51 protein-coding genes, 2 tRNA genes and 1 pseudogene (1 of these 54 cut by a window edge) are annotated in these 57,043 nt (G+C 60.7%); 25 read left to right on the top strand and 29 right to left on the bottom strand.

Features of this window, described 5'->3' with window-relative positions; all coding sequences use genetic code 11:
* The 4 genes from F3J17_RS21815 to F3J17_RS21800 all read left to right on the top strand — a co-directional run.
* Positions 1–118 carry the 3' portion of a LysE family translocator gene (locus F3J17_RS21815; protein WP_167063554.1) on the top strand. The gene continues 509 nt to the left of window position 1, outside the view, so the window shows 118 of its 627 coding nt (coding positions 510–627); the start codon falls outside the window, past its left edge; its stop codon occupies positions 116–118.
* Positions 119–259: 141 nt separating this feature from the next.
* A complete protein-coding gene (locus F3J17_RS21810) occupies positions 260–457 on the top strand; it encodes a hypothetical protein (RefSeq protein WP_052391700.1) in 198 nt (65 codons plus the stop codon).
* Positions 458–568: 111 nt separating this feature from the next.
* Positions 569–748 (top strand): hypothetical protein, encoded by a 180-nt coding sequence (locus tag F3J17_RS21805; RefSeq protein WP_167063551.1) that lies wholly within the window; start codon positions 569–571, stop codon positions 746–748.
* A gap of 102 nt (positions 749–850) precedes the next feature.
* Positions 851–1,225 carry an ecotin precursor gene (locus F3J17_RS21800; RefSeq protein WP_167063548.1) on the top strand — a complete coding sequence of 125 codons (375 nt, stop codon included), beginning with the start codon at positions 851–853 and terminating at the stop codon, positions 1,223–1,225.
* On the opposite strand, the gene F3J17_RS21795 is transcribed toward F3J17_RS21800, so the two are convergent.
* The 4 genes from F3J17_RS21795 to mnmE form a co-directional block, all read right to left on the bottom strand.
* Positions 1,210–2,271, bottom strand: a complete 1,062-nt coding sequence (locus tag F3J17_RS21795) for a trypsin-like peptidase domain-containing protein (RefSeq protein ID WP_167063545.1) — start codon at positions 2,269–2,271, stop codon at positions 1,210–1,212. The two genes, F3J17_RS21800 and F3J17_RS21795, sit on opposite strands and share 16 nt — an antisense overlap.
* Positions 2,272–2,670: 399 nt before the next feature.
* Positions 2,671–2,889 (bottom strand): hypothetical protein, encoded by a 219-nt coding sequence (locus F3J17_RS21790; protein ID WP_167063542.1) that lies wholly within the window; start codon positions 2,887–2,889, stop codon positions 2,671–2,673.
* A 216-nt stretch (positions 2,890–3,105) separates the two neighbouring features.
* Positions 3,106–3,306, bottom strand: coding sequence for a hypothetical protein (locus F3J17_RS21785; RefSeq protein ID WP_167063539.1), 201 nt, complete (start codon positions 3,304–3,306; stop codon positions 3,106–3,108).
* A 220-nt stretch (positions 3,307–3,526) separates the two neighbouring features.
* Positions 3,527–4,927: a tRNA uridine-5-carboxymethylaminomethyl(34) synthesis GTPase MnmE gene (gene mnmE, locus F3J17_RS21780; protein WP_167063536.1), complete on the bottom strand. Its 1,401-nt coding sequence runs from the start codon at positions 4,925–4,927 to the stop codon at positions 3,527–3,529.
* A gap of 366 nt (positions 4,928–5,293) precedes the next feature.
* Here mnmE and F3J17_RS21775 point away from each other — a divergent pair, with 366 nt between their 5' ends.
* A complete protein-coding gene (locus F3J17_RS21775; RefSeq protein ID WP_167063533.1) occupies positions 5,294–5,716 on the top strand; it encodes a transcriptional regulator in 423 nt (140 codons plus the stop codon).
* Between the two features lie 104 nt (positions 5,717–5,820).
* Here F3J17_RS21775 and yidC read toward each other — a convergent pair whose 3' ends face one another.
* From yidC to rpmH, 4 genes are all read right to left on the bottom strand, one after another.
* Positions 5,821–7,491: a membrane protein insertase YidC gene (yidC, locus tag F3J17_RS21770; RefSeq protein ID WP_167063530.1), complete on the bottom strand. Its 1,671-nt coding sequence runs from the start codon at positions 7,489–7,491 to the stop codon at positions 5,821–5,823.
* A 30-nt stretch (positions 7,492–7,521) separates the two neighbouring features.
* Positions 7,522–7,752, bottom strand: coding sequence for a membrane protein insertion efficiency factor YidD (yidD, locus tag F3J17_RS21765; RefSeq protein ID WP_027815935.1), 231 nt, complete (start codon positions 7,750–7,752; stop codon positions 7,522–7,524).
* Positions 7,753–7,859: 107 nt separating this feature from the next.
* A complete protein-coding gene (rnpA, locus tag F3J17_RS21760; protein ID WP_345891229.1) occupies positions 7,860–8,336 on the bottom strand; it encodes a ribonuclease P protein component in 477 nt (158 codons plus the stop codon).
* A gap of 63 nt (positions 8,337–8,399) precedes the next feature.
* Positions 8,400–8,534, bottom strand: coding sequence for a 50S ribosomal protein L34 (gene rpmH, locus F3J17_RS21755; RefSeq protein WP_004198824.1), 135 nt, complete (start codon positions 8,532–8,534; stop codon positions 8,400–8,402).
* A 442-nt stretch (positions 8,535–8,976) separates the two neighbouring features.
* Between rpmH and dnaA the strand changes: the two genes are divergently transcribed.
* From dnaA to gyrB, 3 genes are all read left to right on the top strand, one after another.
* A complete protein-coding gene (gene dnaA, locus F3J17_RS21750; RefSeq protein WP_167063527.1) occupies positions 8,977–10,620 on the top strand; it encodes a chromosomal replication initiator protein DnaA in 1,644 nt (547 codons plus the stop codon).
* A gap of 290 nt (positions 10,621–10,910) precedes the next feature.
* Positions 10,911–12,017, top strand: a complete 1,107-nt coding sequence (dnaN, locus tag F3J17_RS21745) for a DNA polymerase III subunit beta (protein WP_167063524.1) — start codon at positions 10,911–10,913, stop codon at positions 12,015–12,017.
* 114 nt (positions 12,018–12,131) lie between these two features.
* The gene (gene gyrB / locus F3J17_RS21740; RefSeq protein ID WP_167063521.1) at positions 12,132–14,603 is read left to right on the top strand and encodes a DNA topoisomerase (ATP-hydrolyzing) subunit B; all 2,472 of its coding nucleotides are present in this window, start codon (positions 12,132–12,134) and stop codon (positions 14,601–14,603) included.
* 78 nt (positions 14,604–14,681) lie between these two features.
* Here the strand turns inward: gyrB and F3J17_RS21735 are convergent, their stop codons facing one another.
* The 4 genes from F3J17_RS21735 to F3J17_RS21720 form a co-directional block, all read right to left on the bottom strand.
* Positions 14,682–15,500 (bottom strand): nucleotidyltransferase domain-containing protein, encoded by an 819-nt coding sequence (locus tag F3J17_RS21735; protein WP_167063518.1) that lies wholly within the window; start codon positions 15,498–15,500, stop codon positions 14,682–14,684.
* 11 nt (positions 15,501–15,511) lie between these two features.
* Positions 15,512–16,735 carry an RtcB family protein gene (locus tag F3J17_RS21730; protein WP_167063515.1) on the bottom strand — a complete coding sequence of 408 codons (1,224 nt, stop codon included), beginning with the start codon at positions 16,733–16,735 and terminating at the stop codon, positions 15,512–15,514.
* 76 nt (positions 16,736–16,811) lie between these two features.
* On the bottom strand, positions 16,812–17,948 hold the full coding sequence (locus F3J17_RS21725) for a slipin family protein (protein ID WP_167063512.1): 1,137 nt from the start codon (positions 17,946–17,948) through the stop codon (positions 16,812–16,814).
* 260 nt (positions 17,949–18,208) lie between these two features.
* A tRNA-Cys gene (locus tag F3J17_RS21720) sits at positions 18,209–18,281 on the bottom strand.
* Between F3J17_RS21720 and F3J17_RS21715 the strand changes: the two genes are divergently transcribed.
* Together F3J17_RS21715 and rtcR are read left to right on the top strand one after the other, a co-directional pair.
* Positions 18,281–18,616 carry a hypothetical protein gene (locus tag F3J17_RS21715; protein WP_167063509.1) on the top strand — a complete coding sequence of 112 codons (336 nt, stop codon included), beginning with the start codon at positions 18,281–18,283 and terminating at the stop codon, positions 18,614–18,616. The two genes, F3J17_RS21720 and F3J17_RS21715, sit on opposite strands and share 1 nt — an antisense overlap.
* Before the next feature lie 2 nt (positions 18,617–18,618).
* A complete protein-coding gene (rtcR, locus tag F3J17_RS21710; protein ID WP_167063506.1) occupies positions 18,619–20,223 on the top strand; it encodes an RNA repair transcriptional activator RtcR in 1,605 nt (534 codons plus the stop codon).
* Positions 20,224–20,581: 358 nt separating this feature from the next.
* On the opposite strand, the gene F3J17_RS21705 is transcribed toward rtcR, so the two are convergent.
* The 3 genes from F3J17_RS21705 to adh all read right to left on the bottom strand — a co-directional run bounded on the left by F3J17_RS21705 (position 20,582) and on the right by adh (position 23,150).
* Positions 20,582–21,061: a GyrI-like domain-containing protein gene (locus F3J17_RS21705; protein ID WP_167063503.1), complete on the bottom strand. Its 480-nt coding sequence runs from the start codon at positions 21,059–21,061 to the stop codon at positions 20,582–20,584.
* A gap of 102 nt (positions 21,062–21,163) precedes the next feature.
* Entirely contained in the window at positions 21,164–21,544 is a 381-nt protein-coding gene (locus F3J17_RS21700) for a DUF779 domain-containing protein (protein ID WP_167063500.1), read from the bottom strand.
* An 85-nt stretch (positions 21,545–21,629) separates the two neighbouring features.
* On the bottom strand, positions 21,630–23,150 hold the full coding sequence (adh, locus tag F3J17_RS21695) for an aldehyde dehydrogenase (protein WP_167063495.1): 1,521 nt from the start codon (positions 23,148–23,150) through the stop codon (positions 21,630–21,632).
* Positions 23,151–23,481: 331 nt separating this feature from the next.
* Between adh and F3J17_RS21690 the strand changes: the two genes are divergently transcribed.
* Positions 23,482–23,679 carry a hypothetical protein gene (locus F3J17_RS21690; RefSeq protein ID WP_167063493.1) on the top strand — a complete coding sequence of 66 codons (198 nt, stop codon included), beginning with the start codon at positions 23,482–23,484 and terminating at the stop codon, positions 23,677–23,679.
* Between the two features lie 24 nt (positions 23,680–23,703).
* Here F3J17_RS21690 and F3J17_RS21685 read toward each other — a convergent pair whose 3' ends face one another.
* On the bottom strand, positions 23,704–24,021 hold the full coding sequence (locus tag F3J17_RS21685; protein WP_167063490.1) for a hypothetical protein: 318 nt from the start codon (positions 24,019–24,021) through the stop codon (positions 23,704–23,706).
* 263 nt (positions 24,022–24,284) lie between these two features.
* On the opposite strand from F3J17_RS21685, the gene F3J17_RS21680 reads away from it, so the two are divergent.
* Entirely contained in the window at positions 24,285–24,569 is a 285-nt protein-coding gene (locus F3J17_RS21680) for a hypothetical protein (RefSeq protein WP_205194903.1), read from the top strand.
* A gap of 111 nt (positions 24,570–24,680) precedes the next feature.
* Here F3J17_RS21680 and F3J17_RS36305 read toward each other — a convergent pair.
* The 4 genes and pseudogenes from F3J17_RS36305 to F3J17_RS21660 form a co-directional block, all read right to left on the bottom strand.
* A pseudogene (locus tag F3J17_RS36305) lies at positions 24,681–24,920 on the bottom strand (transposase); the annotation flags it as partial.
* Between the two features lie 30 nt (positions 24,921–24,950).
* A complete protein-coding gene (locus F3J17_RS21670; RefSeq protein ID WP_167063487.1) occupies positions 24,951–26,645 on the bottom strand; it encodes a DUF262 domain-containing protein in 1,695 nt (564 codons plus the stop codon).
* Between the two features lie 2 nt (positions 26,646–26,647).
* Positions 26,648–27,376, bottom strand: a complete 729-nt coding sequence (locus F3J17_RS21665) for a hypothetical protein (RefSeq protein ID WP_167063485.1) — start codon at positions 27,374–27,376, stop codon at positions 26,648–26,650.
* Positions 27,377–27,687: 311 nt separating this feature from the next.
* A complete protein-coding gene (locus F3J17_RS21660) occupies positions 27,688–28,356 on the bottom strand; it encodes an AAA family ATPase (RefSeq protein WP_167063482.1) in 669 nt (222 codons plus the stop codon).
* Positions 28,357–29,447: 1,091 nt separating this feature from the next.
* Between F3J17_RS21660 and F3J17_RS21655 the strand changes: the two genes are divergently transcribed.
* From F3J17_RS21655 to F3J17_RS21635, 5 genes are all read left to right on the top strand, one after another.
* A complete protein-coding gene (locus tag F3J17_RS21655) occupies positions 29,448–30,767 on the top strand; it encodes an integrase family protein (protein ID WP_167063479.1) in 1,320 nt (439 codons plus the stop codon).
* A 130-nt stretch (positions 30,768–30,897) separates the two neighbouring features.
* A complete protein-coding gene (locus F3J17_RS21650) occupies positions 30,898–31,878 on the top strand; it encodes a hypothetical protein (protein ID WP_205194902.1) in 981 nt (326 codons plus the stop codon).
* Positions 31,879–32,152: 274 nt separating this feature from the next.
* Entirely contained in the window at positions 32,153–33,406 is a 1,254-nt protein-coding gene (locus tag F3J17_RS21645; RefSeq protein WP_167063475.1) for a phage/plasmid primase, P4 family, read from the top strand.
* Positions 33,407–33,754: 348 nt separating this feature from the next.
* Positions 33,755–33,973: a helix-turn-helix domain-containing protein gene (locus F3J17_RS21640; protein WP_167063874.1), complete on the top strand. Its 219-nt coding sequence runs from the start codon at positions 33,755–33,757 to the stop codon at positions 33,971–33,973.
* Positions 33,970–35,058, top strand: coding sequence for an AAA family ATPase (locus F3J17_RS21635; RefSeq protein WP_167063473.1), 1,089 nt, complete (start codon positions 33,970–33,972; stop codon positions 35,056–35,058). The genes F3J17_RS21640 and F3J17_RS21635 overlap by 4 nt, the downstream gene beginning before the upstream one ends.
* A gap of 571 nt (positions 35,059–35,629) precedes the next feature.
* Here F3J17_RS21635 and F3J17_RS21630 read toward each other — a convergent pair.
* Both F3J17_RS21630 and F3J17_RS21625 read right to left on the bottom strand, forming a co-directional pair.
* Positions 35,630–35,992 carry a hypothetical protein gene (locus tag F3J17_RS21630; RefSeq protein ID WP_167063470.1) on the bottom strand — a complete coding sequence of 121 codons (363 nt, stop codon included), beginning with the start codon at positions 35,990–35,992 and terminating at the stop codon, positions 35,630–35,632.
* A 518-nt stretch (positions 35,993–36,510) separates the two neighbouring features.
* The gene (locus F3J17_RS21625; RefSeq protein ID WP_240161106.1) at positions 36,511–37,125 is read right to left on the bottom strand and encodes a hypothetical protein; all 615 of its coding nucleotides are present in this window, start codon (positions 37,123–37,125) and stop codon (positions 36,511–36,513) included.
* Between the two features lie 1,087 nt (positions 37,126–38,212).
* On the opposite strand from F3J17_RS21625, the gene F3J17_RS21620 reads away from it, so the two are divergent.
* From F3J17_RS21620 to F3J17_RS21605, 4 genes are all read left to right on the top strand, one after another.
* On the top strand, positions 38,213–38,626 hold the full coding sequence (locus tag F3J17_RS21620) for a DUF6573 family protein (RefSeq protein WP_167063463.1): 414 nt from the start codon (positions 38,213–38,215) through the stop codon (positions 38,624–38,626).
* A 59-nt stretch (positions 38,627–38,685) separates the two neighbouring features.
* Positions 38,686–38,844: a peptidase gene (locus F3J17_RS21615; protein WP_167063460.1), complete on the top strand. Its 159-nt coding sequence runs from the start codon at positions 38,686–38,688 to the stop codon at positions 38,842–38,844.
* A 113-nt stretch (positions 38,845–38,957) separates the two neighbouring features.
* Entirely contained in the window at positions 38,958–41,681 is a 2,724-nt protein-coding gene (locus F3J17_RS21610) for a site-specific DNA-methyltransferase (protein WP_167063456.1), read from the top strand.
* 11 nt (positions 41,682–41,692) lie between these two features.
* Positions 41,693–44,845 carry a DEAD/DEAH box helicase family protein gene (locus F3J17_RS21605; RefSeq protein ID WP_167063454.1) on the top strand — a complete coding sequence of 1,051 codons (3,153 nt, stop codon included), beginning with the start codon at positions 41,693–41,695 and terminating at the stop codon, positions 44,843–44,845.
* Between the two features lie 146 nt (positions 44,846–44,991).
* On the opposite strand, the gene F3J17_RS21600 is transcribed toward F3J17_RS21605, so the two are convergent.
* The 3 genes from F3J17_RS21600 to F3J17_RS21590 all read right to left on the bottom strand — a co-directional run bounded on the left by F3J17_RS21600 (position 44,992) and on the right by F3J17_RS21590 (position 46,261).
* A complete protein-coding gene (locus tag F3J17_RS21600; protein WP_205194900.1) occupies positions 44,992–45,243 on the bottom strand; it encodes a hypothetical protein in 252 nt (83 codons plus the stop codon).
* A gap of 13 nt (positions 45,244–45,256) precedes the next feature.
* The gene (locus tag F3J17_RS21595) at positions 45,257–45,556 is read right to left on the bottom strand and encodes a hypothetical protein (RefSeq protein ID WP_167063449.1); all 300 of its coding nucleotides are present in this window, start codon (positions 45,554–45,556) and stop codon (positions 45,257–45,259) included.
* Positions 45,557–46,185: 629 nt separating this feature from the next.
* A tRNA-Lys gene (locus tag F3J17_RS21590) sits at positions 46,186–46,261 on the bottom strand.
* A gap of 268 nt (positions 46,262–46,529) precedes the next feature.
* Here F3J17_RS21590 and F3J17_RS21585 point away from each other — a divergent pair.
* Positions 46,530–46,934 (top strand): PaaI family thioesterase, encoded by a 405-nt coding sequence (locus F3J17_RS21585; protein ID WP_167063446.1) that lies wholly within the window; start codon positions 46,530–46,532, stop codon positions 46,932–46,934.
* Between the two features lie 35 nt (positions 46,935–46,969).
* On the top strand, positions 46,970–47,851 hold the full coding sequence (locus F3J17_RS21580) for a patatin-like phospholipase family protein (RefSeq protein ID WP_167063443.1): 882 nt from the start codon (positions 46,970–46,972) through the stop codon (positions 47,849–47,851).
* Between the two features lie 82 nt (positions 47,852–47,933).
* On the opposite strand, the gene F3J17_RS21575 is transcribed toward F3J17_RS21580, so the two are convergent.
* Entirely contained in the window at positions 47,934–48,947 is a 1,014-nt protein-coding gene (locus F3J17_RS21575) for a D-2-hydroxyacid dehydrogenase family protein (protein WP_167063440.1), read from the bottom strand.
* A 477-nt stretch (positions 48,948–49,424) separates the two neighbouring features.
* On the opposite strand from F3J17_RS21575, the gene F3J17_RS21570 reads away from it, so the two are divergent.
* Positions 49,425–51,275, top strand: a complete 1,851-nt coding sequence (locus F3J17_RS21570) for a phosphoenolpyruvate carboxykinase (GTP) (RefSeq protein ID WP_167063437.1) — start codon at positions 49,425–49,427, stop codon at positions 51,273–51,275.
* 325 nt (positions 51,276–51,600) lie between these two features.
* Entirely contained in the window at positions 51,601–52,722 is a 1,122-nt protein-coding gene (locus F3J17_RS21565; RefSeq protein WP_167063434.1) for a LysR family transcriptional regulator, read from the top strand.
* Positions 52,723–52,842: 120 nt separating this feature from the next.
* On the opposite strand, the gene F3J17_RS21560 is transcribed toward F3J17_RS21565, so the two are convergent.
* From F3J17_RS21560 to F3J17_RS21550, 3 genes are all read right to left on the bottom strand, one after another.
* On the bottom strand, positions 52,843–55,509 hold the full coding sequence (locus F3J17_RS21560) for a DNA topoisomerase III (RefSeq protein WP_167063431.1): 2,667 nt from the start codon (positions 55,507–55,509) through the stop codon (positions 52,843–52,845).
* Positions 55,510–55,781: 272 nt separating this feature from the next.
* A complete protein-coding gene (locus F3J17_RS21555) occupies positions 55,782–56,159 on the bottom strand; it encodes a thioredoxin family protein (protein ID WP_167063428.1) in 378 nt (125 codons plus the stop codon).
* Positions 56,160–56,283: 124 nt separating this feature from the next.
* A partial coding sequence (locus tag F3J17_RS21550) for a DNA-processing protein DprA (RefSeq protein WP_167063425.1) occupies positions 56,284–57,043 on the bottom strand: 760 nt, incomplete at its 5' end.

The following is a 57,043-nucleotide window of genomic DNA, read 5'->3' as shown; positions in this document are numbered from 1 at the left end:
GGCTGCCCGCCGCGCCGTACGCAGCCCGCGGGTGCAACGCGTGGTCAACCGCACCGGCGGCTCGCTGCTGATCGGCGCGGGCCTGTTTGCTGCGGTCTGGAAGAAGTCAGCGGCCTGACAAAAGCCCTCGCTTTCACGGCGGCGTCAACCCGGTAAGCTCCGGGCACATGACCTGCTCAAGCGATTGCGTGCGGCGGCGCACCCTGTTTCCGATGAATCAGTATTCGCCCGCAGTACAAGTTGTAGCTTTCCGGCTACAATGAACTCGCAACCGCTTGACAACCAGGAGGTTATCGTGATAGAGCACGTAATACTGGGCGCGTTTCTGGTCATCCCCCTCGTCATTGTCGTTTTTCTGTTTTCCGACGAAATCCTCGAGGAGCACCGGCAGCGCGTAGAAGCGGGCGCACCTCACATCGACTGGCGTCATCCGCTGCGCAGCATCCTGCACCATTGAATCTGCGGCATGAGTGACGGTCCGGCACCTGCCGCCGGGCTGTCGTTCGTGCCTCGCGCGGGCGGGCCTCGGTTGACGCCGTAGTGGACGCATTAATCTTAGGAGGGACTCGTGGATGTCGAGTTCTCCTGGATGACGTACTTCGTCGCCCTGTTCGCGCTGATGGTCTGTTCCATCGCCTTGTCTTTGCTTTGCCCCGGCGCCGGCAGGCGTCGCGATCCTCCCTCTTCGCCGGCTGCGCCGGATGATCCGGACGCCGAATCCCACGCCCCGCCTCCCCGCGCACCGTAATTCATCGGCTGCGTAATTCGTCGTTACCACTTGCATCACCTGTATCCGCGCTTCCCGACGACAATCGCTCGCATGTTTTCAAAGGTTCTCGAGGAGAACGTCATGCGTAAGATTGCAGCCGTACTGGTGGTAGCGGGGTGTGTGATGGCGGCCGGTCCGGCCAGCGCGCACGATCATGGCGGCGACGTGGTGGGTGCGCTCGTTGGCGGCGCGCTGATTGGCGCCGTAGTCGGTGCGGCCATCAATGGGCCGGCCGTGGCCTATCAGGCGCCGCCGGTCTATGCCGAGCCGGCTCCGGTGCCCGCACCGGTCTATGCCGAACCGGCGCCTGTCTACGCCGCCGCGCCTGCGCCGGGCGGTTGCTACGACCAGTATTCAGGTCGCTACGTGCCCTGCGCGCCGCCGCAACCGGCCCCGCCGCCCGCGCCGTATAACGGCTATGGCGACGGTGGCGGCTACGGTCAGCCCGGCTGGTAAGCCGGTACGTCCTGCTCGACCGGCGTGATCTGCAGATTCAGCTTCTGCGTCAGCCTCACGATCGTAAATTCAACCGCGCGGCCGATGCGCGAAGCGTCGAGCAGACGCTGAAGCGCATCGATGCCGTCGACGGCCACGCCGTCGATCGCGACGATCGTATCGTCCACGCGCAACCCGCCCAGCGCGGCGGGACCGCCCTTCACCACTTCCATCACGCGCACGCCGCTCGTCGCGCCCAGTTCGAAAAACCGTTGCACCTTGCGCGCGATCGGCACGGTCGTACCGGCGATGCCCACGTGCGCGCGGCGTACGCGGCCATGCGCAAACAGCTGCGTGATCACCCACTTTGCGGAATCGATCGCCGTGGCGAAACAGATCGCCTGCGCGCCAGGAATGATGGCCGTGTTCACGCCGATCACCTGTCCCGCCGAATTGACCAGCGGGCCGCCCGAGTTGCCGGGATTGAGCGCCGCGTCGGTCTGGATCACGTCGTAAATCATTCGCCCCGAGTTTGAGCGCAGTGATCTGCCGAGCGCCGACACCACGCCCGTGGTGACCGTCTGCGCAAGCCCGAGCGGGCTGCCTACGGCAATTGCGATCTGTCCGACGCGCAGCTTCGCTGATTCGCCCAGCTGCGCATGCGGCAGCACCTCCGAAGCGCCGATGCGCAGGACGGCGAGATCGGTGCTCGGATCGTCGCCGATCAGATCGGCGTCATAGGTCGAACCGTCGGCGAGCGTCACGCGCAGCGCGCTCGCGCCATGCACGACGTGGCTGTTCGTCAGCAGATAGCCATCGGGCGTGAACAGGAAGCCGGAACCGCTGCCGCTGCGCGCAGCGCCCTGGCTGGCGGAAGCGGCGCGGCGCTCGACCGCGATGTGAGCGACGGCGTGCTGCACACGCTCAAGCGCGCCGATGACGGTTTGTGAATAGGCGTCGAGCAAGGCTTCGTCGCCGTGGGGACGGGTGTTCGCGCTATCGGCGTTGGCACTCTGGGCTGCGAGGTCGCGCGCGAGATCGTCGATGAAGGATGGACGGCTTCCCACGATCAGAATTCTCCGATGAAAGTGCGCCGTACATGCAGGGGCTACAGGGTGATTTCAAGAGGCTTAACTTAATCGCACGTGGGACGCGGCGAGTTCGTTTTGAGGGGCGGATCGACGGCTGACAGCGAAGGTCAACGATTGTCAGATCCGTCATGCGGCCATTGAAGCGTCAGGAGCGAGCTACGACAATGATTTTGCGGCGACGTCCCCTCGCGCCGTGTTGTCAGTAGTTGTTGGCAAGCTCTTTCGCCGCGGCCCCTGCCGCGGCTATTTTTTTGCGGCCCGCAAAGAAAGAAGCCCGCACAGTGGCGGGCTAATCCATGCTCGGGTTACATGGCGAGGTAAATCAAATCGGCATTGCGGCGCCCGTTCTTTGCGGGCTGCGCACCGACCGGCTCGTCAGGCGGCGAGGCGCGCCTTGAGCTGCAGACGCTCAAGTTGCGTCATCAGCGAGTCGATCGTACGAAACTGGGTTTGCGAGAGCTGGGCCGTGTCGAGCAGATTCGACAGGCGGCGATGCCAGTACTCGACGGAGAGAATCGGAACCGTGCCATCGGTTAACAGCGACGGCACCATGACGCGCATGATGTGCGCGATTTCCTGATCGATGAACATCATTTTTCTAAGCCCCCGGAACAGTCCAGATCTCATTTAGTGGATCCGTGGTGTCACTCTAGTTCGCCGGTGGCCGGTGACTAGCTATCACAATTGATAGGGGGGTGAGAGGGGGGAACAGGCGATGCGCGAAAAGCCCGCCAGAGGGCCTTTCCAGCGCCCTCGACGATCGGTTGACAGGCTTGAGCCAGGAAATATCCTGGTGTTGTGCCGTTGTCCTTAATGTCGCCAGCCGTGCCCGTAGTAGCCGCCAACGCCGACCCCAATATCGACTGCAGGCGCGGCGTAATAACCTGGAGCGTAACCGTAACCATACGCCGGTGCCGGCGCATATGCATAGGGGGGCGCGACAACGCAGCCCGTCAGCGAGGCGATGCCAGCAGCAGCAATCAAGGCGCCCAAGAGTCGAAACGTTTTCATGATGTTCTCCCGAATGCATTGATTGTCGGCAATCGCGAGGTTTGAAAACGAAACGATGTGTGACCACTCGTTACGGCCGTAAAAATCGGGGGCGCTATTGCGGGAGCGCGTTGTAACCCGTTGCAATCAGTTCACAATCCTTACTGATTGCCGACGACCGGCATTCGCGTCGATTCGTTGTCGGCGCAAATGATTTGGGATCCTGCTTATCGGGGGCGAATTATTTTCCGATACAAAACCGGCTAAAAATCACACCAAGCAGATCATCCGACGTGAACTCGCCCGTGATCGAGTTCAACGACTCCTGGGCAAGCCGCAATTCTTCCGCGAACAGATCGAGCGATTGCGCGTTCTGCTCCGCATGATCCGCCGCCTGCGCGAGTTGCTCGCGCGCCGCACGCAAGGCGATCAGATGGCGCTCGCGTGCGAGATAAACGCTTTGCGCATCGGCTTGCCATCCCGCGATACGCAGCAGTTCGGCGCGAAGGAGCGCCACGCCGTCACCCTGCTTCGCCGAAAGCCGCACTTCGCACAGCTCGGCGCCATGATCCATCGCACGCTTCGCCACTTCGGGCGCGACATCGGTGAGATCGGTCTTGTTGAGCACGCGCACCACCGGCACACCCGCCGGAAAACGCGCGGCGATCGTATCGTCTTCGGCCGTCATGCCCACACGCGCGTCGAGCAGATGCAGCACCACATCGGCGCGACCGATTTCGCTCCACGTGCGCTCGATGCCGATCTTTTCGACCTCGTCTTCGGTTTCGCGCAGGCCCGCCGTGTCGATGATGTGCAGCGGAATGCCTTCGATCTGGATCGTCTGCGAAATCTTGTCGCGCGTGGTGCCGGCCACCGGCGTGACGATCGCCAGCTCCGCGCCCGCGAGCGCGTTGAGCAGCGACGATTTGCCGACGTTCGGCTGCCCCGCGAGCACGACCGCAAGACCCTCGCGCAGCAGCGCGCCCTGGCGCGCTTCGGACAGCACGTGGTCGAGTTGCGCACGAATTGCGCTGAGCTTGCCGCGCGCATCGGCGGCTTCCAGGAAGTCGATCTCTTCTTCCGGGAAATCGAGCGTCGCCTCCACCAGCATGCGCAGTGTCACGACGTCGTCGACCAGCGCGTGAATATCGCGCGAGAACGCGCCGTCGAGCGAGCGTCCCGCCGAGCGCGCGGCGGCTTCGGTACTGGCCTCGATCAGGTCGGCGACCGCTTCGGCCTGTGCGAGGTCAAGCTTGTCATTGAGGAACGCACGGCGCGTAAATTCGCCGGGTTCGGCAAGGCGCAGACCGAAGGCGCGTCCCGCCTCGATGCAGCGTTGCAGAACCAGTTGCAGCACGATCGGGCCGCCGTGGCCCTGCAGTTCCAGCACATGCTCGCCCGTGTACGAATGCGGCGCCGGGAAGTACAGCGCGATGCCGCGATCGAGCACCGTGCCCGCGCCATCGAGAAACGGCACATAGCTCGCGTGGCGCGCGGCCAGCGTCTGGCCGGTCAGCGCTTGCATGAGCGCAACGGCCGCCGCGGCGCCCGCACGGCCGGCCGATACCCGCACGACCCCGATTCCGCCGCGACCGGGCGCAGTGGCAATGGCGACGATGGGATCGGTATCGGTGGCGAGCATGGCGAATGAAGTCGAGGTAAATCGGTGAGATCGGAATGAACACAGCGCAGCGCTGGAAAGGGTTCCCGCGTGCGTGCGCAAAAGTGCATGGATTGTAACGCCTGGCCTCTGCGCGGCTGGACCTGCGGCGAGACCACGAACACCCTCAATTTATCCCAAATTGGATAAGGCTTGTCTTAGACTATCTTGTTAAATTTAAGACAAGATCCCTGCAAAAGCGCGAGAAATAAACGGCCATTCTGCTTTTTCGCTCTTATGACAAATTGTTGAGGTAGTTGCGTTTTTAGGTGATTTGTAGCTTTCATGAGCTATATCTAGCCCAACTGGTTGTCAACTTCGACGAAAGCCGATTGCACAATCAGCGTCATGCCAACCTCCGAAGAAAAAGCCGCCTTCGCCGAACGTCTCAAGTTCGCCATGAAGCGCGCACCCGAAAAACTGCGCGGCAGCACCGATCTCGCCAACCGGTTCAACCTGCGTCATCACGGCGAACAGCCCGTCTCGCCGCAGACCGTCCACAAGTGGCTGAGCGGTCGCACCATTCCCACGAGCGACAAACTGGAAACGCTGGCTGAATGGTTCGACGTGGATGTGCATTGGCTTCACTACGGTCCGTCGCCTGGCAAGTCCGCGCCCGCCGTACCCAAGCCGCGCAAACCCGACGACAAATACCCGCTTTCCGAGGAAACGCTCGAACTCGCTTCGAAGATCGAATCGTTGAGCGAGCACCACCGCTATCTGGTGGAAGAACTGGTCTCGCAGTTTTACGGCGGCCCTGGCAAGGTCTGACGTTCGAGTATCAGGCATACCGCGCGCCATCCGCACGGCCATGAAAAAAGCCGCCAGACTTGCGTCAGGCGGCTTTGTTTTTTCAGGCGCCGAAAGCGGCTAACTTAAGCAGCTTCCTTTTCCTTCTTCTTGCCTTTGCCCATCATGCGCGTGATGTAGTACTGCTGCGCGATCGAGAGCACGTTGTTCACGACGTAGTACAGCACCAGACCCGCCGGGAAGAAGAAGAACATGACCGAGAACGCGATCGGCATGAACATCATCATCTTGGCCTGGACGGGGTCCGGCGGCGTCGGGTTCAGACGCGTCTGCAGGAACATCGAGACCGCCATCAGCACCGGCAGGATGAAGAACGGATCCTGCTGCGAAAGGTCGTGAATCCACAGAATCCACGGCGCACCGCGCATTTCCACCGACGACAGCAGCACCCAGTACAGCGAGATGAACACCGGAATCTGGATCACCACCGGCAGACAGCCACCGAACGGATTCACCTTCTCGGTCTTGTACAGCTCCATGAGGGCCGCATTCATCTTCTGCGGGTCGCTCTTGAAGCTCTCGCGCAGCGCCTGCATGCGCGGCGTGATTTCCTTCATGCGCGCCATCGACTTGTAGCTGGCGGCGGACAGCGGGAAGAACACAGCCTTGATGAGCAGCGTGAGCAGCACGATTGCCCAGCCCCAGTTGCCCACATAGCCGTGGATCTTCTCGAGCAGCCAGAACAGCGGCTTGGCGATGATCGTCACCCAGCCATAGTCCTTCACGAGTTCCAGACCCGGCGCGATGCCTTCGAGCATGCGCTCTTCTTCCGGACCGGCGAACAGGCGCGCCTGCACGTTGTCGGTCGCACCCGGAGCGATCGTGCCGAGCGGCTGCTTCACGCCCACGCGATACAGCGAGTTGTCGAACTTCTCAACGTAGATGTCGCGCTTGACGCCTTGCTGCGGAATCCACGCCGTCGCGAAGTAATGCTGCACCATCGCAACCCAGCCGTTATCGGCCTGGTTGACGAAATCGGCCTTGTTCTTGTCGATGTCGCTAAACGAGATCTTCTGGAAGTGATGCTCGTTGGAGTACACCGCCGGGCCGATGAAGGTGTGCGAGAAGCGCGGCGTTTCCACCGGCTGGCTGTCGCGCACGAGCTCCATGTAGAGCGTGGGCGAAACCGGCGTGCTGCCCAGGTTCTGCACCTTCGTGTCCACGCCGATCACATAGCTGCCCTTCGTGAACGTGTAGGTCTTGGTGACCTTCACGCCGCCCTTTTCGGGCGAGTCGAGGCTGATCTGGAACGAACCGGCGTCGCCGCTCAGCTCGCGCGGACCGGGCGCCGCCGTGTAGATGTCGTTGTGGTTCGGGAAGTCGCCACCCAGCAGACCCGTACGTGCGAGGTACGTGTGGTCTTTGGTGTGATCGAACAGCGTGATGTACTGGTCGGGCTGCTTGCCGTCGCCTTCCTTCACGAGCGAGAGCTTCGTGAGCGTGCCGCCGCGCGTGTCGATCTCACCGTCGTAGACGTCGGTGTGGAAGTGCACGAGCTGGGCGGTCGCGGCAGCGGGTTGCGCCGTGCCGGTCGGCGCCTGGCCTGCGGCCGCGGCCGGCAGGTCGGAAGCGGCGTCAGGCGCGCTCGCGCCCGCGGCGCCGCTGGCGGCAGTCTGCGTTTGCGTCGCGCTCGGGAAGAACATCGACTGACGTCCGTGGTCGCGCTGCCAGTTGTCGTACAGCATGACCGCTGACATGAAGAAGATGACCCATAGGACGGTGCGTTTGATATCCATGCGTTGTCTCAGTGTCGATGGAATGGCGCATCAGCGCTTATTCGGGGATGCAGGCGGGACCGGATCGACGCCACCCGCCGAAAACGGGTGACAGCGGCACAGCCGCCGGGCGGCGAGGTAAGTCCCGCGCGCGGCGCCATGATACTGGATTGCCTCGCGTGCGTAATCCGAACAGGAAGGGTAAAAACGGCAGCGGTTGCCGAGATAAGGACTCACGGCAAGCTTGTAGAAACGCAGTAAAGCGATCAGTACCGTTTGCATGGCGTGGCGGCCGAAGAGCGCCGCGTGGAAAGACGGACAACGTGCCGCACCCGCGTGAACAGCGGATGCCGCGTGCGCGGCGCAAACATGCGGCTCGCGCGCTGCGCTCATGGAGCGTCGGGCGCTTGCGGCGCTGCATTGCGCTTGGCGACCTCGCGTGCCGCTTTTTCGAGCAAATACTCGATTTCAGTACGGCACAGCGTCTTGAGCGGCGGCGACGAGGCGCCCGGCATGGCCTTGCGGTCGAATTTCGTATGCAGACGCAGCAGCAGATCGAAACCTTCGAACTGCGCGCGGCGCACGCGAAACGCTTCGCGGGCAATGCGGCGCACCAGGTTGCGCGTGACCGCGCGCGGCGCATATTTCTTGCCGATCACGAGGCCGAGGCGCGCGTCTTTGCCCGTGGGCCGACCGTACACCACGAAGTGGGCGGCGCGGCGCCAGGGGCGCAAACGAAAAACGGATGAGAACTCATCCGTTTTCAGTAGCCTTGCGGCCTTCGGGAAAGCGGCCTGCGTTCGCAGCGAGGCGGCGCGCACATCGTCCGCTTTGCCCGATTCTTCCAGCTGTTCCGGCAGTGTCACGTCAGGCCCGCTATCGTCGATCGTGCGGATAGCGAAGCTATCGACAACACTGGGAAGCGTCGCTTAGATCGCGAGGCGCTTGCGACCCTTCGCACGGCGTGCGTTGATCACTTTGCGGCCACCGGCGGTCTTCATGCGCACGCGGAAACCGTGGGTGCGCTTGCGACGGGTAACGGAAGGTTGGTAAGTACGTTTCATGTTGCTCTCACTTGTTGAGAAATGACCGCGGCGAGCATCGCGGAAAAAGCAATGGCCGGTGGTACAGGGATTGGTTTTCGCGGAACCCGCTATTTAATCCCGTTTTTCTTTGGCCGTCAATAGTTTAGGGTGTTGACGCACATGAATTTGCCCAGGTTTCGCCCTGGCGACGCCTCGCTGCGACCAGGTTGCGCCGATGGGGCGCGAACACGCGCTGCGTTGATCCGTCCCTGTGGATAACTCCCAGGCCAGGAGAAATCGGCGTTAGAATCTCGCCTATCCCAAGAATCCTGCATGCCGCTCCGGCCCGCCTGCTTGCCGCAAACCCTTTGCCGCGCGGGCTTCCGGAGCATTTGCCGTCGCCCCGTCAGGGCCCGTTGCGTTTGCGCGACAAGCACGGCGCGGCAGCAACGCCTGCAAACAAAACGACCACAGCAACTCGATGAACGAATTCTGGCAACACTGTTCCGCACTACTGGAGCGCGAATTGACGCCCCAGCAGTACGTAACGTGGATCAAACCGTTGGCCCCGGTTGCCTTCGACGCTGCGGCGAACACGCTGCAGATAGCCGCACCCAACCGCTTCAAGCTCGACTGGGTCAAGAGTCAGTTCTCGGGCCGTATCACTGATATGGCGCGCGACTTCTGGCAAACCCCCGTCGACGTGCAGTTCGTCCTCGATCCGAAGGCGGGAATGCGCGCGCCCATGGCCGCCGCACCGGCGCCGCGTGCGCCGCTGGCGAGCGCCCCGGTTGCGGAACCAGCCTTCCAGGCAGCCCAGGCGCCGGCTTATCAGACCGCTTCGCACTTAAGCTCGCAGGCAAATATCGCTAACCCGGCCGGTCCGGGTTCGGCAGCGCTGGCCGCTGCCCAGCTTGCGCAGGCCAATGCCGCGGCCGCAGCCGCCGCGCAGGCGGCTCAGGCCGCGGGCGACGACGGCGCCGATCTCGATCTGCCAAGCCTCGACGCCAACGAAGCCGCCGCAGGCCGTCGTAGCTGGCGGCCGGGTCAGAGCGCGGCCGCAGCCGCAGCCGCAAATGGCGGCGAGCCGGATCCGACCTACGAGCGCTCGAAGCTGAACCCCGTACTCACGTTCGATAACTTCGTGACCGGTAAGGCGAACCAGCTTGCGCGCGCGGCGGCCATCCAGGTCGCGGACAACCCCGGCATCTCGTACAACCCGCTGTTCCTGTACGGCGGCGTCGGTCTGGGTAAGACCCACTTGATCCACGCGATCGGCAACCAGTTGCTGGTGGACAAGCCGGGTGCGCGCATCCGCTACATTCATGCCGAACAATACGTATCGGACGTGGTGAAGGCATACCAGCGCAAGGCGTTCGACGACTTCAAGCGCTACTACCACTCGCTCGACCTGCTGCTGATCGACGATATCCAGTTCTTCTCGGGCAAGTCGCGCACGCAGGAAGAGTTCTTCTACGCGTTCGAAGCCCTCGTCGCCAACAAGGCGCAGGTGATTATCACGAGCGACACGTACCCGAAGGAAATCTCGGGTATCGACGACCGCCTGATCTCGCGTTTTGACTCCGGCCTGACCGTGGCGATCGAGCCGCCCGAGCTGGAAATGCGCGTCGCCATTCTGATGCGCAAGGCGCAGTCGGAAGGCGTGAGCCTCAATGAAGACGTGGCGTTTTTCGTCGCCAAGCATCTGCGCTCGAACGTGCGTGAGCTGGAAGGCGCGCTGCGCAAGATCCTCGCGTACTCGAAATTCCATGGCCGCGAGATCTCGATCGAGCTGACCAAGGAAGCGCTGAAAGACCTGCTGACGGTGCAGAACCGCCAGATTTCGGTGGAAAACATCCAGAAAACGGTGGCCGACTTCTACAGCATCAAGGTCGCCGACATGTACTCGAAGAAGCGCCCCGCGAACATCGCGCGGCCGCGCCAGATCGCGATGTACCTGGCCAAGGAGCTGACGCAGAAGAGCCTGCCGGAAATCGGCGAGCTGTTTGGCGGCCGCGACCACACCACGGTGCTGCACGCCGTGCGCAAGATCGCTGACGAGCGCACCAAGGACGCCCAGCTCAACCACGAGCTGCACGTGCTGGAGCAGACGCTCAAGGGCTGATCGGCGCTGGAAAGCGCTGGCTGGAAAACCTGGAAACCAGCAGGAAATGCGCGCGTGCCCCGGCGGTCTGGCTGCCGGGGCACTGTTTATTTCCCGGATCGCCCCCAATTTAGGGAAGTGGTCGGTTTTCAGGCACAATATGGGTTTAACCGCGGGCGGCTGGACCGCCTGCGGATTTCACGCCGCGGCCTGCGCTGCAGGGCGGCGCCGGGGCTTGACACCACGTGTCGTCGCGCATGGTGCTGGTCCCGGACGGGATGCGCAGACCGCTACATCAACGAAGGAACTCTATGCAACTGGTCAAGACCGAACGCGATAACCTGCTGAGGCCGCTGCAAACGGTGAGCGGCATTGTCGAACGCCGCCATACGTTGCCGATCCTCGCCAATCTGCTGATCACCAAAAACGGTCCCGACGTCTCGTTCCTGTCGACCGATCTCGAGTTGCAGATCACCACGACCGCCGATTTCGGCGTTGGCAACGACCAGGTGGCCACCACCGTCGCCGCACGCAAGCTGCTGGACATCCTGCGCGCGATGCCTGACGGCCAGGTCACGCTCACGCTCGCCGACAAGCGCCTCACGGTGCAGTCGGGCAAGAGCCGCTTTGCCCTCCAGACGCTTGCCGCGGACGAGTTCCCCACGGTGGCGCAGGCCAAGGACTTCGGCGCGAATCTCGCAGTGCCGCAGAAGACCTTCCGCCAGTTGCTCGGCATGGTCTATTTCGCGATGGCGCAGCAGGACATCCGTTACTACCTGAACGGCATGCTGCTCGTGGTGGACGGCGACCAGCTGATGGCAGTCGCCACCGACGGCCACCGCCTCGCGTTCTCGTCGATGAAGATCGAAGGCGGCGCATTCGCGCGCCAGGAAGTCATCATCCCGCGCAAGACCATTCTCGAACTGCAACGTCTGCTCGAAGACATCGACGACTCGCTGAAGATCGACATCGGCGCAAGCCAGGTGAAGTTCACCTTCGGCCAGGTCGAACTGGTGTCGAAGCTGGTGGAAGGCAAGTTCCCCGACTTCCAGCGCGTGATTCCGAAGGCGCACAAGAACACCTTCGAAATCGGCCGCGAAGAACTGCAGCGCTCGCTGCAACGTGCGGCCATTCTCACGTCCGACAAGTTCAAGGGCGTGCGCTGCATCATCGAGCCGGGCCAGCTCAAGATCATGTCGACCAACGCCGACCAGGAAGAGGCGCAGGAAGAGCTGGAAATCGCCTACCAGGGCGACACCATCGACATTGGGTTCAACGTCACGTATCTGCTCGACGTCCTCGCGAACCTCAAGGTCGACACGCTTCAAGTGAGCCTTGGCGACGCCAGCTCCAGCGCGCTCATCACGATTCCCGAGAACGAGGAATTCAAGTACGTCGTGATGCCGATGCGCATCTAAAAAGCGCGACAGAAGAAGAACACCAGGGGGCGCTGAGCCCCTTTGGCGTTTTTATGGCTTTTCGAAAAAGCCCCGAGCAGCAACCCAGGCAGTACGCAGAACCGGAAAAAATCCATGACTGATACGAACAACTCGCAACCCGACAACAGCTATGGCGCCTCGTCGATCCAGATCCTCGAAGGACTGGAAGCCGTGCGCAAGCGTCCCGGGATGTACATCGGCGATACGTCGGACGGCACCGGTCTGCACCATCTCGTCTTCGAAGTGCTGGACAACTCGATCGACGAAGCCCTCGCCGGCTACTGTAACGACATCCACGTGACGATCCACGCGGATAACTCCATCTCGATCACCGACAACGGCCGCGGCATTCCCACGGACGTGAAGATGGACGATAAGCACGATCCGAAGCGCAGCGCCGCTGAAATCGTGATGACGGAGCTGCACGCGGGCGGCAAGTTCGACCAGAACAGCTACAAGGTCTCGGGCGGCCTGCACGGCGTGGGTGTCTCGTGCGTGAACGCGCTCTCCAGCTTCCTGCGCCTGACGGTGCGCCGCAACGGCAAGAAGCACTTCATGGAATTCCACCGTGGCGTGGCGCAAAACCGCGTGCTCGAAGACCGCGACGGCGTGATGGTCTCGCCGATGCAGGTACTGGGCGACACGGAACACCGCGGCACCGAAGTGCACTTCATGGCCGACGAAACCATCTTCGGCAGCGTTGAATATCACTACGACATTCTCGCCAAGCGCATCCGCGAACTCTCGTTCCTGAACAACGGCGTGCGTATCCGCCTGACCGACCAGCGCTCGGGCAAGGAAGACGATTTCGCCTTCGCAGGCGGCGTGAAGGGCTTTGTCGAGTACATCAACAAGGCCAAGACCGTTCTGCACCCGAACATCTTCTACATCTCGGGCGAGAAGGACGGCGTGGGCGTGGAAGTCGCGATGCAGTGGAACGACAGCTACAACGAAAGCGTGCTGTGCTTCACGAACAACATCCCGCAGCGCGACGGCGGTACGCACTTGACGGGCTTGCGCGCGGCGATGACGCGCGTGATCAACAAGTACATCGCCGATAACGAAATCGCCAAGAAGGCCAAGGTCGAAACCTCGGGCGACGACATGCGCGAAGGTCTCTCGTGCGTGCTGTCCGTGAAGGTGCCGGAGCCGAAGTTCAGCTCGCAGACCAAGGACAAGCTGGTGTCGTCGGAAGTGCGCGCGCCGGTGGAAGAAGTCGTGGCGAAGGCGCTGGAAGAGTTCCTGCTGGAAACGCCGAACGACGCCAAGACCATCTGCAGCAAGATCGTCGACGCCGCGCGTGCGCGCGACGCAGCGCGTAAAGCGCGCGAAATGACGCGCCGCAAGGGCGTGCTGGACGGCGTGGGCCTGCCCGGCAAGCTCGCGGACTGCCAGGAGAAGGACCCGGCGAAGTCGGAAGTCTATATCGTCGAGGGTGACTCGGCAGGCGGTTCGGCCAAGCAGGGCCGCGACCGTAAGTTCCAGGCGATCCTGCCGCTGCGCGGCAAGGTGCTGAACGTCGAAAAGGCGCGCTACGACAAGCTGCTGTCTTCCGAGCAGATCGTCACGCTGATCACCGCGCTGGGCTGCGGTATCGGCAAGGACGATTACAACCTTGAGAAGTTGCGCTATCACCGCATCATCATCATGACCGACGCGGACGTGGACGGCGCGCACATCCGTACGCTGCTGCTGACGTTCTTCTATCGCCAGATGCCGGAGATGATCGAGCGCGGCTATGTGTATATCGCGCAACCGCCGCTCTACAAGCTCAAGGCCGGCAAGGACGAGCGCTATCTGAAGGATGACGCCGACCTGAACGCGCACATGCTGCGTCTGGCGCTCAACGGCTCGGAACTCGTGCCGGGCGAAAACGCCACGCCGATTTCCGGCGATGCACTGGGCGAGCTGGCGCGTTCGTATCAGCTGGCGCGCGGCGTGGTGGATCGTCTTTCGCGTCTGTACGACGTGCGCGCGCTCGAAGCGATCATGGACGGTGTGGCGATCGATCTGTCGAGCGAAGAATCGACCGAAGCGTCGGCGCGTGCACTCGAAGCGCAATTGCGTGACGATCCGCTCAAGCCGGAAGTGAGCGTCGTGCCGATGTACGACGCGGTGCGCGAGCAACGTTCGCTGCGCGTGGAGCGCACGCATCACGGCAACGTGAAGGTGTCGGTGATCGACGAGGAGTTCCAGCTCACCGCCGATTATCAGCAGCTCGTGAATACGGCCAATACGTTCAAGGGTTTGATCGGCAAGAACGCCATCATCAAGCGCGGCGAACGCAGCATGGCTGTGAACGACTTCAAGAGCGCGATGAAGTGGCTGATCGCGGACGCTGAGCGTAACGTCTCGAAGCAGCGCTATAAGGGTCTCGGCGAGATGAACCCCGGGCAGCTGTGGGAAACGACGATGGATCCGGCTGTGCGTCGTCTGCTGCGCGTGCAGATCGAAGATGCGATTGCTGCCGATGGCATTTTCACCACGCTGATGGGCGATGATGTTGAGCCGCGTCGTGCGTTTATTGAGAGCAATGCGCTGCGGGCGGGGAATATTGACGTTTAACGATTGTCGATATCGATAGCCGCAACGTCAAAAAAGACCCATAGGTTTTCTGACCTATGGGTCTTTTCCATTTCAGACTCACGCCTCACTCATCACCACATCCCTCAAAAACCCATCCAGCATCCCCGCCTCCCCCCACGGCCGCTTGTACTCGCGGTCATGCTCCGCATCGGCGAGCATTGCTTCGATCAGCGCGTGGATGGCAGGCCGACGCGGCCCATACTCGCCCTCGCCTGCCCGCATCTTCAGTTCCAGCAGCGCGTCCAGCTCCGCAGCTACCGCCGCCTCGTGCACCGTCCCGGCCACGAGATCCGCAAACCGCATCGGCGGCATCCCTAAGCCCATATCGATCCAGCGCACCGCAAGCAACGGACGCAGCACATACAGATACTTCTTGTAGCGCACCGTATCGCCTTGCAGATAGCCGCGAAAGTTCTTCTTCGCCATCGACAGATAGTGATGCCGTCCGCGCATCGGCGAAAAAAACGCCGTCGCCAGTTCGCGCAGACGCGGCGCCCAGCGCTCATCCTCGCGATACACGACCGGCGAATCCAGCCACTCCAGCAAGGTCGGATTCGAGCGATGCAGCAGTTGCAGCGCCTTGCGCAACTCCCAGCCGCTCAAATCGAGTACATCGTCGAGCGGTCTTTCGATCACATCGCGTTGCGGCTCGACGCGCAAATACCAGTCGCGCCGATGCACATACACAAAGCGCACGTCATAGTCGCTATCCGGCGAAGCAAAGCCCCAGCCGCGGCTGCCGGACTCGCACGCAAACAGCACCTTCACATCATGCCGACGCTCGACATCGGCCAGCTCGGCCATCACCCGCGTGCGCACCGCTGGTTCCACCGGATGGGCGCTCCTCACCGCGGCGAAATTTTCCCGACTGCTCATCTCATTTCTCCCTATCCCTTCACACACACCACCTGTCGCAGCGTATGCACGACTTCGACCAGACTGCGCTGCGCAGCCATCACCGCATCGATATCCTTGTAGGCCATCGGAATTTCATCCACGACGCCCGCGTCTTTTCGACATTCGACGCCCTGCGTCGCCGCCACCTGATCCGCGACCGTGAAGCGGCGCTTCGCTTCGGTACGGCTCATCGTGCGCCCTGCTCCGTGGCTGCACGAGCAAAAGCTTTCTTCGTTTCCGAGCCCGCGCACAATGAAACTCTTCGCGCCCATCGACCCCGGAATAATGCCGAATTCACCTTTTTGCGCCGATACCGCGCCCTTGCGCGTCACCAGCACGTCTTCGCCGAAGTGACGTTCGCGCTGCACATAGTTGTGGTGGCAATTCACCGCGTGCCCGTCGATCTCGAATGGCTTGCCAATCGTGGCACGCGCCGCGCCGATCACCGCGTCCATCATCGCCTGACGGTTCTGGCGCGCGTAATCCTGCGCCCAGCCCACTGCCTCGACGTAATCGTCGAAATGCTGGCTGCCCTCGGTCAGATACGCGAGGTTGCGATCCGGCAGATTGGCGATGTGCTGACGCATATCCTGTTGCGCCAGTTCGATATACAGACTGCCGATTGCATTGCCGACGCCACGCGAGCCGCTGTGCAGCATGAACCAGACGCGCTCGCTTTCATCGAGACACACTTCGATAAAGTGATTGCCCGTACCCAGCGTGCCAAGGTGCGTGTAGTGGTTGGTCTTTTCCAGCTTCGGCTGCTTCGCGACGATGCGTCGAAAGCCGGGTTCGAGCGCCTTCCACATCGCATCCACCGCCGCCGGCGCGCGATTGCCCCACGCGCCCGGATCGCGACGTCCCGGCACGCGCCCGTGCGGCACTGCGCGTTCGATCGCGCCGCGCAGACGCGCAAGCGAGTCCGGCAGATCGGCGGCCGTGAGCGTCGTGCGCGCGGCCATCATGCCGCAGCCGATATCCACGCCCACCGCGGCCGGGATAATCGCGCCCTTCGTCGGAATCACACTGCCAATCGTCGAACCCTTGCCGAGGTGCACGTCCGGCATCACCGCCATATGGCGGAAGATGAACGGCATCTGCGCGGTGTTGCGCAACTGCGTGCGCGCTTCTACTTCGACGTCCACGCCGTTCGTCCACATCTTCACCGGCTTGCCGTTCGCCAGTTCCATCACCTGATAATCGCGTTCACTCATTTCATTCACCTGATGCCTTGTTGCGCAAGGCGCGACCTGATTGCATCGCGCCTTGACGCTTTCTAGTTGTTATACGTTACGCCTTGATGCTGACCAGACCGTTGAGCACCTGATCCAGGCCGCCAAATACGGAAATCCGGTCGATGCGTTCGGCCACCCGCTCAAGCGTCTCCAGCTCCTTGAGGCGCAGCGCGGTCGGGTTCTCTTCCATCACCTTCGCCGTATTCAGCAGCGAGCGGGTCGCGGCCGTTTCCTCGCGACGGCGGATCACATTGGCCTGCGCCGCCTTCTCCGCCTCGACCACCTGCGCGAGGATCGTCTTCATATCGCCCGGCAAAACGATGTCTTTCACGCCGACACTGCGGATTTCCAGACCTGAATCCACGAGGCGCGAGCGTACCTGCGCGATCACGACTTCGTCGATCATCTGCTTGTCTTCGAGCAGCTCATCGAGGGTGCGTGTGCCAACGGCGGCGCGCAATGCGAACTGCAGTTCGCGATAGAGATGGTCGGCAGGCTTCTGCAATTGCCCGAAGGCGCGCAGTACGTCGGCGTAGCACCACGTCGCAGCAAGATTGAGCCGCAGCGCGACCTTGTCGCGCGTGAGGATTTCCTGGCCTCCCACCTCTAGCGCCTGCACCCGCAGATCGACGAGTTCGACCGCCACATCACGGCCAAAGCGCCAGAATGCCGAGAGTCCTGCTTCGAGAATACGCTCGACCTTGCCGTCGATCTTCAGCACGCCGACGTGGTACGCCGGCACCTGCGCAAGCAGTACGCCGTTGAGCCCCGCGATGCCGCGGGCGCGCAGCGCAGGCTGCATCAAGCGCTTTGTGAGCGCGGCGTCCAGTTCGCCGTTCTGCACAAAATCAACGCGATCGAGGCGGTGTTCCACCAGTCCGCGCCAGTACAGGCGGCGAGTGCCAGGCGGCAGAATCTCGACGAGCACGCCGTCCGCATAGCGCAGGCCCGCTTCGTCGTCGGCGAGATCCATGGCGACGAAGTGCTGCGCAAGCACGTCCTGCGCGTCGCGGCGCAGCCAGTCGGCCAGCGCGGCGTCGGCGAGCGGCGCATCGAGCTGGGCGGTCTGCACCGAAAGACGCTTGAACGGATCGAAAGCGCGGAACACGCCCGGTTCCAGCACCTTCACGAAATCGCCTTCGTTCATCAAGAGCGCGCGTTCGTTCTTTTTCACGACATGACGCATCCACATATTCGTTGTCCTTATTCTTTTCTTCATTGAGGCCGGCTGGCGCGCGCCGCACGGATCGAGGCGCGACGCGAACGGGTGAGCGGTCGAAGGTTCCAGGCTGACGGGTGCGGCGACATCCTGCTCAAGGTCGTCGCGCCCGTTCGCGCTGGCCGCATCGGCCGCCCAGCCGTTCGCGCGGCGCCGCAACCGGTGCGACGCGCGGCGGGCCTCACGGCCCACACCGGCGGGTAATGCTTATCGAGAATCTGTCCTTGCGGACAGCGTTCGAGCGGGATTCGAACCCGCTACCGTCCGGCTTGCGCCGGCTGCTCTACCAGGTCGAGCTATCGAACATGGTGGACGCTGCGGGAATCGAACCCGTACACGGCACGCCAGGCGCGTCCATTGGCCATCGTCTGTCCATAGCGACATGCGCTGCCGCGACGAAGCAATTCGGCGGCGGCGCACCAGCAAGGCTTTTGAACCTTGGCTCGTGGGCCAGCGGGACATCAGGCTGCACACTATTTAGCGAGGAGCGTGCCAATGCCCGTGAATTTGACCGAAATAATTCACAAGCCAATGAAATCAAAGGAATAATTCTTTTTCCTACAGATCTATCTGGTAGCGCGCAGCGTCGGGAATTCATCGCATTTCTATACAATCATCGCGCCTCTTATCTTTTTGGATAGTCATGCGCAAGACCGTTGCGATTGGTTTTCTCGGCACCGTGCTGGATCAGGGCGGCCGCGCGCCGCGTCGCTGGCAGAAGTGGCGACCGACAATTTCCCTCTGCTCACAACCGGATCGGCCGATCGATCGGCTCGAATTGCTGCACTCGCCGGACTACGACCGACTCGCCAATCGCATCAAGGAGGATCTGGCCTATCTGTCACCGCACACGGAGGTGCGTCTCACGCCCTTGGCCATCGGCGATCCGTGGGATTTCGAAGAGGTCTACGCGGCGCTGCATGACTATGCGCGCGGCTACGCGTTCGATCTGGAGCACGAGGATTACCTGATCCACATCACGACCGGCACGCACGTCGCGCAGATCTGCTGGTTCCTGCTCGCGGAGGCGCGTTATCTGCCTGCGCGGCTCGTTCAGACCGCGCCGCCGCAACGCACCGACGAAGGCCCAAGCGGACCCGGCACGATCTCGGTCATCGATCTCGATCTCTCGCGCTACAACCGCATCGCTCAGCGCTTCACGCGCGAGCGCGACGAAACCGTATCGTTTCTGAAAGCGGGCATCGCCACGCGAAACGCCCAGTTCAATGCGCTCATCGCGCAACTCGAACGCGTCGCCGTACGATCGCGCGCGCCGATGCTGCTGGTCGGACCGACCGGCGCGGGCAAATCGTTTCTCGCGAAGCGCGTCTATGAACTCAAGCGCGCAAGGCATCGACTCGCGGGACCGTTCATCGAGGTCAACTGCGCGACCTTGCGCGGCGATGCCGCCATGTCCACGCTTTTCGGCCACGTGAAGGGTGCATTCACGGGCGCGCAGACAGCGCGGGCCGGACTGCTTCGCGCGGCGGACGGCGGACTGTTGTTTCTCGATGAAATCGGCGAACTCGGCCTCGACGAACAGGCGATGCTGCTCAAGGCGATCGAAGAAAAGCGCTTTTTCCCAGTTGGTTCGGATACCGAAGTGATAAGCGATTTCGAACTCATCGCCGGTACGCATCGCGATTTGCGACAGATGGTGGCGGCGGCCACGTTTCGCGAAGACTTGTATGCGCGCATCAACCTGTGGACTTACGACCTGCCGGGACTCGCGCAGCGCCGCGAGGATATCGAGCCCAATCTCGAATTCGAACTCGACCGGTTCGGGCGGGAGCAGGGCGAGCGAGTGCGCTTTAACGTCGAAGCGAAGCGTCGATATCTCGCATTCGCCACCTCCACGGGAGCCGCCTGGACAGGCAATTTTCGCGAGTTGTCGGCCTCAATCACGCGCATGGCAACCCTTGCGGACGACGGCCGCATCACCGAAATCATCGCCAGCGAGGAAGTCGGGCGGCTCACGCGAACCTGGACAGGGCGGGGCGATGACGACGAACTGGTCGTAACGGTGATGGGCGAGGGCGCGGACGATCTCGACTTGTTCGACCGGGCGCAACTGGAGCGCGTACTCGAAGTTTGCCGCGTGTCGACGAGTTTGTCGGAGGCGGGCCGGACGTTATTCGCGGTCTCGCGACAAAGCAAGAAGCAGCCGAACGATGCGGATCGTCTGCGCAAATATCTCGCGCGATTCGGATTGGACTGGGACGAAGTGCAGCGCGCGCTCGGAGTCTGAAATCGGGTGGATTCAGGTGCAGAACAATCTATCCACACCACCCAGCGGATAACTCGCGCATAACCCCAGGAAATCGCTGTGCACGAATCGGGGATAACTTCAAACCTGGGAGAACTGTGGAAAAGTTGTCCCAGGCTGCCTGGGATTTTCCCGTTTACGCCCGCAGACTTATGAATTTTCCACAGCCTTGTTTACTCAATGGTTTTCCCCGGTTATCCACAGATTACCCAGGGACTTGTTAACTATTACTACGTTTACGTATACATAAATCTTAAAACCCTAAAGACGGTTCCCGTAAACGCAAAAACCGCTGGAAAACTTCTCCAGCGGTCTGCCCGCACCATCAAAACAGCACGCCTCAAGCGAGCGGAATATAGAGCTCCGTCTTGAGATCCTCGGGTGCGGCTTCGTCCGGCGTATTCAGATACACCTCGAAAGACGGCGCCGAAAAATCCGGCTGGCACCCAACCTTCTGCATACCGTCGTTGTAGAACCACATCCACGCCTGCTGCAGCCCTTGATACGGTCCAACGTGCAGCACCTTCGCGTGCTCACCGCCGCGCAACTGGAATTTCTCGACGGGCGAGATGATTTCCGCGTCCGTTTCCTCCGCCAGATGCAGCGCGGCCTTCGAACGTAGCTTCGACGCTTCCACGGTATTCGGATCGTCGTAATAGATGCCGACCATCTTCGCGCCGGCGGTGCGCACATTGCGCTCCGCGAGCCACTGCGCGAGCGTGTAGAACGCGTCGCCGATCTTCATATACGGGCCGATGTGACTGACGGCGAGCAGATCCATCGGCTCCAGGGTGACGAGTTTCACTTCGCGGTCTTGCATGATGGCGTCTCCAGATTCGGCGGCCGTAGCGGCCGCGCAGGGTGAATGCGCCTCAAGATAGCACCGCGCCTGCGCAGACGTTCTTAACCGGGCCGCGTCGCCTTAAAGCGCCACGCGCGCCACCGGATGCGCCTCCAGCCACGCATTCTCCTCGTCGCTATAAAGCCGCGAGCGGGTGAGAAAGCGCAGCCCGGTTGGCCGTTCCAGCGAAAACATGCCGCCGTTGCCCGGCACCGCGTCGATGATGAGCTGGGTGTGCTGCCAGTACTCGAATTGCGCTTCGGTCATATAGAACGGCACGCCGCCGATCTCGCCGAGTTGCACATCCGCATTGCCGACCATGAATTCGTCGCGGGGAAAGCACATGGGCGCGCTGCCGTCGCAGCAGCCGCCCGATTGATGAAAGAGCAGGGAACCATGCTCGCGCGCAAGCTGTTCGATCAGCGCGAGCGCGGCGGGAGTGGCGATGACGCGTTCGACCATGTCGCGATGCTCCTTGTCGATGAAACGAGCCGGGCGCCGCACGAGGCGGCGCCCGTTCTGACTGACGCGAACCGTGAGCGGGCGTTTAGAAGAAGCCGAGCGGCTTGTCGCTATAGCTCACCAGCAGGTTCTTGGTCTGCTGATAGTGGTCGAGCATCATCTTGTGGTTCTCGCGGCCAATGCCCGATTGCTTGTAGCCGCCAAACGCCGCGTGCGCCGGGTAGGCGTGATAGCAGTTGGTCCACACGCGCCCAGCCTGGATCTCGCGGCCAAAGCGATAGGCACGCGTACCGTCGCGCGTCCACACGCCCGCACCGAGGCCGTAAAGCGTATCGTTGGCGATTTCCAGCGCTTCCTCTTCGGTCTTGAAAGTCGTGACGGAGACGACCGGCCCGAAAATCTCTTCCTGGAAGATGCGCATCTTGTTGTGGCCGCGGAACACGGTCGGCTTCACGTAGTAACCGTCGCCCAGTTCGCCCGCGAGCTTGTTGCGCTCGCCGCCGGTCAGGCATTGCGCGCCTTCCTGCTTGCCCAGATCGATATACGAAAGGATCTTTTCGAGTTGTTCCTGCGAGGCCTGTGCGCCGATCATCGTCTTCGTATCGAGCGGATGACCTTGCTGGATCGCGGCGACGCGCTTGAGCGCGCGTTCCATGAAGCGGTCGTAGATTTTCTCGTCGATCAGCACGCGCGACGGGCAGGTGCAGACTTCGCCCTGATTGAGCGCGAACATCGCGAAACCTTCGAGCGCCTTGTCGAAGTAGCTGTCGTCGTGATCGAGCACGTCGGCGAAAAAGATGTTCGGGCTCTTGCCGCCCAGTTCCAGCGTGACCGGAATGATGTTCTGGCTCGCGTACTGCATGATCAGGCGGCCCGTGGTCGTTTCGCCCGTGAAGGCGATCTTGGCGATGCGCTTGTTCGAGGCGAGCGGTTTGCCGGCTTCCAGGCCAAAACCGTTCACGACGTTGAGCACGCCCGGCGGCAGCAGGTCCTGGATCACTTCGACGAGCACTAGAAACGATGCGGGCGTCTGCTCGGCGGGCTTGAGCACCACGCAGTTGCCGGCGGCCAGCGCGGGCGCGAGCTTCCAGGCGGCCATCAGGATCGGGAAGTTCCACGGAATGATCTGGCCGACCACGCCCAGCGGCTCATGGAAGTGATAGGCGACCGTGTCGTGATCGATTTCGGAGATGCCGCCTTCCTGGGCGCGCACGCAGCCCGCGAAGTAGCGGAAGTGATCGGCGGATAGCGGAATGTCGGCGGCCAGCGTTTCGCGCAGCGGCTTGCCGTTATCGATGGTTTCGGCGACGGCGAGCTTGTGCAGGTTTTGCTCGATGCGATCGGCGATGCGGTTGAGGATGTTGGCGCGCTCGGTGGGCGAGGTCTTGCCCCATGCGGCCTTGGCCTTGTGCGCGGCGTCAAGCGCGAGTTCGATGTCGGCTTCGCGCGAGCGCGGAATCGACGTGAAGGCGTGGCCGGTGATCGGCGAAATGTCGTCGAAGTACTCGCCGCCCAGCGGCGCAACCCATTCGCCGCCGATGAAATTGCCGTATTGCTTCTTGTAGGGGAACTCGGTCGTCAGAAACTGCATGTCCGCGTGATTCATCGATGTGCTCCTCGTTGTGCTCTGCGTAGTGTTCTGTATGGATAGGTTGGGCGTGCTTGACGCGACGCGACCGGTGCACGCTTACGCCAGAAGCGTGCCAGTGCGCCGCAATCAGGGCGCGAGCACGACGGGACGGCCTTTTGGGTGCAAAGGCGAGGGCGCTGGAGAGAAAACGGGCGATGACGCTGTATCGCCACGGCACATCGGTTGATGGACGTGCTCAAAAAAAGAACAGTCAGAGCCGATGCAACGCGAATGCGGCAGGAAAAAACCGCCGCGCGGGGCGCGCATACGGTAGGCTTTGCACCCGTAACAGCAAGGAGAGTCTGCAATGTCCGAAGAAACGTTTGTCTGCCGCAATCAGTCGTGCGGCACCCCGTGGGAACAAAGCGAAGTGGTGATCAAGAACGAAGGCCAGGGGCCGTTGTTCCGCTGCCCGATGTGTGGCGCGCGCAATTACCTCGAAGTCTTCGAGGACGATGAGGGCAACAAGGTCTACGAACAGGTCGACGGCAAGCCGTTCCTCTGATCGGCGCGCGCGCCTGCGCGGTCCTTAGAGGATCTCGGAGGCGAGCGAAATGCCAAATATGATGCCGCCGATCAAACCGAGCACGCGGCCCAGCAGCAGCAGGTTCAGATCTTCGTCGAGCAGGTTGGGGTCGCGCTTCTCGCGCAGCAAGGTGCGGTGCAGAAGAGGGCGCGGAAACAGCAGGCACGCGGAGATGAACGCCGGAACAGCCAGCCGGATAGCGGCGCTGTAATGGCGGTCGGAAGGAAAATCGAGCCAGACCGTCAGGACGACCAGAAGCGCGGTGAGAATGCCGCCGACGATCGAGCCGGCGACGAGTTTGTCGGTGGGATGCCCGTGCATGTTTGCTGCCTTCGGATAGAAAGTGCGATAGACGGGCCATCATCGGATTTCCGTCAGAAAAGACCTATCGGAGCAGTCCGAAAACGCGGCGCGCCGAGCATCGCGCGTGCCCATGCGCTCCCAGAAACACCTTTCTCCCCCTATCCGTTCGAGTAGGCTGGCGATGCCTCCCCGACGTCCTACAGTTACGTCATACGATAAGAAACACGTAGGGCTTGTCGGACTCGCAGGACTGTCGAACATTCAGCCCGGGGGGGCTCGTCATGACATTCGTTGAACAGGAAATCGCACACATCGCGCGCGTGATGCCGCAATCGCTCGTGGGTGACTTCGAGGAAGCGGTGATGGGTCCCGAATACTGGCGTCGGCGGCTGCATGCGCTGCTCAAGCAGAATCACCTGACGCATGTGCAACTCGTGACAGTGGATACGCTGCTTCGTCAGCTCGACGGCTTCGAGACGCTCGGGCGCTGGATGCCGCAACCGAAGAAGGTGGAGCGGATGACGGTGCGCGCGCGCAAGGAGGCGCACGCGACAGCGGCGGTTTGAAGTCGCGCAGTGTAGGTGGAAGCCGCGCGGAAAAGCAAAAAGCCCGGTCAGAAGACCGGGCTCAGATTGCCGACCAACCCCACGTTTTTTCGAGCGTGGGGTTTTGTTTTTTCAGGCGTAGGCTGGAAGCGTCAAGTTGAGCGCAATCCAGCCGCTGCGGCACAGACGTGCCAATGCGCGTTCCAGAGCGCCCCTGCGGGACCGGAGGCCCCGCCTTTTCCTTCTTCGCCGCAGCATCGCAATCTTTTTGATGTTCTGTGCAGCCGCAGCCAGCAGGCACTCCTCGGCTACCTTGCGCAGGCCCCGCATCCTCGCGTAGCGATGTCCGTGTAATTGCTTGGCATCGGCAAAGCCTAAATAGTGGTTCTTCGCGACGCACCTTTACTCATCGGAGTCCACTTCTTCCGAATTGCGTTCACCAGTCACGTCAAGAGCAAGCTCGAACTGAGACAGGTATTCGCGTTCCGCGAGGAGAATAGACTTCTCGCGATGACTGATGAACCCATCAAAGTTATCTGCTTTCAATTCAGCGAACGCTTCGTTCGATATGAAATGCGATTTTAGGATCGTCTGATCCTGTGGAGAGTTCGTAAGATGAAGGAATGCTCCGCGGGCATTGCGACTAAAGCCTTCAGGCAGTATCACGCGATTTGCCGGATTGGAGACCTTTGGTCTACGTTGGTTTGGGAAAAAGTACGGAATGTCGCGTGCCTCAACGTCGGCAAAAACTGCTGAGCCATCGATAGAATCTCCGTTCTGCGGATTTAGCGGACTGCCGGACATGATTTGTACTAGAAGCGAGGCGCGTACTCGTGCCGATCGCCTGTCAAAAGACTCCGGAAATGGCCGAATAGGACGTCCAAAGAAGAATTTCTCGAATTCTGCAATAGAATCTTCGGCGGAATGCGCTAGCTTCCGCATTAGATCGCCAGCCTTACGAAGGTCCGTGGTGTTTGCGCCGGCGAACCACCCGTTAAAGGAGGTTGCCCAAAACCATTTTTTCAGCAATTCCGTGTGAGGTACTTGGGAGTTTATCTGGTCCGTAGACAGTTCGCTGCAGTAAATCGCCAACATCACCACGATTGATGCGTACGGCAATAGGCGGCTGGTTTTAACGCCGATATTTTTTGACAGGAAATTCACGCTAGCCGATAGCGCAATTTCGCTATGCTCTACTGCTGGGCGCATGAGCTCATACGAAGTCCGGTTGACGATCTTTTCGTACGATGGCCGTGTGAAGTCGAGTCCCGCGAGTGCCAAAATGACCTGAAGAACTGTCCGCCGCTGGAGGTCGCCGAACCCACTGATCCGCAATTCGCCAAGAAGGTAGTCGATGGACCCGGCGAGATCGAAATCTCCCTCGGCCCGGTCCCTAAAGGTGAGAGCAGACACCATTTGATCTGGCGTCATGTCACGACCTCGCTGGTTTACACGAGAGAATATGGTGACTGCATCGTCGAGTGATCCGGACTTCATCACAATCATGGGGATGCGGTAGTCACGGATTGCGCGTTGCACAATATCAGCACGATCTAACAGTTCGTTGGCCGTGCTATCGTCGAATTCTCCTGAACTCGCGATGTCACGAGTGCGACGGGCAAAGTCCACTGTCCGCAGAACGCTTCGTAGAGGTAGAAGGTGAAGAGGTATTGGCTCATGAAAATCCTTCAGGTGAACGAATTGTTCAGCCCTCAGATCGTACGCTATCCACCAGCGCCAGTCATCCATCTTGACGCGGGGGTGGGATTCAGGAAGCCTCAATACGCCTAAAAGCGTTGCCAGCCTCTGGTGCCCATCGACAACGTACGACCTTAGCGCCGGGCCTGTTGCGGGGAGATCAATCGGGCCAATGGATGACAAGCTTGATATGTCTGCTCTCTCCGTTTGCCAGATAAGTAATGAGCCTATCGGATATCCCTTTACTACACTGTCGAACAGTTGAATCATGTCGTCAGGCGACCATACATATGGGCGCTGGAAGCGAGGTACTCGAAACTCGCCAGACATAAGGCTATCGAGAAGGTCGCTGATCGGCACAATCTCGGGCTTTGCACTTGCAGCCGGGAGGTTAGACATGCCTAGATCCTTTCGTAAATGGCCTTAATTAGGTTCGACAACTCAGTTCGATCGTGCGTATCTGTCAGCGACGGATCGTTCAGATTGGGGCGGTGCTGCTCTTCGACATACACGCCGGAGAGATTTCGGCCGAACCCTTCCATAAGAACGTTCCAGTCTGCTTCTGCAATCGTTTGAAACAGGCGCTTCTCGTACTCGTGAACGCTGGTGGATGTTAGATAGTCCATTTTATAAGGCACCGATGTTCGATCGAATTTGAAACCCTTCTTCATGTGATAGTGGAGTCTTTGTTCTTCCGTAAGCCGGAACAACGCATCGACCTTCCTATGGAACGCGGGTGAACCGTCAATCCGGCGAAGGCGTTCTGGCGGAATGTAGCTTTCTATCGAGCGTCGCCGCAACTGATGGACGAAAGCCACAAGATCCATCGTTTGCTCGATGATAGTGGCATTGGGAGTTTCACCGGGATATCGAGCATCATTGTCCAACAGCACACAAAGCCATAGGCGAAACGCCCGTTCATAGTCTCCGTTTCTCCTTGGCCAAACACCTTTCGAAAAAACGGCAGCGGACCGTGGGATCGAATCCTTCCCGCCGGCATGCCGAAAGATGAAACGCCCCCTTCGATAAGCTTGAATCAGGCGTTCAAAGCCGAGGGCCTTTGCCATCCAAAGCAGAAACGACCCGTCGAACCATTCATTCTCAACGATGACTTGGAATGGCGTTGACAAGAATACTATCGCATCGAGCGGGTGCACCCTCGTGTTGAAAGCTCCGAAGTTGACGACCCCACCTCGTCGACAGTCCTCGGTGATAGTAACGGACGTTCGGTCACACAGATCGTCGTATGAACGATTGGTGCAACTCATCCTCACAAGGTCCCGAACGTCGTGGGAGCGTTGTTGAACCCAGGGACTGGCTAGTATGGCATCAGCAGATTCCGCTGCCAGAACATGCCGCTGATCTTCCACCAAAAGAAGGATGACGTCGAGTATAGGGAACCATTTTGGATCAGCGTATACGGATGCTTCGACGACGATTCTCACAGTCCGCGCCCCCTTGCGCTGCGGCGCATCGCCGTCAAGTCGGAAAGCGCCTCCTCAAACACGCCGATCGGCCATGCGTCTGGATTTCCACGCGCGTCGAAGGAAATTACTCGCAAGGGCTGGGGCGGTGCTTCGTCGCCTTGCGCGTCTAGATGGTTGAGCGACCAAAGCTTTACACGTTCAGGTGCCACACCCTCTGCAATACGCCTCCGCACGCGCATGATGAATTGTTCGGAATGAGTCTCGACGAGACACGTGGCGGGTTGCCAATCTTGGCTGGTCGCAGACTGGACGACGAGGTCCGCGAGAGCGCCATGCGCGGCAGGATGAAGGTGAAGTTCCGGCTGTTCAACAATCAAGATTGGAGATTTGATGCGTCCTGCGCGGTAGGCGAAATGTTGTACGACGACGGGTAGGCTTTGAGAGAAACCGGCACCGGTGTCGGCGAGGCTGACCTGCAATCCGGTCGCTTCGTCTGCGACCCGAACTTGCGGTTGATCGCCGGTGATGTCGACTTCGATCTGCTGTCCCATTGCGCTGCCGAACCACTCGCTAACCTTGCGCGATAGCTCGCCGCCACGACGCAATCTATCGTCGGCGAGGATTTCCAGTGCGCGCTCGCCTTTGGGGCCAAGCTCGCGAATATTTTGATTTGGCGTGCGCATAGTTGGGCTCGGCTCAGCGCGGAAGGGGCCAAGGTAGGAAGGCGCTGGCAAAGCTTGTCTAAACAGAGTGAGCACAGCTGCAAGTTCAACACGGGCCTGATCTTCGAGGCTATCAAGACTGGGAACAGGCCGGCAAAACTTAGCCGCGTCTGTTGTGCTTCGGAGCCTTTGACCCGGGTGTTGAACAACGGGTGATCGTTTGTTAATTCCTCGACGTCAGAGATCTCGGCGTTAAAGAGGGCATCGTCTCCGGCTTTCAACAAGAAGCTTTCAATCGCAAGTGATCTCGTCTCGTTGACATACCTTAGCGTCGTCTCAAACGTGTAAGACCTGTGATCATCAGCGATCTCCGCCCCAAGCGTAAACGGCAGCGCTCCTCGTGAATTCACCAAATCTTGGAACGTTGCTGCGTGCTCAACTCCGCCGGCAGCTAGATCCAGAGGGCCTTCCGCTTGCTCGCTGATTGCACTAGATAGCAAAAGTGGGAGACGGGAGATTACACTTTTTCCGCTGCCATTTTTACCGATGATCAAAGTTATCGGCGCAAGCTCGATGCGCTGACGCTCCTTAAAGGCGCGATAGCGGTTGCAAATCAAGGCTGTCAAGCGCATTTGTGCTCCAAAATGGCATGCGGCTACGTTGATTGGGTGATGAGGCCTTTTAGTCAGGACTCTCGGCCCTGAATTGTAGAGTCTCACAGCGCGGCGGCGGGGTTTTTGGTTTGTATCCTCGCGGTGTCGGTCGACACGGGATCCAAGGCTTTCAGCGGAGTAACGGGGCCGGCGGCCCCCGTTTCGACATAGGCCGGAAATAGCAAAAAGCCCGGTTAGCTTTCGCAAACCGGGCTTCGTAATGCTTGGTGGGGCGTGAGTGACTCGAACACTCGACCTACGGATTAAGAGTCCGAGCAAGTGGATATTCCTGAGTGTTGACGGAAACTCATAAAAATCATTGTTGTCCTTGTAAATGAAGGGCTTGGACGGGTTTTGGTTACACGCATCAGTTGATTGTTGTTGCCCGAAATTGCTAAAATTTGGTTACATGGTGGTTACACGGTCGGCGTGTAACCCGGCAACCAGACGACGGTGACGATGGCAAAGGTCAATTTCACGGCAGGGCGTATCAGCGGGCATAGCTGCCCCGCTGGCAAGTCTCAAGCGTTCATTTGGGATAGCGGCGCGTCCGGCTTGGGCCTACGCGCGACGGCAGCGGGCGGGCTGTCCTATATCTACCAAGGCAAGCTAAACGGCGGCACGGTCCGCGTTACGATTGGCTCGCCGAAAGACTGGGGGATTGACGATACGCGAGATGAGGCGCGTCGCCTGCAACGCCTCGTTGACGCCGGAAAAGACCCGCGAGAAGAAGCAGCCGAGCAGCGCGCCGCTCACGAGGCTCGGAAGGCTGAAGCCCGCCGACAGGATGTGACCTTGGGCGAGGCGTGGGCGGTGTATCTAGAGGCTCGCAAGCCCAATTGGAGTGAGCGCAGCTATGCCGACCATGTACGTCTTGCCGCGCTCGGCGGGGTAGATAGAAAGCGAGGTGGCGGACGGACCGTAGCCGGACCGCTTGCCGTCTTGATGCCGCTGAAGCTGTCCGCGTTGACCGCTGAACGCATAACTGAGTGGCTGGCAGTCGAATCTGAATCCCGCGCGACTTCCGCAGCGCTCGCATTTCGCCTGCTGCGAGCCTTTATCCGCTGGGCAGGGGAGGTACAGGAATACCGGGGCACTATCCCGACTGATGCCTACGCGGCGCGAAGCGTCAAGGATGCGGTCCCGCGCACGCAGGCGAAGGAGGGCGATTGTCTGGAACGTGAACAATTGCCAGCCTGGTTTGTCGCCGTAAACCAGATTGGCAACCCGGTTATATCGGCCTACCTGCAAGCGCTATTGCTGACAGGCGCACGCCGGGAGGAAATGGCTGGTCTGCGTTGGACTGATGTGAAATTTCAGTGGCGCAGGTTAGTCATCGCCGACAAGGTAGAGCAGGAGACGGGGCGGACTATTCCGCTGACACCTTACCTTGCTTCCTTGCTGGAGAAGTTGCCCCGCCGCAACGAATGGGTATTCTCAAGTTTGAATGCAGCGGAAGGTAGGTTGGTAGAGCCTCGCGCGGCGCACAATCAGGCGCTCAACGTCGCTGGCTTGCCGCACGTGTCGTTGCACGGGCTGCGCCGTTCGTTCGGCACGCTGGCCGAGTGGTGCGAGGTACCTGTGGGTATCGTGGCGCAAATCCAAGGACACAAGCCGAGCGCGATTGTCGAAAAACATTATCGCCGCCGCTCGCTAGACCTGCTACGCAAGTGGCATAACCAAATTGAGGCATGGATGCTTGAACAAGCAGGCATCGACCTCAAGCCGGAGCAATCGGCGCAAAGCGCGTTCGCCAATGAAACCTCGCCGTTAGAATAGGCGGCGGTCACAATTGACCGATGGAGCAGAAATGCCCCAGACCGGCAAGCGAGGCTTGCCACCGCGAAGTTTTGTGCGAGGGTACAGAGTGAGTGAAGCAGTTAGCCGTCCCGATGATGGCGGTCGATTCGTGAGCCTGTGGGAACTATTCCCGCAAATCGGGCAGGCTGAAAAAGAATTCGATAACGAGGCCGCACGCTACCTGGTGTCGCGCCTCGAAAGCGACCCGACCGGCATCAACGACATCCGTCGCCGTGACGAGTCGGGCGTCATTCTGCCGCTCAACATGAGCGCCCGCCTGCATCTCTTGCAGCAGCTCGATATTTTCGCCAAGCAGGGGACGCTGTTCGACGCCGACGACACGCCCAACGATAAAGCTCAACCTCTATTCGAGCGCTTCGGTTTCTACTCATCCGACATCTATCCGTTCCTCGCCCGCAATGACGTTGCCGTTTTGCGCCCCGGTGACGAGGGTTCCGAAGGGCGAATTTTCCCCGATGGGCGGCGTATCCCGAGCTGGATACTTGCCTATGACGGTCAGGCATGGCTAACACGCAGCCGGGCCGTAAAAATTCTCATTGCGGGCACCAAGGACGCCGACCTCTGGCCCCCGCAGTACAACGACGTATTCTCCAAGTGGGATGAAGCGCTCGAAGATGCGATTGACCGCGACGAGATTGCGGTGAAGAAAGTCGCGCGCAAGCCGATGCTCTCGCACTCCGACATCCGAGCTTGGTGCGAGCAGCACGGCTACGTCTGGCCGCTCGAAGCGCGGGATGCCGAACCAGCTGTCAATCGGACCACCACCCCGGTTCCTGGCCAGCCAACACAGCAGCCTGCGGATTCGGCGTCGAGCAATCAACGCACGAACGACGGCGGCACGACAAAGCGCGAACAGCAGATTCGAGCTATCGAGGCGATGGCCGACGACGAGGGGTATTCGCGCCAGCAAATCCCCGACGGCGGCAAAACGAAGCTCCGTGACCGGTGCAAAGCTGAGTATCCAGGTTTGTTCGGCGCGGGTGATTCTCCGTTTGACGATGCCTGGAAAGCCGCGAGCAAAACCAACAGAATTGCTATGGCAAACCGAAACAAATTCGCCGGTCGGTAATGGCCGTAGGGCGTAAATACCCTACCACCCGAGACTTGCGCCCCCACATACCCCCCACCCGATAGTTCGTCCAACGCCGAGAACACGGGCATGCAAGGCGGGGTTCTCGGACGAACGTTGGAACGAATTCGGCACGTTCATAACGCTCGTTCGAGACCCGCCGCGTCTGGTCCAACGCAGTCGTTGACATGAACATTACCAAACTCAATTCGCCCCGCTTTATCTCCGATAACCATCAAATCGCCATTCTGGCCGTCGCTGTGGAGGTGTTCGCATGAGCGCCGCCAACACGTTCAAGCCCATCGGCTTCGCAGAGATGCTGGCAGATACTGGGAACTACGCTTCCTCGGGTGGCCTCCTGTATCACTGGAGAGGCACGCACTGGACGGCGGTAGATTACGACGGTGCCGTGCGCCTCGCGCTGGAGTGGATAGTGGACGGCGAGCACGGCGTTGCTAATGCCACGAATGCCGTCTCTGCCTACAAAACCGCAATGCTCTGGCTACCCGAGCTTGCTGACCCGACGGATAGGGCTGTTATTCCCGTCCGAAACGGTTATCTGCACATCGACGGTGGCGTTAGCCTGCGTCCGCACGACAAGACGCTGAAGCTGCGCCACGTCCTGGACTGCGACTACGTACCCGGCGCACCGGCGCCGCGCGAGTTCGCCGCGTTCCTCGAGCGCATCCAACCCGACCCTGACTTGCGCTCACGCATTCAGGAATACATCGGCTACACGCTGCTGCCCGATACCCGCTTTCAGCGAGCCCAGCTTTGGGTCGGCTCTGGCGCGAACGGCAAGGGGACGCTTGCGAATCTCGTGCAGGCGCTGCACGCCCGCACCGCCGCCGTCCAGCTCGACCGGCTCGAAGGGTTCCGTCTGTCGAATATGGTGGGCGCATCGCTCATCTACTGCGACGAGGCCCCACAACGCAACATCAACGAGCCAATCATCAAATCGCTCATCGCAGGCGAGACGGTGCAGATAGACCGCAAGTACCGTGACCCCCTCTCGATGCGAATCACGGCGAAGTGGTTGGCGCTCGCGAACCATGTCCCAGCTATCAGGGACACATCCAACGGCTTCTGGCGACGTTTTGACATCGTGCCTTTCGATGTCGAAATACCGGCCAGCGAGCGCGACCCGATGCTCGCGAACCGAATCATCGCCCACGAACTGTCTGGCGTTCTGAATTGGGCACTAGAGGGGCTGATGCGACTGCTCGCGCGAGGTCGCTTCGACGAGTGCGAGCCGGAGGCAATTCAACGCGCTATCCGGTCGGCTCGCATCGAGACGAATTCGGTTCAGGCGTGGACTGATGACCGGAGTATCGGCCTGAGCGCGTCCGTCGATACATCGAAGACGGTGGTCTACGGGGCATACGCCACATGGTGTAAGAGCAACGGTATGGTTCCCGACTCATCCCCGAGGTTCTGGAAGCGGCTGCCCGATGCGCTGGGCAAGGTCGATGAGGGCCGCATGACCACCGGAGCCGGACGCATCCGAACCTGCAACGTCCGGCTGTAAGCGCCGTTCATCCAGATGCAACGAGGCCATCGCAGTTTGCGGTGGCTTTTTGCTATCTGCACGCCCAGCGGCGATAACAGCTCACGTGCAACGTTTCCCCGCCAAAGCCGGTCAGTCTGGTCACGACGGTCACGCGATGAGATGCCCGGAACCTCCGGGGGCGTAGTCGGGTGCAAATACCCCACCGCACCACTCTTGCGACCCCACCATCCCCCCACTTGATAGTTCGTCAACGCCGAAGAAAACAGCCGCACACAGCGGAATGCTCGGATGAACGTTGAAACGAATTCGGCGCGTTATCAACAGACATTCGAGCCCCGCTGCGCACGGCAAGATGCAATCGTTGACATGAACACGACCAACCATTTTTCGTTTAGCTTCAACCGTGACGCCATTCAGGCTGTCGTTCCGACTGACGTCGCCGCCGCCGCACTAAACCGCCGCCCGCAGACCCTGCGCAAATGGGCCTGTCTGGAAAACGGCCCGATTCGCCCGGTTCGCATTAACGGTCGTCTGGCCTGGCGCGTCGCCGATATTCAGGCTCTGCTGGGTGGGGTGGCAGCATGAGCGCGAAAACCAACGTGAAGAACCCGGCCGCCTGCACCGCCAAGCCGGAACTAGCACCCGTGACGAAAGCTGTACGGCGCTCGCTCAACGTCGTGTCTGCGGCCGATTTGCCCAGTACCTATGCCTCCCCAGATGAACTGGTGCAGGGATTGCTCACGACCGGCGGAAGCAGCATGTTGTATGGGGATTCACACTGCGGCAAGACGTTCCTTGCCATCGACCTTGCTGCCGCTATCGCCCGTGGTACCGACTGGATGGGGCGACGCGCCGAACAGGGTCTGGTGCTCTACCTCGCTGCCGAGTCGCCGGAATCCGTGCGCTGCCGCCTTCAGGCTTATCAGAGGCATCATGGTGTTCGCGTTCCTAACTTTTTCATCGCACAGAAAGCGATAAACCTGTTTGCCGATGATGTCGATATGGAGGCCATCGTCGCCGAAGTCCAGGCGCTGGAGGCTGAACACGGGCAGCCGGTACGGATGATTGTGGGCGATACGCTCGCACGTCTGAGCAGTGGAGCAAACGAGAATATGGGCCAGGATATGGGGCGCGTCATTGCGCGCATCGACCAAATTCGCAGCGCGTGCAGTAAGGCGCATTTCATGCTCATTCACCACACCGGCAGAAATGCCGCTGCGGGTGCGCGTGGCTGGACTGGCTTGCGCGCTGCGGTCGATACAGAAATCGAGGTAACTGAGCAGGCTTCGGGGCGGTGCGCGAAAGTGACGAAGAATCGCGACCTCGGTTCCAAAGGGGAGCTTATCGGCTTCACGCTGGAGGTGGTCAAGGCCGGAAAGACGAAGTGGGGAGCCGTGGCGACGAGCTGTATTGTTGTCCCGGCTGATGCCCCCAAAATTCATAGTGGCTCAAAACGCGGTCGCGGCTCAAAGCCCGACACAATCAAGGGCAGGGTCATATCGTTCCTGCGTGAGCAAAAGGGCGGAGTACAGAAATCGGCTGTCGTCGCTCACGTCATCAAAGGTGGCGGCGCAGAATCATCGGTGTATCGCGAGATAACTAGCCTCGTGAAAGCCGGGAATCTTCGTGACGTGGATGATGTCCTGTTTGTCACCGGCGCTACGACGTAAATCAGGTACATAGGGGGCGTGCAGGTACCCGTGCCGAGCACGTACCCGGCGTACATCTAGGTACGTACATACACATCTATGTATAGATGTGTATGTACGTACCTAAACGTGGTGTGCGCAACGAGAGCCACGTGAAGGGTTGTAAAACCCGGCTGACCAGGAAAATGCTGAACAGCAGCACGCCATCAGAACTGCTTCCTGGCTGCCCGCCTTTTGTCTGGGGGCGAGCATATAAGTCATCGCTCACGACAGCGATTTCATTCGCCCGCTCTGCGCGGGCGATGGGCAACCAGGAAGAACGGTGAGCGACGGCAAGCTATCGCATTGCAGAATCCTGAGCATCGCAATCGCGGGCGCAGCCCGTGGAGGCTTACCCATTTCTCTTGCCGCGCCAGCAAATTTGCGGGCAGGTCACTCGCCCCATCGGTGGCGAGTGGGCTGTCTGCCGATTGCGGACGCGCGTGACGGCGCACACCAGGCCCGGGTAAGCCAACCGTCATACATCCACGACAGACGGTTATTTCCCGATGAACAGGAAATTCGACGCGCCGAGCCTTACCGGGCAACTATATTATTTTGACTTTCTTTTGAGGACAAGTTTTCCGTTCCCGCACTCCACCTCTTCGTAATCTTTGCAGATTGCGATGATTAGCCCGATTCCTATCGTTGCGGCCGCAATGATGGCCGCGATTTCCATTCCACTCATTGCCGCAACAGGCGCGGCAGCGAAGCCCAATGATAATCCAGCTGTTTCGGGCGCTGCTATCGCAGCCAAACCTACTACAGCGACAATCCCCGCTAAAGCCACTCCGCTTAACGTGGCAATTTTCTTTGATTTTACGAATTTATCAGCTAATTCGCCAACAATGATAATTTCAGGTTCTTTATTTTCTTTGGCGCGCTCTAACTGCTCTTTTGTTGATACTGTTGCCATATCTACCCCGTAGCAAGTTATGTGAGTTATATCAATTCGTCGCTTTTGCACTATAGCGTATCCCCAAAACCGTGGGACAGGCTCCCAGCCCTGTCCGCAGTGCTTCCGCATGAAGGGCCATGCTGCGTGAAGGCTGGCCGGGAATTCGCGGGCGAGTGGTCTGTCTGCTGATTGCGGACGCGCGTGACGGCGCAGACCCGGACAGGGTAAGCCTTCGCTGCATCGAGCGACGACACGCCGCGCCCATGACCGCGATGACCAGACTGACCGGGTTCGCGTCGAAATCCGCTCGCACAAAAAGCACCGCCCCCGCCAGATGCCTCTGGGGGAGCGTTACCCAATCCAATCTTTTCGCGCCGAGACCGAGTTGCATTCTGCGCGGCGGATTCCATCGAATTAGAAGGTTTCCGCGAAGGAGTTCACGAGTACAAGCGGCGGGTCAATGCCGCAGGCTGGGGAGGTGTCTCCCCCCGTCGATACCTGTCTTTCCGCTGGCCGGGGCATGAACGCCCAGGCCGTCAGGCAAACACGATGTCCTCAAATCTGTATAGCGTCGTCTCGAACCGGATGAGCGCATCGAGCGCACTCTTTTTCCATCCTTTAGCAATCAGGTCGCGCGTGAGCTTCGCGCGAAACGCGCGGGTACAGACAAAGATGACTTTTCCCCATCTCAAACCCGCGCCCAGCAGTTTCGAGCCCGAGGCATCCGCTGCGTCAGCGGCAACGGTATCAAGCCATTTCAGCAACTTGGCATAGTCCTTTGCGTTCTTCCGTGAGCGCTCGACTTCAATCCAAAAAATTTGCTTATCCGCTCCCCGCAGCAGGACGTCAGGCTTTTGGGCAGTAATACCGTCTCCAATAACGGATTTGCCCTGGGACAGCTCACGCTCAGACTCGATTTTGTATCCGTCGAGTAGCCCGCGAATCGCAATCTCGTTTGCAATCGTGCGATGCCGGAAATGCGCTGAGCTAAACGCTCGCACCAAATCCTTACCCGTGGTTGCCGCAATCCCTGCCTGCTGCAATCGCCGCGCTCCAGCTTCAGCCAAAGCATAAATCACGCTGCCGTCCGGCCCCTGACCATGCAGCACCTGGTGCGCCTCGATAAGCCTTCGCAGCGTGCGTTGCGCCATCCTCACATCGGACGCGGTGGCGACCGGTGCTTCTAGGTTTGGTTCGCCAGTCGCGCCTCTACCCCAGACTGGGCGTAGGGCCGCGCAATCTCGGGTTATTAGGAACCCGAAACGTGAGAGCGAGCGCAATAGCTTTTGCTCCCGCTCTCTGGCAATGATGCGTCCGTCCCGCGCTGTCACGAAGTATCTCCAAATGTAGTGTCGATATTTCGTATAGCTCGAAACACACAGCATCCCGTGTTCACCCTCCTAGTCGACGGAGGGTGAACACGGAAGACGAAGCCGCTATCGCGGCGAGCCACCATTCCCTTTTCACAAAACTGGACGTTTTGCCGGGCATTTTCGCTACTGGACGTAGCTCATGTCTCTAAAAGCAGGCGCCCCACGCTGCGCGCGGGTAAGGTACTCAACCCGCATCGCTGAACGCGACGCAGGCTCCCGGCCTAGGGCCTTCGGTCTCTGCTGCGCGACGACTTGACTACCTTACCCGCGCGAAGCTCGGGGCGCGGACTCCGTCCCCATCCGGCTGCCGGGTGCTGAGGGCACCACTCTGGAGACTGGGGTCTCCAACGCCGGACGGCCCCCCTGATGCACGTCATTGGACCAATGCGGGCATTGGCGCAATGACGTGGGCGGCGGCTGGACGCCTTGCCCCTCAGCGCGTATCGCGCTGCGGCACCTCTACGTCGCCGTCCTTTGGCCGACTCCTGCGCGCCTCCAGCTCGCAAGCCACGCACGACATGCGTCGTGCATAGGTCGCGGTCTACGGCCGCGACAGCGTCTTCGTCGTGTGGAGTGACGTTGCCGCCGCACTTCCCGACTGTCCCGCCCAACCGGCAGCGACCTTCCGCCATTCAGCCAGATAGACAACGCCGAGCGCTTCGCGCGCGTACTCACCCGGTCCCTACGGGCTGCGGCTTCCGTTCGCGACATTGTCTATCTGGCTGACTAGCGGGCAGTGCGCTCAGGGCGAAACACTCAGGAAAAACGGCGGCAGAAGCAACACGCCACCCCGCACGCCGAAGACCGGGAATCGGTTCAATGCGGGCTCAGATCTTGGAATCCGGTCAGCTTTGGAGAAAGCACTATGGAAAAACGAGACTGTCTGCAAGACCTCTTCGGTGAAGTCATTTCGGCATACGCGCGCGCGCAGGCAATCGCGGACGGCGTACTGATTGATGTCACGGCAGAGGCAATCGACGCGGGCTTCAAGGTTCCCGTGGCACTAACAGCGGCGGTTTGGGCGGACGTGGTGGCGTGGTCAGCCGAAGACAGCGCAAGACAAATCCAGCAGGACGAACGCGGGCGCTTGAGCGACCTGCTGTGGTCTGCCGTCACCCTGGCGCGCTACCACACGGGCAACCGTATGCCTTTTCAGCATCATCGCGTGCCGCGCGGTGGAAATGGTGTGTGTCGCACACCGATAGCCCTCGTGATGGTCATTGGCCCAGGTGACAACGCCGAGCCGGTCGTGACTTTCATGTTCCCAAGCGACGACTGATTTTTCCGCCCCGTTGATTTCGGCGGGGCATTCAACCACTGCTCAACAGGAGAGCGACCATGTCACAAACCCCGATTAACCCCGCGACCGGCCTGCCGATGACCGATGACGGTTACGGCGGCGTCGATGTCGGCGGCAGCCCTTACGGCACCGACATTCACGCGCACCATAACCCGTGGTTCTCCGCAGATTTTGGATGGACAGGCAACGGCTTTTAATCCTGTCTAGCCGTATCGCTGCGCGGCGCCTCGGCGAATGAATGACCGCTCCAAGCCGAGGCGGTATTATCTGACGTTATTCAGATGACCAGCGATGGGATAAAGGAGCCCCTGTGAGCGACACGTCAGCCCAATATGAACATAAACAAGAAGCGGTGCAACGCCCTGACGTCGGTGTCCAGGACCAGTTCAGCATCAAGAAGCCGAACCGGGTCTATATCTACGATTCCAGCCTTGACCCGTCTATGTCATGGGACGAGAACCGCGAACGCGAACTCGGCGAGTGGCTCATAGGCCTAGTTGCCCGCTGCGCGGAGGAGGGCGAGGCGGCGGTCTTTACGTCGCCGCAAGTTTGGAAAGGGGGCGGAGTTCAGGTGCAGTCTCTCAAAGCGGCGGCAGGCTTGCTGAAGACCCTATCGAAACCCTTCCTGAACTGGGCTGGCAAAGCTGAACGGCATCAACTCAGCGTGCCGACCACACCGCTATTTGTGCACGAGCGTCATTCGACCAAGGCCATCCTAGAAGGCATCAAGAACCGCAAGGCGAAGGGCACCAACCTTGACCTGTTTGGCGACCCGCAACTGGACGTGACCGACCGGCTGGATGCCTACGAGCACAAGGGGCCATGGCAGAACCGCATGATTTTGGGCGATAGCCTCCAAGTCATGAATTCCATGCTGGAATTTGAGGGCTTGGGTGGTCAGGTGCAGATGGTGTATATCGACCCGCCCTATGGCGTGAAATTCGGCTCCAATTTCCAGCCATTCGTCCGCAAACGCAACGTAACCCACGGCGCTGACGAAGAAATGACTCGGGAACCCGAGATGGTAAAAGCCTATCGGGACACGTGGGAGCTGGGCCTACATTCGTACCTGACTTACCTTCGCGACCGGCTAATGCTCGCCAAGGAATTGCTCGCACAAAGTGGCAGTGTTTTTGTTCAAATCTCCGACGACAACCTTCATCACGTTCGCGAGGTAATGGACGAGGTGTTCGGCACGCAAAACTTCGTATCGGTCATTACGGTCAAAAAAACTGGGGCGCAGACCTCCAATCTTTTGCCTCCTGTTGCAGACTACTTGGTATGGTATGCCAAAGATGTGACGCGGGTTAAGTTTCGCCAGCTATACCAGCCCATGGCGCTAGGAGAGGGAGATAGCACAGGCGCCAGGTACGACCAAATCCTTATGGACGACGGCAAGGTAGTTCCCGTTTCTGCTTACGAAGGGGAGGGAGGGCGACACTTCCAGCTAATTTCTCTATCCTCGAACCGACCCGCGAAGGAGCATGAAAAATGGGCAGTCGACTTCGAAGGAAAGTCGTACTATCCCCCCGCCAATAGAACATGGACAACAACGGCAGAGGGCTTTCAGCGATTGATTGCAGCGGGGCGTATTCAAGGAACTGGGGCGACTCTTCGCTATCGTCGGTTCTTCAATGACTTCGCACTCAATGTGCTAGGGAACGTCTGGGCGGACGTGGCGGGCTCACCCGAGAAGCTTTATGTCGTTCAAACTTCCCCGAAGGTCATCCAAAGGTGCATGCTGATGTGTACCGACCCAGGAGACCTCGTGTTTGACCCGACCTGCGGGTCGGGCACGACTGCTTATGTGGCAGAACAGTGGGGCCGCCGATGGATTACCTGTGACACCTCACGAGTGCCCTTGGCCTTGGCTCGCCAGCGCATGTTGACTGCCACCTTCCCCTACTACGACCTTAAGGACCCGAAGCTCGGCCCGGCAGGTGGCTTCGTTTACAAGCGCAAGCAGAACCGTAAAGGCGAAGAAATGGGCGGCCTGGTGCCGCGCATCACGCTGAAATCCATTGCCAACGACGAGCAAGCGGCAGTCGAGGTGCTGGTGGACCGGCCGGAAGAACGAAAGGAAGTGGTCCGCGTCGCCGGGCCCTTCGTCGTCGAAGCTACCATTGCTCCCGCACAGGTAGTCGATGAATCGGAGAATGCCACCGACTCCTCGAGCAAAGGCGCCGGGCCGACAGTCGGCGGGCCGATGGCAGTCTCCGGCGATGCTGCCACCCATATCGAACGTATGACCCAGGTGTTGCGTCAGTCCAAGACCCTGCACCTGCCGGGCAACCGGGAACTGGTGCTGGAACAGATTCGTCGCACCAGTGACGGTGACATCCTGCACGCCGAAGCGGCCGACGCGGACGGGAAGCGCATTGCCATCGTCTTCGGCCCCGAATCTGGTGCTATCTCAGCCGATATGGTGTTCGGAGCCGCGCGCGAGGCGCATTTCCTGCGGTACGACCAGTTGTATTTCTTTGCCTTCGCCATTCAGGCCAAGGCGCGCGAACTCATTGAGGAGCGTAACAAGGATGGAGCCCCCAAGCTACGCATTCAGTGCACCTATGTCGCAGTGACGCCGGATGTGGCAATGAGTGACCTGCTGAAGACCACGCGTGCCTCAGAAATCTTCTCGGTGACTGGTCTGCCGGACGTAAAGCTGACCAAGCTCACACAGAAAAACAGCGCGGGCGAGACACTCTATCAGGTGGATGTGAAGGGCTTGGACATCTTCAACCCGGCCGATATGGCGCAAGAATCGGTCGATGGAGGGAACCTGCCTTGCTGGATGTTGGACACCGACTATGACCCTTCGGGTTCCTTCTACGCGACCCAGGTGTTTTTCCCCAAGACGAGTTCCTGGGACAATTTGCAAAAATCGCTAAAGGCGAGTTTCGATGAATCGGTGTGGTCGCACTTGGCCGGGACTACGAGCGAGCCGTTTGTGCTTGGGGAGCGACACCGCATTGCGGTCAAGGTAATTGATGAGCGTGGCAACGAGTTGATGCGCGTCATTGAGAACATTGCATAAGGAGATTGGCAATGTCGCAAATCAATGCCGTCGAAGCACCCATCATCAATTCCCCGTTCGATGAGCCAAAGTTTCATTGGCACATCGAGGAAGGCAAGCAGCCACAGAAGCGCGAAGGGCGTCGCCCGGCGAGTTACTTTTTCCGCGTGCCGGAACATGCTGGGCGCGGCAAGAAAGCCAAGAAGCAGACGGTACTGTTTGACCAAGATGCGAAAGGCAATGAGTACCTGCTTGATACCGCGAACCTAATCCGTCAGCGCCTGAAGGAATGGCGTGCTCGTGAATACAGCGGAGCGACAAAAGTCACCAGGGAGCTATTAGCTCTGTGGCACTCAACCGACCGCAAACAGCGACTTTTCTTCGCCCAGCTTGAGGCGGTCGAAACTGTACTCCTTCTCATAGAAGGGCCGGACGACCTGAAGCAGGGTATTCGCATCCCGACCGACGAACCGGGCGATGACGCTAAGGCAGCTGGATACAAGGCATTCATCCGCTACGCGGTGAAGATGTGTACCGGGTCGGGTAAGAGCACCGTCATGGGTATGCTGGCCGCGTGGTCGATTCTGAACAAAGTGGCAGATTCCACGAATCCGAATTACTCGGACACCGTGCTCATCGTCTGCCCTAACGTCACGGTCCGCGACCGGCTGCACGAACTCGACCCCAATCTCGACGAAATCAGCCTCTATCGCACTCGTGAGCTAGTACCGCTGCATCGCATGCCCGACCTGCGTCGCGGCGAGGTTTTCGTCACCAACTGGCACAACCTTGAGCGTCGCGAGCTTTCGGACGTGAACGGCACGTCGGCCAAGGTGGTCAAGCGCGGCACACCTGTCGAAAAGCGGCGCACAGTCAAACTCGGTGGCAAAGACCAACTGACTGAGGCCGACATTCGCCAGCAGGCATTGACGGGCGCTTTCGAAATCGTCGTCGAGGTCAAGGACCGCCACGGTGTACTGACGGCTTTCGAGGTCAAGGAAACCAGATACTACGAGAGCGACGCGGCATTCTTGCGCCGGGTGCTGGGCAATCGCAAGGGGCGCAGTTCCGCCATCATGGTGATGAACGACGAAGCCCACCACGCTTACAGGCGCGGCAAGGAAGAGCCCGATGATGAATACGCACTCGACGAAGAAACCGCCGACGCCGATGCGCGCGAGGCCACCGTCTGGATTGAAGGCTTAGACCGCATCAACAAGGCATTGAATGGCTCGAAGAACGGTGTGCGTCTGTGCGTGGACTTGTCCGCCACCCCGTTCTTTATCCAGGGTTCCGGCAATGAGGTGGGCAAGCCCTTCCCTTGGGTGGTGTCCGATTTCAGCTTGCTGGAAGGTATTGAAGCAGGGTTGGTCAAAATCCCGCAATTGCCGACCCAGGACATCACCGGTGGCGAAACTCCGGCCTACTTCAATGTGTGGCGCTGGGTTCAAGAGCGTATCGACCAAGACGGCGGCGGCAAGGCGAAGCTCAGTCCGGACATGGTGATGCGCTATGCGACTACACCTGTCACGCAGCTTGCCGACGAGTGGCGTAAGACACTGGATACCTGGAAAGCTCAGTTCAAAGATGGCTTCCGAAAGACCGATGTGCCACCTGTATTCATTGTAGTTTGTCGTGATACCGCGCTGGCCAAGGAACTGTATGAATGGCTGGCCAACGGCAAGCCGGACTACGGCCAGTCGCCGCTTGAGTTCCGCAACAAGCCCGGCCAGGAAAACACCATCCGCGTGGACAGCAAGATTGCGGAGGACATCGCCTCTGGTGCGAACGGCAGCGATGAGGCTCGGCGCTTGCGCTTTGTGCTGGATACCATCGGCAAGACTGCCTGGCCTGGTGGCCATATCCCGGAGGAATACGAGGCACTGGTCGAGAAGCACAACCGCAAGGCATTGGACGACGAAGACAGCGGCTTGGTGACCATCGACGCCAGCATTCCCCCAGGGCGCGACGTGCGCTGCATCATCAGTGTGGCGATGCTGTCGGAAGGCTGGGACTGCAATACGGTGACCCACGTCGTGGGCCTGCGACCGTTCGGCTCTCAATTGCTTTGCGAGCAGGTGGTGGGCCGCGCGCTGCGCCGCACGTCATACGCCATTGATGAGGCCACAGGTTTCTTCCGGGAGGAGACTGCCAAGGTGTTCGGCGTCCCGTTCGAGCTGATTCCGTTCAAAGTAGAAGGCGACGGGGCACCACCGCCGACGCCGCCTTCGAATCAGATATACGCCGACCCGGCCAAGGCCGACTTTGAAATCACCTTTCCTGTGGTCGAAGGCTACACGGACCCCGGCATCACTCGTATTTCGTTGGATTGGGCCAAGGTTCCCACGCTTACGCTGGACCCGCTTGAGGTGCCGGACACAACGCTCATGATGGGGCTAGCAGGGGCTGATGGTCGCTTGGCCGCATATGGCCCAGGTGTAGCGGAACTGGTGACGTTGGAAGCGTGGCGCGCACGCGTTCGCGTGCAGCAGGTCGCCTTCACCCTCGCAAGCACACTTGTCCAACAGTGGCAGAAAGAAAAAGGCGACAGTATTCCCACGCATCGCCTCTTTCCGCAGTTGCTGGCTTACGCGCAGCAGTTTCTAGCGACCAAGCTCGTTTGCAAGGGAAACCGCGCGCCTCAGGATGTAGCATTGAACCCGTATTTCAGTAAAGCGGTCGGCTGCATCATTGACAACGTGCAGGCCGTCGATGAGAGCGGACAGGCTCAAGAGCGGCCTAATATCCCGGCAGGCGCAGCGGGTATGCGTTCGACACGCTTTGTCGAATTCGCCACTGGCCGCGACCTATGGCCGGTCACCCGCAGCCATCTGAACGCAATGGTGGCGGATACCAAGAAATGGGAGCAGAGCGCAGCCTATTGTCTCGATACGCACCAGAAGGTCCGAGCCTGGGTCAAGAATGACCATCTCGGCTTTGTCGTGCTTTATCGGAAAGACGGCAACAAGCGGAGCTACTTGCCCGATTTCATCGTCGAGCTGGTGTCCGGTGAAAAGCTGATGGTCGAAATCAAGGGGCAGGTGATTGACGACGCTCTCGTAAAAGAAGCGGCAGCCAAGCGGTGGTGCGAGGCCGTCAACCGCGAGGGTCAATTCGGTCGCTGGAGCTATCACTTAATGAAGCATCCGGCTGACCTGATGCAACTGCTCGACTACTTCGACTGAGAACATTCCCGGTCAAGCTGGTCAGTCTGTTCAGACGGCCACGGAACCCGCTGTTTCCGTGGCCTTTCGATTTAGGTTGTTAGGTGTGGGGTGGCCCGGTTGGGGGCCGCCGCTCCCGCGGCGGCTTTCTCGCGACCGAGCCGCGTTCAACACAGCGGCGGAGCAATCCCCTTAATGTGCGTCAGCAAGAACCGAGCAGCGGTCTCGCGGGCATGCAGCTCATCAATGCCGTAATGCTGACGACAAATACTCCCGACCGTCAGGTCGAGACAGTATGGCGCGGGACTGAACCGGGTCGGCTTGTGGTTAAGCAGACGACGCAGCTTCACGGTGACCGTCGCGTCGCTGACCTCCGACGCAACTGAGAATTCTTCCAAGGTTTCGAATTCCAACATCATTTTGCTCCTAGCCTCAGTAGCCAACGGGAATCCATCGCTTATCGGCGTTCATTTTCTCGACTGTGAGTTCGGTCAGAGACAATGAGCCAACATGTCCCCACCAATCGGCCGGGTCCGCCTTCATTTTCACTCCGCTCTTCACGAGGCGTCGCCACCAGATTGATGACATCTTCGCCGCCTTACGCAAATTCTCGCCGTATTTGAGCTGGCCGATTGGGCAGCCGAACCGGTAAAGACCGTCGGCTATCTCCCACATTTCATCGACCGTCAACCTGCGAATGATTTTGCCGTTTGAGTCCGCCAGAGGTTTCATCGCTGTCGGTTCATACCGTGGATGGGTAGAGAACCAGAGAATCGGTTGTTCGGGGGGCAAAACGCCGATGTCAGCAGGTAGGAGGATGCCGGTTTGTTTGATGTTCGTATTTCTGTCCGGTTGTGTAGTGCCAAGCCATCATGATTGAGGTCCGTCGCGTCTAATTTAATTGAACGGCTGTCGAGCAAGCATTGCTCGATTTTCAGCACTCTCCCGAGAGTTCCACTAGGTGTGGTCACGTTCTCGGTGATGACAGAATGGGGTGGGGTGACAGGGGGGCCGCAAGACTGGGGTGGTGGGGTATTTGGACCCTACAACTCGACTTGGAGAAAATCGAGTAACCGCGCGTGACCGTCGCGACCAGACTGGCCGCCTATTAAAAAGAATTCCGATGGATGAGCTGTCGTCGCGGCGAGCGGCGCAAGAGCGCATGGCCGTCAAACGAGAGTTATTAGCCGGTCAAGCTGGTCGGTTTCGCTGCGCGTGTTGTCGGCCACGCCATGCGCGTGCTCGATGGAATCTCAGCAGGTGTTGACACCCGTTGACCAAATTTGGTTACACGGGGGTTACATGACGCGAGAAAAAGAAAAAGGGTTACAAGCTAATCGCTTGCAACCCTTTGAATTCTTTGGTGGGGCGTGAGTGACTCGAACACTCGACCTACGGATTAAGAGTCCGCTGCTCTACCAACTGAGCTAACGCCCCCAACAGAAGAAAGATTATGCCTGTCGTTTTGAGACTTGGCAAGTCCTTTTCGCAAATTTCCTAAAAAAACTTCGGTCGGGGTTGGAAGGCCTGAAAAGCCACCCTCCAGAACCGCCGCTACTCGCCCCCTCCCGCGCGCTTTCCCTGCTTCCATCATCCATCGGCAATTCCTGCCGGTATCATGTGGCCACGCCGCCCGGCGCGTCTCCCAGACCGTGCGGCGCCAATCCCAACAAGATACGAGACAGGCAAGGACGGGCACCAGACGATGGACGAAAAGGCAATCGACGCGCTGCTCGAGCGCGTGCTGGCGCCGTGGGTGAAGGCGCTCGGGCTGCGGCCCGTCGAGGTCACGGAAGAAAGCGCCACGCTGCGTCTGCCGTTTTCCGGCGAGCTGCGCCACGCGGGCGGCGTGATCTGCGGGCAGGTCTTCATGGCGGCCGCCGATACGGCGATGATCGTCGCGATCAGCGCGGCGCTCGGCGAGTTCAAGCCGATGACCACCGTCGCGCTCAACACCAGCTTCATGCGCGCGGTGCGCAAGGGCGATGTGACGGTCACCGCGCGCGTGCTGCGCATGGGCCGCAATCTGGTGTTCGGCGAAATAGAACTCTACGACGAAGAGGGCCGCATGGCGGTCCACGCGACCTCGACATACGCGCTGCTCGACTAAGCTATCGCGTTCGGTATCCGGAAGAGACGAAGGACATGTTCGATCAGGTGGTCTTTGCGGGCGGCGGCAATCGCTGCTGGTGGCAGGCGGGATTCTGGGACGTGGTGCAGCCGCAGCTGCAGATCCGTCCGCGCGTGATTACGGGCATCTCGGCCGGCGCGGCTACGGCCTGCATGATCTACACGCGCGATTCGCAGTGGGTCATGCGCTATTACGAGGAAGCGCTCAAGCACAACAAGCGCAACGCGTACTGGGGCAATCTGCTGCGCAGCGAGTCGGTGTTTCCGCACTACCGCATCTATCGGCAGGCGCTGCTCGATATCTACGGGCCGCAGTTCGACAAGCTGCAGGACGCGCCCGAGATCCGCATCGGCGTGTCGCATGTGCCGCGCTGGCTGGGCGCGCGCAGCGCGGTGGCGGCCGGGCTGATCGCGTACAACATCGAAAAGCACGTGCGCAAGACGCTGCATCCGACGCTCGGCCAGAAGCTCGGCTTCTATCCCGAGTTCGTGACGGCGCAGGCCTGCGAGCGCGTCGAGGATCTCGCCGATCTGGTGCTGCAATCGTCCTGCACGCCGCCTTTCACGCCGGTTTTGCGCCGCAATGGCCGCCCGGTGCTCGATGGCGGCATGGTCGACAACGTGCCCGTGGGTGCGCTCGACGATACGCCAGGCCGCGTGCTCGTGATGGTCACGCGGCTGTATCCGCGTCCGCAGACTTTTGTGGTCAAGCACAGCACGCAGGCGGGCGGCGAACAGCAGCGCCTTTACATCCAGCCTTCCGCGAAAGTGCCGATTTCGAGCTGGGACTACACGAGCCCGCAGCAGATGCAGCACGCCTATAACCTCGGATACGAGGACGGCCAGCGCTTCCTGGAGCGTCTGCCCGACGTGCTCGAAGCCGCGGCGCACGCATAAGTCCGCATCGACATCGCCGACAAAAAAAGGCGGCCCAGTTCACCACTGGCCGCCTTTTTCGTATTGCGAGCGATCGTGACGCTTACTTGCGACGACCGCCTTGCAGCGCATCCGGATTCGCGACGTGCGAGAGATCGCCCGCATCGAACGCCAGGATATTGCGAAACGCCGCGCCAAAGTACAGCTCGTAGCTTTCACGCTCCACATAGCCGATGTGCGGCGTGCAGATCACGTTCTCCATGCGCAGCAGGCTGTAGCCCTGCAGGATCGGCTCGCTTTCGAACACGTCGATGGCCACCATGCCCGGGCGATTGTGCGAGAGCGCGCCGAGCAGCGCGTTTTCTTCGAGCAGTTCCGCACGGCTCGTGTTCACGAGCAGCGACGTGGGCTTCATGCGCAGCAGGTCTTCCTGCTTGACGATCCCGCGCGTGTCGTCGTGCAGGCGCAGATGCAGCGAAAGGATGTCGCTTTCCTCGAACAGCGCTTCGCGGCTCGCGGCGGCTTCATAGCCGTCGGCGCGTGCGGCTTCGAGCGAGTGCTCGCGGCCCCAGATGATCACGCGCATTCCGAACGCCTTGCCGTAGCCGGCCACCAGGCGGCCGATCTTGCCGTAGCCCCAGATGCCGAGCGTCTGGCCGCGCAGCACCTGACCCAGGCCGAAATTCGGCGGCATCGCCGAGGTTTTCAGGCCCGACTGCTGCCAGGCACCTTGCTTGAGGTTGGCGACGTACTGCGGAATGCGGCGCTGCGCCGCCATGATGAGCGCCCACGTGAGTTCGGCGGGGGCGACGGGCGAGCCCGTGCCTTCGAGCACGGCGATCCCGCGCTCCGAACACGCTTCGATATCGATATGCGGACCGGCTTTGCCGGTCTGGCTGATCATGCGCAGATGCGGGAGTTTGTCGAGCAGTTGCGAGGTGATGCGCGTGCGTTCGCGGATCAGCACGAGCGCTTCGACTTCCGAGAGGCGGCTGGCGAGCTGGCCGAGGCCGCGCACCGTGTTGTTGAAGACCTTGACCTCGTGATCGGCGAGCAGTTCAAAGCAGTCGAGCTTGCGGACGGCGTCCTGGTAGTCGTCAAGGATGGCAATTTTCATGGCAGCGAGGATAGAGGGTGGTGCAATTCGGTAAGGCGCTTGGGTGGTGAAGCACACGCGCATCGGCAAATTCCGGCGAAACGCGGTGCAACACGGTGTTCATCTGGTGGTTATCCCACTATGCAGCGTCGGGAAGGCTGGTATGAATATAGGGAAGCCTTCATTGCACGGAACGGAACACAGAAAACTGACAACAAACAGGCATTCAATTTGCGATCCGTGCGACGGCGCTCAATACGGCTAGCAACAGTTTGAACGAGAATTTTTCACTTTTATCAGTTTGACGGGCCGCGATGCAAGCCGCTTTACAGACGGTTGCGAACCCTCGCTGATAAGGCCTTGACGACCTGCCCATCCGCGCGAACCAGGGTGTCCGAAATATAGCGGAACACTCGATACGCGGCGGTTGCGCCTCTCGCTAGCAGCGTCGAAAAGGGCCTGAAACGATTTTTTATCAGCCCAGTTGGAGACACTTCGATGAACCATCCCGATTTCCCCGCTCAGGCCGCCGCGCAAGCGCCGGACTGGGTCCGCCACCGAAAACTGGTGGAGTGGGTGCAAAGCGTTGCCGCGCACACCCAACCCGAGCGCATCGTCTGGTGCGACGGCTCGCAGGAGGAATACGACCGTCTTTGCCAGCAGATGGTCGATGCCGGCACCATGCGCCGCCTGAATCCGCAAAAGCGTCCGAATTCGTATCTCGCGTGCTCCGATCCTTCGGACGTGGCGCGTGTCGAGGATCGTACCTTCATCTGCTCGCAGAAGAAGGAAGACGCGGGCCCGACCAACAACTGGATGGCGCCCGCCGAAATGCGCACGACGCTCGACGGCCTGTTCGCGGGCTCGATGCGCGGTCGCACGATGTACGTCGTGCCGTTTTCGATGGGCCCGCTCGGCTCGCCGATCGCGCACATCGGCGTGGAGCTTTCCGATAGCCCGTACGTGGCCGTCAACATGCGCATCATGACGCGCATGGGCCGTGACGTGTACGACGTGCTGGGCGAGGACGGCGAATTCGTGCCGTGCGTGCACAGCGTGGGCGCGCCGCTGGCGGCCGACGAGCAGGACGTGCCGTGGCCGTGCAACGCGACCAAGTACATCGTTCACTTCCCGGAAACGCGCGAGATCTGGAGCTACGGCTCGGGCTACGGCGGCAATGCGCTGCTCGGCAAAAAGTGCTTCGCGCTGCGCATTGCCTCGACGATGGGCCGCGCCGAAGGCTGGCTCGCCGAACACATGCTGATTCTGGGCGTGAAGTCGCCGCAAGGGCGCAAATATCACGTTGCGGCGGCGTTCCCGTCGGCGTGCGGCAAGACCAACTTCGCCATGCTGATTCCGCCGCCCGCCATGAACGGCTGGGAGATCAGCACCATCGGCGACGATATCGCCTGGATCAAACCCGGCGCCGATGGCCGCCTCTACGCGATCAATCCGGAAGCGGGCTACTTCGGCGTCGCACCCGGCACGAGCGAGAAGACCAACTTCAACGCCATGGCGACGCTCAAGGAAAACGTGATCTTCACCAACGTCGCGCTGACCGACGACGGCGACGTCTGGTGGGAAGGCATGACCGACACGCCGCCCGCCCACCTGATCGACTGGCAGGGCAAGGACTGGACGCCCGAAATCGGCAAGGAAACCGGCCGCAAGGCTGCGCATCCGAATGCGCGTTTCACGGCGCCGGCCTCGCAGTGCCCGTCGATCGACGCCGACTGGGAGAACCCCAAGGGCGTAGCCATCGACGCGTTCCTGTTCGGCGGCCGCCGCTCGACCACGGTGCCGCTCGTGACCGAGGCGCGCGACTGGACCGAAGGCGTCTACATGGCCGCGACGATGGGTTCGGAGACCACGGCAGCGGCAGCGGGCCAGCAGGGCGTGGTGCGCCGCGATCCGTTCGCCATGCTGCCGTTCTGCGGCTACAACATGGCCGACTACTTTGGCCACTGGCTGAATGTGGGCGAGCGCCTGACGCAACTGGGCGCGACGCTGCCGCGCATCTTCTGCGTGAACTGGTTCCGCAAGGGCGACGACGGCAAATTCGTCTGGCCGGGTTTTGGCGAAAACATGCGCGTGCTGGAGTGGATGGTGCGCCGCATCGAAGGCCAGGCCGAAGGGGAGGGCCACGCTTTTGGCGTCTCGCCGCGCTACGACGACCTCGACTGGCGCGGGCTGGACTTCACGCCGGAGCAGTTCGACAAGGTGATTTCCGTCGATGCCGAAGCCTGGCGGGCGGAACTCGCGCTCCATACCGAACTGTTCGAAACGCTCGCGCAGGGCTTGCCGCAGGCATTGCGCGAAGCGCGCACCGCGTTGGAAGCGCGCCTTTGATGCGCGAATGTGAGTGCTCACTATCTTTATAGTCGAGATTGTTTGAGCGCGATGTCAAAAAGGGCCGCTTTTGAGCGGTCCTTTTTATTGGGGGTCACAATGCCTTCTGTTCGACGCGAGGCCGGAAGTTTCGCTGCATTGCGCAAAATTGTTTCGCCATGGGAAACAATCGAGCCTCCGTCACTGCGTATTCGATGACAGTAGCGAAAATTTTGAAGAAATTCGGGATAGTGGAGGCAACTTCTGCACGAATTCCGATGTCGTAGGAGAATTCCCGGTTTCCTCCGTCGATTTTCGGCGGACAGTAACAGGCAGGAGTTGTCTCATGGATCATTTGCAGTCGATGCGAGTATTCGTCAAAGTGGCGGACCTCGGCAGTTTCGCCCGGGCCGCTTCGGCGATGGATATCTCCAATGCGGTTGCAACGCGTCACGTCGCCGACCTTGAAGGCCGGCTGGGTACGCGTCTGCTCAACCGCACGACCCGCAGCCTTTCCCTCACCGAATCCGGTCAGGTTTATCTCGAACGCGCGCGCCAGATCCTCGATGAACTCGAAGACGTCGAGCAGATGGTGGTGGCGCGCAACCACGAGCCCGTGGGCACGCTGCGCATCGTGGCGCCCGTGGTGTTCGGCTTGCACAACCTCGCGCCCGTGCTGCAGACGTACACGCAGCGCTATCCGCAGGTGATTCCCGACGTCACGCTGGTCGATCGTCAGGTCGATCTGGTCGAAGAAGGCTTCGATCTCGGCGTGGTGACCGCGCGCCAGATGCGCAGCGCCAGCATCGTCACGCGCCGCCTGACGACGGGCTGCATGACTGTATGCGCGACGCCCGCGTATCTGGAAAAGCACGGCACGCCCACGCGTCCCGAGCATCTGATGGAGCATCCGTCGTTGTCGCTGCCTTCGGAGTACTGGGGCGACGAGCGCGTTTTCACGGGGCCGGAAGGCGAAGTGCGGGTGCGCCCGAGCAACGTGATCGTGGCCAATAACACCGAAATGCTGCGTCAGTTCGCGCTGCTCGGCATGGGCATCGCGATCCTGCCGAGCTACCTGATCGGGCGCGATATGACGCGCGGCCGTCTGGTGCGTCTGCTGGGCGATTACCGCCTGCCGCAGGTCGAGATCAACGTCGCGTACCCGAGCCGCCGCCACCTGCCGGCCAAGGTGCGTACGTTCATCGACCATCTGGTCGAGCACTTCAGCCAGACGCCGAACAGCCAGCTTGGCGAGCAGTGGGTCAAGGATGGTCAGTCGCGCCCCGCCGACGCCATGGCGGCGCCGCACAACGGCGCGGCGCATCCGGTCGTGCCCGAGGCGTTCGACGGCGCGGAACCGATCTCCGAGCTACTCGACTCCAGCCGCAGTGTAGAAACCGAGCGCGCGCCCAAGGCGGGCCGCGCTTCGACGGGCCGCACGCGGACTTCGGCGATTTCCCCGCTGTAATTGGCGCGCTGAAAAGCAAAGGGCGATAAAAAAGGCGCAGCTTCGTAAGAAGCTGCGCCTTTTCTCTTGCGGGCGCGGCGCGTTTGATGCGCCGCGCACCATCAGTACATCAGAAGCCGATCACGAACCCGTCTTGCGCGCCGGCGTCTTGCGAGCGGCGGTTTTGCGAGCCGGAGCGGCCTTCGCCGCTGCAGTCTTTGCCGCCGTCTTGCGCGCCGGTTTGGCCGGAGCTTCCGCAGCGTCATTAGCCGCATCGTTCGCGGCGTCGCCCGCATCCGCGCTCGCTGCCGACTTCTTCGCTGCCGTCTTGGCCGCCGTCTTCGCGCTCGGTTCCTTCTTCTCGAACTCGAAGCCGATCTTGCCGTCCGGCTGCTTGACGAGGAAAGCCTTGAAGTTACGGCCCGTGCGCGACGACTTGAAGTTCGTCAGCAGGTCCGTGCGGCCTTCGGTCAGCAGCTTCGCCATCTGCTCGCGTGCGATTTCCTGCTGGAGAATCACCTTGCCCGAGCGGAAGTCGCAGGTCTTCGGATTCGCCACCGAGTTTTCGCACACATAGCTCATGCCGTGCTCGAACACGCGGCCCTTGCACTTCGGACACGCGCCCACGGCTTCCTGCTCCGAGAAGTCCGGCGCTTCGCCGTCTTCGGTGCCCGAATCCTGGCCGAAGTCGAATTCGAGCTTGAAGTTCTTGATCTCGTCGTCGAGCGTGAGCTTGAGGATCGCCGAGAACGGCCGGCCCATCTTGCTGCGGAAACCCGACAGCGGCCCGATCGTCTTGTTCTGCAGCAGCTCTTCCACTTCCGGAATTTCGAACTGACGACCGCCCGGAATCTTCGAAATCGAGAACTCGCACTTCGTACACGCGAAGCGGCGATAGTTTTCCTTCACCTGCCCGCCGCAGTGCGGACACGGCGTTTGCAGCGTCGCGTAGTCGCCGGGGATGGTGTCGGAGTCGTATTCCTTCGCGCGCTTCACGATGGTCTGCGTCATGCGGGCGATTTCCTGCATGAACGCATCGCGCGCCAAGCGGCCGCGCTCCATCTGCGAAAGCTTGTACTCCCATTCGCCGGTCAGTTCCGGCGCGGTCAGTTCTTCCACGCCCAGACCGCGCAGCAGCGTCATCAGCTGGAACGCCTTGGCGGTTGGGATCAGTTCGCGGCCTTCGCGCACCAGATACTTTTCGCCGAGCAGACCTTCGATGATGGCCGCGCGCGTGGCCGGCGTGCCCAGACCCTTGGCGGCCATGGCCTCGCGCAGTTCTTCGTCGTCGACGAGCTTGCCCGCGCCTTCCATCGCCGAAAGCAGCGTCGCTTCGTTGTAGCGTGCGGGCGGCTTGGTGACGAGTTGATGCGCGGCGATCTTGTCGGTCTTGACCTTCTCGTCTTTCTTGACCGGCACGAGGTTGGCGTCGTCGCCAGCCGCGTCGCGGCCGTAGATCTGCAGCCAGCCCGGCTCGACCAGCACCTTGCCTTCGGTCTTGAAGTGATGCCCCGAGACTTCGGTGATACGCGTGGTGACGCGGTATTCCGCCGCCGGGAAGAACACGGCGAGGAAGCGCTTCACGACGAGGTCGTACAGCTTCTGCTCCGGCTCCGACAGATTCTTCGGCGCCTGCAGCGTGGGGATGATTGCAAAGTGATCGCTGATCTTCGAGTTATCGAAGATGCGCTTGTTCGGCTTCACCCAACCCTTGTCGAGCGCCTGTTTGGCGTACGGCAGGTAGTTGTTGCTCTCCTTGAGCATCTCCATCGTCTCTTTCACGGTGCCGAGGTAATCCTCGGGCAGCGCGCGCGAATCGGTACGCGGATAGGTGAGCACCTTGTGCTTTTCGTACAGCGCCTGGGCCAGACCCAGCGTGTTCTTGGCCGAAAAGCCGAAGCGGCCGTTGGCTTCGCGCTGCAGGCTGGTCAAGTCGAAGAGTGCGGGCGAGAGCTGGGTGGACGGCTTCGATTCCTCGGTGACGATCCCTTCACGGCCATGACAGGCCGCGACGATGGTTTCGGCAGCCGGCAGGCTCCAGAGGCGCGAGTCGCGCTTTTCCGGATCGTGCTCGTCCTTCTTGAATTTCGGGTCGTACCAGCGGCCTTCGTAGAAGCCGCTCGCGCAGACGAATTCGGCGCGCACTTCCCAGTAATCGCGCGGCACGAAACGGCGGATTTTCTCTTCGCGTTCGACGACGATCGACAACGTTGGCGTCTGAACACGGCCAACCGTGGTCAGGAAGAAGCCGCCGCCCTTGCTGTTGAAGGCAGTCATCGCGCGCGTGCCGTTGATGCCCACGAGCCAGTCGGCTTCCGAGCGGCAGCGTGCGGCGTCGGCCAGCGGCTGCATGTCCTGGTCGCTGCGCAGGTTCGCGAAACCGTCGCGGATCGACTGCGGCGTCATCGACTGCAGCCACAGGCGCTGCACCGGCTGCTTGGCCTTCGCGTGCTGCGCGATCAGGCGGAAAATCAGCTCGCCTTCGCGCCCCGCGTCGCAGGCGTTGATCAGTGCGGTCACGTCCTTGCGCTTAAGCAGCTTCGTGAGCACCTTGAGCCGCGACTCGCTCTTGGCGATCGGATTCAGGTCGAAATGGGGCGGGATGACGGGCAGATTCGCGAAGCTCCATTTGCCTCGCTTGACTTCGTACTCGTCGGGCGCGGCAATCTCCAGCAAGTGGCCGACCGCCGACGACAGCACGTAGTCGTCGCTTTCGTAGTACTCGTCATGCTTGGTAAATCCGCCCAGAGCGCGCGCGATGTCGTTCGCGACGGATGGCTTCTCGGCGATGATCAGAGCTTTGGACATGACTGGTTGTGTGTGGGTGTATCCGGGTGGGCGCCCCGCGGTTATGCCGTCTGGATTGGCCGCGTGGCCGGCGCGCCGTCGGGCGCCTCGTTAACGACCGCTTTATAGCACATGGCGCGCGGACGGCGATTTTCTTGTCATCGGTCTGTCTGCGAACAGACCGGTTTTGGCGTCTTCTTCGTCGCTATCGTCACAGCGGCGCGGGGCGGCCATCATAAAGGCGCGGCACGCCGCCGGGCAAGGGTTGCGGCGGACGGCGCAGGGCTGCCAAATTACGCGTCCAGCAGCGCGGGCCGCAGCTTCGGCGCGTCGGCTACGCCAGGCAGGGCGGTGAGGTCCGCGAGCATGCGCTCGACCACGGCGCCATGCGGCAGCACGGTGCCGAAAAAGCGCGTAGCGTGGCTGTCTTCGATCAGGATTGTGGGGAAATTCTCCACGTCGAGGTCGTCGAAACGGTCGGCGTGCGTTTCGATATCGATATAGGCGAAGCAGATCTCCGGATGCGCTTCGGCGATCCGGTCGAAGGTCGCCCGATAGTCGCGACAGGTGCCGCACCACTGCGCGCACAGGCACGCGACGAACAGCGTGTCGCGGTCGCTGACGCGCTCGGCGATCTGGTCGGCGTCGGTGTCGAGGTCAAGCGCGGGCATGGTGGTTCCTTGCGGTCTCTTCTATATAGAGCGGTTGAAATCGGTGCTGCATTTGGCGCGAATGTAACACGGCGGCGCGCTGGCGGTGGGAGGCGGAGCGGTCCGGGGCGGCCGGGTTTGGCCGTTAGCGGGATGCCCGCATGAAGCGCCCGCCCGGCAGTGCGCTCACGTGGCCGGCCAGTTCCAGCCGCAGCAGGGTGGCCTGCAACACGGCTTCGGGCATGTCGGTACGCTGGGCGAGAATTTCAAGCGTGGCGGGCGCGTGGCCCAGCGCGGCGAGCAGCGCATCGGCTTGCGGTTCGAGCGGCGGCGCGACTGTTGCCGGGCGAGAACCCAGCTCCAGTGGCAGCGTCTGCTCGTCCTGGGTGCTGCGCCTGCGCGTGGAAGAAACGGCGCGGCGCGCAGGCGCTGCGGGTTGCGCCACCTGTAGCGCTTCAAGCACTTCTTCGGGCGTTTCAACCAGTTGCGCGCCTTCCTTGATCAGCCGATGACACCCGCGCGAAAGCGGCGCATGGATCGAGCCGGGCAGCGCGAACACGTCGCGCCCCATTTCGTTGGCGAGCCGCGCAGTGATGAGCGAGCCCGAGCGCATCGCGGCCTCCACCACGATCACGCCTTCCACGAGCGCGGAAATCACGCGGTTGCGCTGCGGAAAATTCGCGGAGCGCGCAGGCGTGCCGAGCGGCCACTCGGTGACGATCGCGCCTTGCGCGGCGATCTGCAAAGCAAGCGGGCGATGCGCGGCCGGATAGACGAGATCCGCGCCTGTGCCGATCACCGCGACGGTGCCGCCGCGTTCGCCCAGCGCGCCTTCATGCGCCGCGCCGTCCACGCCGAGCGCCAGGCCCGACACCACCGCGAGCCCCGCCGCTGCGAGCGTGCGC

Source organism: Burkholderia sp. Ax-1719 (genome assembly GCF_011753055.1).
Taxonomy (GTDB): Bacteria; Pseudomonadota; Gammaproteobacteria; order Burkholderiales; family Burkholderiaceae; genus Paraburkholderia.
This window is presented reverse-complemented; position numbering and strand designations above follow the sequence as displayed.

What these genes read in the sequence shown, in the direction of transcription:
- F3J17_RS21810 (WP_052391700.1), top strand. Translation starts at nt 260, where the DNA reads ATGAACTCGCAACCGCTTGACAACCAGGAGGTTATCGTGATAGAGCAC.
- F3J17_RS21800 (WP_167063548.1), top strand. Translation starts at nt 851, where the DNA reads ATGCGTAAGATTGCAGCCGTACTGGTGGTAGCGGGGTGTGTGATGGCG.
- F3J17_RS21790 (WP_167063542.1), bottom strand. Translation starts at nt 2,889, where the DNA reads ATGATGTTCATCGATCAGGAAATCGCGCACATCATGCGCGTCATGGTG.
- F3J17_RS21785 (WP_167063539.1), bottom strand. Translation starts at nt 3,306, where the DNA reads ATGAAAACGTTTCGACTCTTGGGCGCCTTGATTGCTGCTGCTGGCATC.
- mnmE (WP_167063536.1), bottom strand. Translation starts at nt 4,927, where the DNA reads ATGCTCGCCACCGATACCGATCCCATCGTCGCCATTGCCACTGCGCCC.
- F3J17_RS21775 (WP_167063533.1), top strand. Translation starts at nt 5,294, where the DNA reads ATGCCAACCTCCGAAGAAAAAGCCGCCTTCGCCGAACGTCTCAAGTTC.
- yidC (WP_167063530.1), bottom strand. Translation starts at nt 7,491, where the DNA reads ATGGATATCAAACGCACCGTCCTATGGGTCATCTTCTTCATGTCAGCG.
- yidD (WP_027815935.1), bottom strand. Translation starts at nt 7,752, where the DNA reads ATGCAAACGGTACTGATCGCTTTACTGCGTTTCTACAAGCTTGCCGTG.
- rpmH (WP_004198824.1), bottom strand. Translation starts at nt 8,534, where the DNA reads ATGAAACGTACTTACCAACCTTCCGTTACCCGTCGCAAGCGCACCCAC.
- dnaA (WP_167063527.1), top strand. Translation starts at nt 8,977, where the DNA reads ATGAACGAATTCTGGCAACACTGTTCCGCACTACTGGAGCGCGAATTG.
- dnaN (WP_167063524.1), top strand. Translation starts at nt 10,911, where the DNA reads ATGCAACTGGTCAAGACCGAACGCGATAACCTGCTGAGGCCGCTGCAA.
- gyrB (WP_167063521.1), top strand. Translation starts at nt 12,132, where the DNA reads ATGACTGATACGAACAACTCGCAACCCGACAACAGCTATGGCGCCTCG.
- F3J17_RS21735 (WP_167063518.1), bottom strand. Translation starts at nt 15,500, where the DNA reads ATGAGCAGTCGGGAAAATTTCGCCGCGGTGAGGAGCGCCCATCCGGTG.
- F3J17_RS21730 (WP_167063515.1), bottom strand. Translation starts at nt 16,735, where the DNA reads ATGAGTGAACGCGATTATCAGGTGATGGAACTGGCGAACGGCAAGCCG.
- F3J17_RS21725 (WP_167063512.1), bottom strand. Translation starts at nt 17,948, where the DNA reads ATGTGGATGCGTCATGTCGTGAAAAAGAACGAACGCGCGCTCTTGATG.
- F3J17_RS21715 (WP_167063509.1), top strand. Translation starts at nt 18,281, where the DNA reads ATGGTGGACGCTGCGGGAATCGAACCCGTACACGGCACGCCAGGCGCG.
- rtcR (WP_167063506.1), top strand. Translation starts at nt 18,619, where the DNA reads ATGCGCAAGACCGTTGCGATTGGTTTTCTCGGCACCGTGCTGGATCAG.
- F3J17_RS21705 (WP_167063503.1), bottom strand. Translation starts at nt 21,061, where the DNA reads ATGCAAGACCGCGAAGTGAAACTCGTCACCCTGGAGCCGATGGATCTG.
- F3J17_RS21700 (WP_167063500.1), bottom strand. Translation starts at nt 21,544, where the DNA reads ATGGTCGAACGCGTCATCGCCACTCCCGCCGCGCTCGCGCTGATCGAA.
- adh (WP_167063495.1), bottom strand. Translation starts at nt 23,150, where the DNA reads ATGAATCACGCGGACATGCAGTTTCTGACGACCGAGTTCCCCTACAAG.
- F3J17_RS21690 (WP_167063493.1), top strand. Translation starts at nt 23,482, where the DNA reads ATGTCCGAAGAAACGTTTGTCTGCCGCAATCAGTCGTGCGGCACCCCG.
- F3J17_RS21685 (WP_167063490.1), bottom strand. Translation starts at nt 24,021, where the DNA reads ATGCACGGGCATCCCACCGACAAACTCGTCGCCGGCTCGATCGTCGGC.
- F3J17_RS21680 (WP_205194903.1), top strand. Translation starts at nt 24,285, where the DNA reads ATGACATTCGTTGAACAGGAAATCGCACACATCGCGCGCGTGATGCCG.
- F3J17_RS21670 (WP_167063487.1), bottom strand. Translation starts at nt 26,645, where the DNA reads ATGTCTAACCTCCCGGCTGCAAGTGCAAAGCCCGAGATTGTGCCGATC.
- F3J17_RS21660 (WP_167063482.1), bottom strand. Translation starts at nt 28,356, where the DNA reads ATGCGCACGCCAAATCAAAATATTCGCGAGCTTGGCCCCAAAGGCGAG.
- F3J17_RS21655 (WP_167063479.1), top strand. Translation starts at nt 29,448, where the DNA reads ATGGCAAAGGTCAATTTCACGGCAGGGCGTATCAGCGGGCATAGCTGC.
- F3J17_RS21645 (WP_167063475.1), top strand. Translation starts at nt 32,153, where the DNA reads ATGAGCGCCGCCAACACGTTCAAGCCCATCGGCTTCGCAGAGATGCTG.
- F3J17_RS21640 (WP_167063874.1), top strand. Translation starts at nt 33,755, where the DNA reads ATGAACACGACCAACCATTTTTCGTTTAGCTTCAACCGTGACGCCATT.
- F3J17_RS21635 (WP_167063473.1), top strand. Translation starts at nt 33,970, where the DNA reads ATGAGCGCGAAAACCAACGTGAAGAACCCGGCCGCCTGCACCGCCAAG.
- F3J17_RS21630 (WP_167063470.1), bottom strand. Translation starts at nt 35,992, where the DNA reads ATGGCAACAGTATCAACAAAAGAGCAGTTAGAGCGCGCCAAAGAAAAT.
- F3J17_RS21625 (WP_240161106.1), bottom strand. Translation starts at nt 37,125, where the DNA reads ATGGCGCAACGCACGCTGCGAAGGCTTATCGAGGCGCACCAGGTGCTG.
- F3J17_RS21620 (WP_167063463.1), top strand. Translation starts at nt 38,213, where the DNA reads ATGGAAAAACGAGACTGTCTGCAAGACCTCTTCGGTGAAGTCATTTCG.
- F3J17_RS21615 (WP_167063460.1), top strand. Translation starts at nt 38,686, where the DNA reads ATGTCACAAACCCCGATTAACCCCGCGACCGGCCTGCCGATGACCGAT.
- F3J17_RS21605 (WP_167063454.1), top strand. Translation starts at nt 41,693, where the DNA reads ATGTCGCAAATCAATGCCGTCGAAGCACCCATCATCAATTCCCCGTTC.
- F3J17_RS21600 (WP_205194900.1), bottom strand. Translation starts at nt 45,243, where the DNA reads ATGATGTTGGAATTCGAAACCTTGGAAGAATTCTCAGTTGCGTCGGAG.
- F3J17_RS21595 (WP_167063449.1), bottom strand. Translation starts at nt 45,556, where the DNA reads ATGAAACCTCTGGCGGACTCAAACGGCAAAATCATTCGCAGGTTGACG.
- F3J17_RS21585 (WP_167063446.1), top strand. Translation starts at nt 46,530, where the DNA reads ATGGACGAAAAGGCAATCGACGCGCTGCTCGAGCGCGTGCTGGCGCCG.
- F3J17_RS21580 (WP_167063443.1), top strand. Translation starts at nt 46,970, where the DNA reads ATGTTCGATCAGGTGGTCTTTGCGGGCGGCGGCAATCGCTGCTGGTGG.
- F3J17_RS21575 (WP_167063440.1), bottom strand. Translation starts at nt 48,947, where the DNA reads ATGAAAATTGCCATCCTTGACGACTACCAGGACGCCGTCCGCAAGCTC.
- F3J17_RS21570 (WP_167063437.1), top strand. Translation starts at nt 49,425, where the DNA reads ATGAACCATCCCGATTTCCCCGCTCAGGCCGCCGCGCAAGCGCCGGAC.
- F3J17_RS21565 (WP_167063434.1), top strand. Translation starts at nt 51,601, where the DNA reads ATGGATCATTTGCAGTCGATGCGAGTATTCGTCAAAGTGGCGGACCTC.
- F3J17_RS21560 (WP_167063431.1), bottom strand. Translation starts at nt 55,509, where the DNA reads ATGTCCAAAGCTCTGATCATCGCCGAGAAGCCATCCGTCGCGAACGAC.
- F3J17_RS21555 (WP_167063428.1), bottom strand. Translation starts at nt 56,159, where the DNA reads ATGCCCGCGCTTGACCTCGACACCGACGCCGACCAGATCGCCGAGCGC.